Origin of the sequence: Companilactobacillus alimentarius DSM 20249, from assembly GCF_002849895.1 — a bacterium.
Taxonomy (GTDB): domain Bacteria; phylum Bacillota; class Bacilli; order Lactobacillales; family Lactobacillaceae; genus Companilactobacillus; species Companilactobacillus alimentarius.
Genome location: NZ_CP018867.1, coordinates 403700 through 461370 on the forward strand (window position 1 = coordinate 403700; position 57671 = coordinate 461370).

Annotated in this window: 54 protein-coding genes and 1 riboswitch (2 of these 55 running past the window's edge); of the genes, 40 read left to right on the top strand and 14 right to left on the bottom strand. The window is 35.4% G+C overall.

The window, feature by feature from the left end:
* From LA20249_RS02055 to ribH, 12 genes are all read left to right on the top strand, one after another.
* Positions 1-697, top strand: the 3' portion of a protein-coding gene (locus LA20249_RS02055; RefSeq protein ID WP_057739367.1) for a Cof-type HAD-IIB family hydrolase. It extends 65 nt beyond the left edge of the window; 697 of the gene's 762 nt are visible here — the last part of the coding sequence; its start codon lies beyond the left edge, outside the window; it ends in the stop codon at positions 695-697.
* A gap of 9 nt (positions 698-706) precedes the next feature.
* Entirely contained in the window at positions 707-1519 is an 813-nt protein-coding gene (locus LA20249_RS02060; protein WP_057739368.1) for a Cof-type HAD-IIB family hydrolase, read from the top strand.
* 122 nt (positions 1520-1641) lie between these two features.
* A complete protein-coding gene (gene dhaK, locus LA20249_RS02065; protein ID WP_057739369.1) occupies positions 1642-2634 on the top strand; it encodes a dihydroxyacetone kinase subunit DhaK in 993 nt (330 codons plus the stop codon).
* Between the two features lie 17 nt (positions 2635-2651).
* Entirely contained in the window at positions 2652-3236 is a 585-nt protein-coding gene (gene dhaL, locus LA20249_RS02070) for a dihydroxyacetone kinase subunit DhaL (RefSeq protein WP_057739370.1), read from the top strand.
* Between the two features lie 3 nt (positions 3237-3239).
* Entirely contained in the window at positions 3240-3608 is a 369-nt protein-coding gene (dhaM, locus tag LA20249_RS02075) for a dihydroxyacetone kinase phosphoryl donor subunit DhaM (protein WP_057739371.1), read from the top strand.
* A gap of 375 nt (positions 3609-3983) precedes the next feature.
* On the top strand, positions 3984-4610 hold the full coding sequence (locus LA20249_RS02080; protein ID WP_057739372.1) for a TetR/AcrR family transcriptional regulator: 627 nt from the start codon (positions 3984-3986) through the stop codon (positions 4608-4610).
* Between the two features lie 113 nt (positions 4611-4723).
* Complete coding sequence (locus LA20249_RS02085) at positions 4724-5275, top strand: NAD(P)H-dependent oxidoreductase (RefSeq protein WP_057739373.1); 552 nt, start codon at positions 4724-4726, stop codon at positions 5273-5275.
* Between the two features lie 294 nt (positions 5276-5569).
* Positions 5570-6298, top strand: a complete 729-nt coding sequence (locus LA20249_RS02090; protein WP_057739374.1) for a gamma-glutamyl-gamma-aminobutyrate hydrolase family protein — start codon at positions 5570-5572, stop codon at positions 6296-6298.
* Positions 6299-6388: 90 nt separating this feature from the next.
* Positions 6389-6524, top strand: a riboswitch (FMN riboswitch).
* A 117-nt stretch (positions 6525-6641) separates the two neighbouring features.
* Positions 6642-7673 carry a bifunctional diaminohydroxyphosphoribosylaminopyrimidine deaminase/5-amino-6-(5-phosphoribosylamino)uracil reductase RibD gene (gene ribD, locus LA20249_RS02095; protein ID WP_101836857.1) on the top strand — a complete coding sequence of 344 codons (1032 nt, stop codon included), beginning with the start codon at positions 6642-6644 and terminating at the stop codon, positions 7671-7673.
* A complete protein-coding gene (gene ribE, locus LA20249_RS02100; RefSeq protein ID WP_057739375.1) occupies positions 7674-8273 on the top strand; it encodes a riboflavin synthase in 600 nt (199 codons plus the stop codon).
* The gene (locus LA20249_RS02105) at positions 8263-9465 is read left to right on the top strand and encodes a bifunctional 3,4-dihydroxy-2-butanone-4-phosphate synthase/GTP cyclohydrolase II (RefSeq protein ID WP_057739376.1); all 1203 of its coding nucleotides are present in this window, start codon (positions 8263-8265) and stop codon (positions 9463-9465) included. Before ribE ends, LA20249_RS02105 begins: the two co-directional genes overlap by 11 nt.
* 1 nt (position 9466) lies before the next feature.
* Positions 9467-9937, top strand: a complete 471-nt coding sequence (ribH, locus tag LA20249_RS02110; RefSeq protein ID WP_057739377.1) for a 6,7-dimethyl-8-ribityllumazine synthase — start codon at positions 9467-9469, stop codon at positions 9935-9937.
* Positions 9938-10005: 68 nt separating this feature from the next.
* Here the strand turns inward: ribH and LA20249_RS02115 are convergent, their stop codons facing one another.
* Positions 10006-10851 carry an aldo/keto reductase gene (locus LA20249_RS02115; RefSeq protein ID WP_083477952.1) on the bottom strand — a complete coding sequence of 282 codons (846 nt, stop codon included), beginning with the start codon at positions 10849-10851 and terminating at the stop codon, positions 10006-10008.
* Positions 10852-11038: 187 nt separating this feature from the next.
* Between LA20249_RS02115 and LA20249_RS02120 the strand changes: the two genes are divergently transcribed.
* On the top strand, positions 11039-12244 hold the full coding sequence (locus LA20249_RS02120; protein WP_057739378.1) for a NupC/NupG family nucleoside CNT transporter: 1206 nt from the start codon (positions 11039-11041) through the stop codon (positions 12242-12244).
* Between the two features lie 86 nt (positions 12245-12330).
* On the opposite strand, the gene uhpT is transcribed toward LA20249_RS02120, so the two are convergent.
* From uhpT to LA20249_RS02135, 3 genes are all read right to left on the bottom strand, one after another.
* Positions 12331-13716 (bottom strand): hexose-6-phosphate:phosphate antiporter, encoded by a 1386-nt coding sequence (gene uhpT / locus LA20249_RS02125; RefSeq protein WP_083477953.1) that lies wholly within the window; start codon positions 13714-13716, stop codon positions 12331-12333.
* Positions 13717-13880: 164 nt separating this feature from the next.
* A complete protein-coding gene (locus tag LA20249_RS02130) occupies positions 13881-14612 on the bottom strand; it encodes an alpha/beta hydrolase (protein WP_057739379.1) in 732 nt (243 codons plus the stop codon).
* Positions 14613-14677: 65 nt separating this feature from the next.
* Entirely contained in the window at positions 14678-15739 is a 1062-nt protein-coding gene (locus tag LA20249_RS02135) for a CdaR family transcriptional regulator (protein WP_057739380.1), read from the bottom strand.
* 223 nt (positions 15740-15962) lie between these two features.
* Between LA20249_RS02135 and LA20249_RS02140 the strand changes: the two genes are divergently transcribed.
* The 7 genes from LA20249_RS02140 to LA20249_RS02170 all read left to right on the top strand — a co-directional run bounded on the left by LA20249_RS02140 (position 15963) and on the right by LA20249_RS02170 (position 21898).
* Positions 15963-17363, top strand: coding sequence for a GntP family permease (locus tag LA20249_RS02140; protein ID WP_472299961.1), 1401 nt, complete (start codon positions 15963-15965; stop codon positions 17361-17363).
* 13 nt (positions 17364-17376) lie between these two features.
* Positions 17377-18513, top strand: coding sequence for a glycerate kinase (locus tag LA20249_RS02145; RefSeq protein ID WP_057739382.1), 1137 nt, complete (start codon positions 17377-17379; stop codon positions 18511-18513).
* 80 nt (positions 18514-18593) lie between these two features.
* Positions 18594-19445: a fructosamine kinase family protein gene (locus LA20249_RS02150; RefSeq protein ID WP_057739383.1), complete on the top strand. Its 852-nt coding sequence runs from the start codon at positions 18594-18596 to the stop codon at positions 19443-19445.
* A 75-nt stretch (positions 19446-19520) separates the two neighbouring features.
* The gene (locus LA20249_RS02155; protein ID WP_057739384.1) at positions 19521-19853 is read left to right on the top strand and encodes a hypothetical protein; all 333 of its coding nucleotides are present in this window, start codon (positions 19521-19523) and stop codon (positions 19851-19853) included.
* 176 nt (positions 19854-20029) lie between these two features.
* The gene (locus tag LA20249_RS02160; protein WP_057739385.1) at positions 20030-20362 is read left to right on the top strand and encodes a PTS sugar transporter subunit IIB; all 333 of its coding nucleotides are present in this window, start codon (positions 20030-20032) and stop codon (positions 20360-20362) included.
* The gene (locus tag LA20249_RS02165) at positions 20359-21579 is read left to right on the top strand and encodes a PTS sugar transporter subunit IIC (protein ID WP_057739386.1); all 1221 of its coding nucleotides are present in this window, start codon (positions 20359-20361) and stop codon (positions 21577-21579) included. The genes LA20249_RS02160 and LA20249_RS02165 overlap by 4 nt, the downstream gene beginning before the upstream one ends.
* On the top strand, positions 21572-21898 hold the full coding sequence (locus LA20249_RS02170) for a PTS sugar transporter subunit IIA (protein WP_057739387.1): 327 nt from the start codon (positions 21572-21574) through the stop codon (positions 21896-21898). Before LA20249_RS02165 ends, LA20249_RS02170 begins: the two co-directional genes overlap by 8 nt.
* A gap of 99 nt (positions 21899-21997) precedes the next feature.
* On the opposite strand, the gene LA20249_RS02175 is transcribed toward LA20249_RS02170, so the two are convergent.
* Together LA20249_RS02175 and LA20249_RS02180 are read right to left on the bottom strand one after the other, a co-directional pair.
* Complete coding sequence (locus tag LA20249_RS02175; RefSeq protein WP_057739388.1) at positions 21998-22963, bottom strand: AEC family transporter; 966 nt, start codon at positions 22961-22963, stop codon at positions 21998-22000.
* Between the two features lie 38 nt (positions 22964-23001).
* Positions 23002-24624: a malolactic enzyme gene (locus LA20249_RS02180; protein WP_057739389.1), complete on the bottom strand. Its 1623-nt coding sequence runs from the start codon at positions 24622-24624 to the stop codon at positions 23002-23004.
* A 229-nt stretch (positions 24625-24853) separates the two neighbouring features.
* Between LA20249_RS02180 and LA20249_RS02185 the strand changes: the two genes are divergently transcribed.
* The 6 genes from LA20249_RS02185 (at position 24854) to LA20249_RS02210 (ending at position 29189) form a co-directional block, all read left to right on the top strand.
* The gene (locus LA20249_RS02185) at positions 24854-25723 is read left to right on the top strand and encodes a LysR family transcriptional regulator (RefSeq protein WP_057739390.1); all 870 of its coding nucleotides are present in this window, start codon (positions 24854-24856) and stop codon (positions 25721-25723) included.
* A 573-nt stretch (positions 25724-26296) separates the two neighbouring features.
* Positions 26297-26575, top strand: coding sequence for a helix-turn-helix domain-containing protein (locus LA20249_RS02190; RefSeq protein WP_057739391.1), 279 nt, complete (start codon positions 26297-26299; stop codon positions 26573-26575).
* Positions 26576-26578: 3 nt separating this feature from the next.
* Complete coding sequence (locus LA20249_RS02195) at positions 26579-27031, top strand: low molecular weight protein-tyrosine-phosphatase (protein ID WP_057739392.1); 453 nt, start codon at positions 26579-26581, stop codon at positions 27029-27031.
* Positions 27032-27164: 133 nt separating this feature from the next.
* Positions 27165-27737, top strand: a complete 573-nt coding sequence (locus LA20249_RS02200) for a PTS sugar transporter subunit IIA (protein WP_057739393.1) — start codon at positions 27165-27167, stop codon at positions 27735-27737.
* 80 nt (positions 27738-27817) lie between these two features.
* A complete protein-coding gene (locus LA20249_RS02205) occupies positions 27818-28522 on the top strand; it encodes an MgtC/SapB family protein (protein ID WP_057739394.1) in 705 nt (234 codons plus the stop codon).
* Positions 28523-28673: 151 nt separating this feature from the next.
* Complete coding sequence (locus tag LA20249_RS02210; protein WP_057739395.1) at positions 28674-29189, top strand: hypothetical protein; 516 nt, start codon at positions 28674-28676, stop codon at positions 29187-29189.
* A gap of 288 nt (positions 29190-29477) precedes the next feature.
* On the opposite strand, the gene LA20249_RS11725 is transcribed toward LA20249_RS02210, so the two are convergent.
* Positions 29478-29624, bottom strand: coding sequence for an SPJ_0845 family protein (locus LA20249_RS11725; RefSeq protein WP_164477436.1), 147 nt, complete (start codon positions 29622-29624; stop codon positions 29478-29480).
* 95 nt (positions 29625-29719) lie between these two features.
* Positions 29720-30280, bottom strand: coding sequence for a hypothetical protein (locus LA20249_RS02215; RefSeq protein WP_057739396.1), 561 nt, complete (start codon positions 30278-30280; stop codon positions 29720-29722).
* A 166-nt stretch (positions 30281-30446) separates the two neighbouring features.
* Between LA20249_RS02215 and uvrC the strand changes: the two genes are divergently transcribed.
* The 3 genes from uvrC to LA20249_RS02230 all read left to right on the top strand — a co-directional run bounded on the left by uvrC (position 30447) and on the right by LA20249_RS02230 (position 34189).
* Entirely contained in the window at positions 30447-32264 is a 1818-nt protein-coding gene (uvrC, locus tag LA20249_RS02220) for an excinuclease ABC subunit UvrC (protein WP_057739397.1), read from the top strand.
* A gap of 14 nt (positions 32265-32278) precedes the next feature.
* The gene (gene map / locus LA20249_RS02225; RefSeq protein WP_057739398.1) at positions 32279-33118 is read left to right on the top strand and encodes a type I methionyl aminopeptidase; all 840 of its coding nucleotides are present in this window, start codon (positions 32279-32281) and stop codon (positions 33116-33118) included.
* 126 nt (positions 33119-33244) lie between these two features.
* Positions 33245-34189 (top strand): magnesium transporter CorA family protein, encoded by a 945-nt coding sequence (locus LA20249_RS02230; RefSeq protein ID WP_057739399.1) that lies wholly within the window; start codon positions 33245-33247, stop codon positions 34187-34189.
* Positions 34190-34412: 223 nt separating this feature from the next.
* Here the strand turns inward: LA20249_RS02230 and LA20249_RS02235 are convergent, their stop codons facing one another.
* Together LA20249_RS02235 and LA20249_RS02240 are read right to left on the bottom strand one after the other, a co-directional pair.
* Positions 34413-35432 carry an aldose epimerase family protein gene (locus LA20249_RS02235; protein WP_057739400.1) on the bottom strand — a complete coding sequence of 340 codons (1020 nt, stop codon included), beginning with the start codon at positions 35430-35432 and terminating at the stop codon, positions 34413-34415.
* On the bottom strand, positions 35426-38752 hold the full coding sequence (locus LA20249_RS02240; RefSeq protein WP_057739401.1) for a tetratricopeptide repeat protein: 3327 nt from the start codon (positions 38750-38752) through the stop codon (positions 35426-35428). The genes LA20249_RS02235 and LA20249_RS02240 overlap by 7 nt, the downstream gene beginning before the upstream one ends.
* Before the next feature lie 173 nt (positions 38753-38925).
* On the opposite strand from LA20249_RS02240, the gene LA20249_RS02245 reads away from it, so the two are divergent.
* From LA20249_RS02245 to LA20249_RS02255, 3 genes are all read left to right on the top strand, one after another.
* Positions 38926-39840, top strand: a complete 915-nt coding sequence (locus LA20249_RS02245; protein WP_057739402.1) for an AraC family transcriptional regulator — start codon at positions 38926-38928, stop codon at positions 39838-39840.
* Between the two features lie 114 nt (positions 39841-39954).
* Positions 39955-41205 carry an oligosaccharide MFS transporter gene (locus LA20249_RS02250; protein WP_235806780.1) on the top strand — a complete coding sequence of 417 codons (1251 nt, stop codon included), beginning with the start codon at positions 39955-39957 and terminating at the stop codon, positions 41203-41205.
* 16 nt (positions 41206-41221) lie between these two features.
* A complete protein-coding gene (locus tag LA20249_RS02255; protein WP_057739404.1) occupies positions 41222-43549 on the top strand; it encodes a beta-galactosidase in 2328 nt (775 codons plus the stop codon).
* 384 nt (positions 43550-43933) lie between these two features.
* Here LA20249_RS02255 and LA20249_RS02260 read toward each other — a convergent pair whose 3' ends face one another.
* The 3 genes from LA20249_RS02260 to LA20249_RS02270 are packed head-to-tail and all read right to left on the bottom strand — an operon-like array spanning position 43934 to position 47567.
* Complete coding sequence (locus tag LA20249_RS02260) at positions 43934-45874, bottom strand: PTS fructose transporter subunit IIABC (protein ID WP_057739405.1); 1941 nt, start codon at positions 45872-45874, stop codon at positions 43934-43936.
* Between the two features lie 19 nt (positions 45875-45893).
* Positions 45894-46814 carry a 1-phosphofructokinase gene (pfkB, locus tag LA20249_RS02265; protein ID WP_057739406.1) on the bottom strand — a complete coding sequence of 307 codons (921 nt, stop codon included), beginning with the start codon at positions 46812-46814 and terminating at the stop codon, positions 45894-45896.
* A complete protein-coding gene (locus LA20249_RS02270; RefSeq protein WP_057739407.1) occupies positions 46815-47567 on the bottom strand; it encodes a DeoR/GlpR family DNA-binding transcription regulator in 753 nt (250 codons plus the stop codon).
* 194 nt (positions 47568-47761) lie between these two features.
* Between LA20249_RS02270 and obgE the strand changes: the two genes are divergently transcribed.
* The 7 genes from obgE (at position 47762) to LA20249_RS02305 (ending at position 54143) form a co-directional block, all read left to right on the top strand.
* The gene (gene obgE, locus LA20249_RS02275) at positions 47762-49042 is read left to right on the top strand and encodes a GTPase ObgE (protein ID WP_186809195.1); all 1281 of its coding nucleotides are present in this window, start codon (positions 47762-47764) and stop codon (positions 49040-49042) included.
* An 11-nt stretch (positions 49043-49053) separates the two neighbouring features.
* Positions 49054-50991, top strand: a complete 1938-nt coding sequence (locus LA20249_RS02280) for an acyltransferase family protein (protein WP_057739409.1) — start codon at positions 49054-49056, stop codon at positions 50989-50991.
* Between the two features lie 14 nt (positions 50992-51005).
* Positions 51006-51932 carry a ribonuclease Z gene (gene rnz, locus LA20249_RS02285; RefSeq protein WP_057739410.1) on the top strand — a complete coding sequence of 309 codons (927 nt, stop codon included), beginning with the start codon at positions 51006-51008 and terminating at the stop codon, positions 51930-51932.
* Between the two features lie 14 nt (positions 51933-51946).
* Positions 51947-52744: an SDR family NAD(P)-dependent oxidoreductase gene (locus LA20249_RS02290; protein WP_057739411.1), complete on the top strand. Its 798-nt coding sequence runs from the start codon at positions 51947-51949 to the stop codon at positions 52742-52744.
* 11 nt (positions 52745-52755) lie between these two features.
* The gene (locus LA20249_RS02295) at positions 52756-53076 is read left to right on the top strand and encodes a lipopolysaccharide assembly protein LapA domain-containing protein (protein WP_057739412.1); all 321 of its coding nucleotides are present in this window, start codon (positions 52756-52758) and stop codon (positions 53074-53076) included.
* 87 nt (positions 53077-53163) lie between these two features.
* Positions 53164-53346 carry a 50S ribosomal protein L32 gene (gene rpmF, locus LA20249_RS02300; protein ID WP_025085314.1) on the top strand — a complete coding sequence of 61 codons (183 nt, stop codon included), beginning with the start codon at positions 53164-53166 and terminating at the stop codon, positions 53344-53346.
* 62 nt (positions 53347-53408) lie between these two features.
* Positions 53409-54143, top strand: coding sequence for a hypothetical protein (locus LA20249_RS02305; RefSeq protein WP_057739414.1), 735 nt, complete (start codon positions 53409-53411; stop codon positions 54141-54143).
* A 126-nt stretch (positions 54144-54269) separates the two neighbouring features.
* Here LA20249_RS02305 and LA20249_RS02310 read toward each other — a convergent pair whose 3' ends face one another.
* On the bottom strand, positions 54270-54467 hold the full coding sequence (locus tag LA20249_RS02310) for a YjzD family protein (protein ID WP_236900097.1): 198 nt from the start codon (positions 54465-54467) through the stop codon (positions 54270-54272).
* Positions 54468-54569: 102 nt separating this feature from the next.
* Here LA20249_RS02310 and dnaE point away from each other — a divergent pair, with 102 nt between their 5' ends.
* A protein-coding gene (gene dnaE, locus LA20249_RS02315) for a DNA polymerase III subunit alpha (RefSeq protein WP_057739419.1) crosses the window boundary here: on the top strand, positions 54570-57671 show its 5' portion. Its footprint extends 222 nt past the window's final position; only the first 3102 of its 3324 coding nucleotides appear in the window; it begins with the start codon at positions 54570-54572; its stop codon lies beyond the right edge, outside the window.

Here is a 57671-nt window from a genome sequence, read left to right on the forward strand (position 1 = left end):
TGCTGAAAACAAGACTGCAATCTCTCAGGCTTTAAAAAAGGGTATTAAAGTGGTGTTAAACTCTGGTCGTTCATATGACGGTATTATTGATAGTTGTAAGGAATTAGGTATTTCTGGACCTGATCAGTATATTATTGAGTTTGGTGGAAATATTATCGAAAGTTTGGATAAAAAGGTTATTTACAGAAAGGTTTTAGATAATTCTACTTGTGAGAAAATATCGTATAATTTGGAAACTAAAAAAATCAAGCATGTTCTGATTGATACTAATGGGGCTATTTATAATTCTTATCAGGATTGGATGGAAAAGCGGATGCTTAATCCGAAATTGGGAATCGTGAAATTTCTCATGCATACACATAAGCACAAACTTCAAAATCTCGCAACAGAGTTGCATAAAATGTATGATGATGAGTTCTTTATTGTGATAACTAGTCCTCAAGATGTGGAATTATTCCCTAAAGATGTCAATAAAGGTTACGCTTTGGAGAGATTGGCCAAACACTTGAAAATCAATCTTAAGCAGACTTTAGCAATTGGTGATTTGGATAATGATATTCCTATGCTTAAAATTGCTGGCATGGGTGTAGCGATGGACAATTCACCTCAAAAAATCAAAGACGTTAGTGACGATACTACGATAGACAATAATCATAGTGGCGTGGCGCAAGCGATTAAAAAATATATTTTAAATTAGGAGAAACTTATGAGTTATAAATTGATTGCATTAGATATGGACGACACATTGTTGACGAGTGAGAAAACTATTTCTAAAAAAAATCAAACGATGATTAAGCAAGCCTTGAAGCAAGGTATTAAAGTAGTTCTTTGTTCTGGTAGAACGCATAACGCTATTACTAATTATATTAAGATTCTAGGCATTTCTGGGCCTGACCAGTATATGATCACTAACGGTGGTGGCATTATTGAAAATATGGAAGGTAAAATCATTTATCACGACACTTTGAGTAATGCGTTTTATCGTGAATTTGTTGACTTTATTAAGAAAAATCAGCTGCATTACAATGTCGTTGATAGTCAGGGCAACACTTATACTAGTCATGTCGAATGGATTGATAAGTATACGATTACGCAGGCTTTTGAAAACGAGAATGGCTTGTATATTCGTGAGCCGGAAGAATTGCCTGATGATTTTGAAATTGTCAAAGCTATTATCAACGGTGAAGCTAAGCAATTGGATGAAATATCAGATATGGTTCATGAACATTTTGATCAAAATTACTTTGTAGTTAGAACCGGTGTCGGTTTCTTAGAGATATTCCCGAAGAATGTCAATAAAGGTGAAGCTGTAAAACATTTGGCTGGTCAACTAGGGATTGATTTGAAAGAAGTCATGGCAATGGGTGATCGTGATAATGATATTCCCATGATAAAGATTGCTGGTAAAGGTGTAGCAATGGATAATGCAACCAGTGGTGCCAAAAAGGTCAGCGATTATGTTACGGCTGATAACAACCATGACGGTGTTGGCTTAGCGATTGAGAAGTTTGCTCTCTAAAAGTTTCTTAGAAAGTAGAACGAAACAAGGGTTAAATGTTTTGTTCTGCTTTTTGTTTTGTCAAGATAACAGGAAAAGGAATATACTTGATAAGTAATGAAAACGCTAACTGGGAGGTACATATGAAAAAAATCATTAATAAAACTGAGGATATTGTTCCAGAGATGATTTCAGGATTAGTTAAAACTAATCCTGATTTAGTCAAAGAAATAGAAGGTACTACGGCAGTCGTAAGAAATGATGAAAAATTTGCAGAGCAAAAACAAGTTGGTGTCGTTTCCGGTGGTGGCTCGGGACATGAACCTCTACATGCAGGCTATGTTGGTGATGGCATGTTGAGTGCTGCAGTAGCAGGCGAGGTCTTTACTTCACCTACTCCGGATCAAATTTATGAAGCTATTAAAGCGGTTGATCAAGGTCAAGGCGTATTGTTGATTGTCAAAAATTATTCTGGCGATGTTATGAATTTTGATATGGCTAAAGAGATGGCAGAAGCAGACGATATTGAAATAAAGACAATTGTGGTTGACGATGATATTTCAGTCGAAAATAGTGAATTTACACAAGGTAAGCGTGGGGTTGCCGGAACAGTTTTAGTAGAAAAAATTGTTGGTGCGGCAGCACGTTCGGGTATGAATTTAACCGATTTAGCAAAATTGGGTCAAAACGTGATTGACCAAACTAAGACGATTGGAATTGCCTTACATGCAGCGACAGTACCGGCTGTTGGACATCCGGGATTCGAATTAGCTAAGGATGAAATTGAGTATGGTATTGGGATTCACAATGAACGTGGCTATGCGGTTGAAAAAATTAAGCCATCGAATCAATTGGCTAATGAATTGATTGAAAAAATTATGAATGAGTTCACTGATAAATCCGGTTCATTTGCAGTGTTGGTCAATGGTATGGGTGGTACTCTCTTGATGGAACAATATATTTTTGCCAATGATGTTTTAAATGAATTAAATGATAAAAAAATCGATGTGAAATTTAGCAAGGTCGGTAATCAGGTAACATCGCTTGATATGCAGGGCGTTTCTTTGACAATTATGAAGGCTGACGATAGTTGGATCAAAATGTTAAAGGAACCCGTTACAACAATTGGCTGGTAGAAGGGAAGAATTTATTAATGGAATTAAACTTAGCAGATACTAAAAAATGGATGAACTTATTTGTTGAAGAGGTTGAAAAGAATAAGTCTAATTTAAACGAACTTGATACGGCAATTGGTGATGGTGACCATGGAACTAATATGGATCGTGGGATGCAGGCCATTACAGCTGCACTTGAAAAAAAGGAACCCAGTGATTTGGCTGAGTTATACAAAACAGTTGCTTTTGCTATGATTCAAAAAATTGGTGGAGCTTCTGGTCCATTGTACGGGACAGCTTTTCTAGATATGTCTAAGAAAGCTAAGGAAACAGCCGATTTAACTGAATTAATTCAGGTTGGTACTGATGGTTTAAAACGTCGTGGACAATCAGATGTAGGAATGAAAACTATGATTGATGTCTGGCAACCAGTAGCGACAGCTCTAAAGGATAATAAGTTCAACCAACAAGCAGTCGATGAAGCTTTGGAATCAACTAAAGATATGGTAGCAACTAAGGGTCGTGCTAGTTATTTAGAAGAAAAGTCAAGGGGTCATCTTGATCCAGGCTCTCAATCAAGTGCTTACTTGTTTGGAGCTTTAATTAAAGTGATAGGAGTTTAGCTTATGAAATATGGGATATTGATTGTTTCACATTCAGCTGATATTGCTCAAGGAGTAAAGAATTTAATTGAACAGGCGGCTCCTGACTTGTCGATTACAGTAGCTGGTGGAACTGATGACAACAAGATTGGTTCGTCTTTAGAAAAAATTCAAACAGCGGTCGATGAAAATAAAGGTGACGAAGTTTTAGCCTTTTATGATCTAGGCAGTTCGAAGATGAATTTAGAAATGCTCTTAGAAATGACTGAACGTAAGATTCATAAGTATGATGTCGCTTTGGTTGAAGGAGCCTATACTGCTGCCACTTTGGCTCAAGTTGAGGCACCACTTTCAACGATTGAAGAAAATTTAAAACCACTAAAAATTAAATAGAATAATGTGAAGTAGTGTCTATCTAGAATTTTATTTGGATAGGCACTACTTTTTTGTTTTCATTATTTCTGTTTTTCACTTAAACGTATTCATTAAGAATCGACCCGTTAGATGCATCATAAATAAAAAAGTTGACTTAACCAATTAATAATTCTATATTCTTTTGTAGACAGTGTCTACTTAAAATATACAAGATTATATCATTTAATGCGCTATTATCAATGAATAATCGCTTTTCTTTGGAGTAGACACTGGATACTAAAACGTGAGGGCAACGAATGGGAAAATATGAACCAATTGCAATTATGGGTTAGGGATTTATATCCGCTAATGATTCTGTGCTGGATATTAATGAATGGACAGGAGAAATACAAAATGGTGAAAAATCAAATTGATTTAAAAAAAAGATTAATTTCTGAGGGTTTAAAAATCGTTCAGGATAAAGGTATGAAAAACATTTCATTACGACAAATTGCAGAAAAATGTGGAGTGACTCATTCTACTCCTTATCGACATTTTAAAGATAAAAATACTTATCTTGCAGCCTTAGTAGAACAGATTTCGATCATCTTTGGTACAACTATGGCTCAAAAGGTAACGGATAATATGTCTGGTAATGCGATGTTATTACAGATGGGAATCAATTTTGTGAATTTTGCGCAAGATTTTCCCAAATTTTTTGACGTTTTGTTTTTAGGAGACTACGTGGTGCAAACAAAAGTTACGGGACATGAAATAATATCTGATAAGACTCTGCCTGGATTTGAAGAGTTTAAATATGCCGTCGCAAAATTATCAAAAGAAAATAATTTGGATGTGGATAATGATTTACAAGAAATCCAATTGTGGAGTTTTATTATCGGTTTTGCACTGATAGTTGGTAAAAAAAATGTGGTTGAGGTTGATTCAAAATGGATATCCAAAGTAATAGATGAAATGATTAGTATTTATATTAATGGTGATAAAACATTAGGAGAAGGAAGAAATGAAGGGAATCATTGAAATATTCGAAGAATCAAATTTGTCATTTTTTAGTATGAAGTCTGAATTATCTCGATTTACACCTGGTCAATTAAAATTGGAAAGACAAGAAAATATTAATATAGGGGAACTTTATGACAACGACTATTATTTATGCTCATCCATATAGTAAAAGTTTTAATAATGCAATATTGAAAAAGGTAAGTGAAAAATATAAATCCGACTACAGAGTAATTGATCTGTATAAAGAGGAATTTAATCCTGTTTATTCTTCAAACGAACTTTCTTTATTCAAATATGGAGAAACTGAAGATGACAAAGTTGAAGAATATCAGAAAATATTGAAAGAATCTTCAAAATTAGTATTCATTTTTCCGATTTGGTGGAATGGCATGCCGGCAATCTTAAAAGGATTTATTGATAAGGTATTTAAAATGAATTTTGCATATGTTGACTCACCAAGAGGTGTTGAAGGACTATTAACAAATATAGATTCAGTCGATATTGTGACTTCTTCAAAGTCCCCAACATGGTATTTAAAATTTTTTTCAGGAAATGCAATTCAGAAGGTTTTTATTAAATCAACCTTGAAACAAGCAGGTATAAAAAATGCCTCATGGAAGAATTTTGGTTCAATAAAAAAAAGTACAAAAAAACAACGTGAAAAATTTTTGAAAAATCTCTAACTTTATTGTAAAAATACTAGTTATAATTTTATCTTAATGCGAATAAAAAAAGCTCTTAACCCTAATGAGGCACCAACGGTCATTGACTAATCGTCACTCCCTACTCGATGGAATTCACATTATTATTAGAACCACTTTAATTTTAAATAAAACAATTAGATTAAATATTCAGAAAATGTGTAAAAACGTTAGACTTTTATTAGTTTTTATTTAATAATATTAATAATATATTGGATAGATTAGAATGAAGTGCTAATCTAGGCAGTAGAAATTATAAAAGGGGGTTCTATCTCTATGGGCAGACTGATTGGTATTACGGCAGATGTTTATTTAGGGGCAACAGATGTGATCAATCAAAAATTAATGGATTTTGTACCACGTCCGCTTGTTGACGGGGTAATAGCTGCAGGCGGAATCCCAGTGGGATTACCAAATTTACCAGTTGATAAGGTTAATCAATTGATTGAAAATCTAGATGGAATAATTTTCCCAGGGGGTCCAGATATTGATCCAAGCTTTATGGGACAAGAACCCATACCAGAATTAGGAGTAACCAATCGTAATCGAGATTTGTTTGAAATTGCATTGATTCGGACGGCTGTGGCTAAAAAGATTCCCATTTTTGGCATTTGTCGAGGAGCGGAAATGATAGATGTGGCTCTGGGTGGTACGCTTTATCAAGACCTAGGTAGTCAGTATTCAGGGAAATTGATTCAGCATAAACAACAAGCACCAGGGGATCAACCAACACACTTTGTCCGTGTGGATTTTAACTCGCGGCTTTATAAGTCAATCGGCGACAATGTCTTTGTTAACTCCAGACACCACCAAGCTATTAAGTCAGTAGCTAATGGCTTAAAGGTTGTTGCCACAGCATCAGATGGCGTAATTGAAGCAATTGAAAATGACGATGCTAGTATCCAAGCCGTTCAATGGCACCCCGAGAATTTATGGAAAAAAGATTCCCAACAGTTAACGATGTTGAGAAATTTTGTAGAACGGACAGATATTAAAGTAATTTAATTTATTAGAGTAAGATTAAAAAGAATCGCTTAGAAAAATTAATTTGTCAAAATATTATTTTTATTGTAGTATTTGTTTTGAAAACTGAATAGATTTCTTCGGGGCAGGGTGAAATTCCCGACCGACGGTGATAATTGAATTTCAATTAAAGTCCGTGACCCGCGTAAGCGGTGGACCTGGTGTGAATCCGGGACCGACAGTAAAGTCTGGATGGTAGAAGAAAATAATATTTCATGCTATTGATAAGCCTATTTTGGCTTGGTCTCGTATGAGGTCTTATTTAGCTTATCTTAAGAGCCCCGCAATTATTTTGCGGGGCTCTTTTTGTGGGGTGAATAAGGTATTGAATAAATTTATGGAATTAGCTTTTCAAGAAGCTAGGAAAGGGAAAAGCACTTGGTTGAATCCTTTAGTTGGGGCCGTCATCGTGAAAAATCAAAAGGTCATTGGTTTAGGTCATCATGAAACCTTTGGTCATGAACATGCGGAAATCAATGCGTTAAAGAGCTTGACAAGTATTTCAGACGCCAAAGGGGCAACTTTGTTTGTCACTTTAGAGCCATGTTCACATGTTGGGAAGACGCCACCATGTGTTCAAAAAATATTTGATGTAGGCATCACCAAGGTGGTAATTGGTCAAGTTGATCCCAATCCAATCGTTAGTGGACGGGGGATAAAATACCTAGAGAATCATAATATTCAAGTTGAGAATTTGAATATTAAAACAGATTTAAATACCGCTTATGAATTCTTTTATCGTGAGCAGCGTCCGTTGATTACGATAAAGTATGCAATGACCCTAGATGGGAAAATCAATCGTGATAGCGTAAAACGTTCCCTAATATCAAATCACGAATCGTATTTAGATTCACAGAAATTACGAGCAAATAATCAAGTGATTTTGATTGGCGAGAATACGTTGAAATTGGATAACCCACGATTAACTGTCCGAGAGGAAGCTAAGTTATTTCCACCGATTCGAGCAATTTTAGTGCGAGATCTTAAAACGATTAATAAAGATTTAAAGATATTTCAAAATGAGGCACCTATCTGGTTTTTCACAGAGAAACAGACAGACCAAATTTTTCCTAATAACGTCAAAGTATTAGTCGGCAATTGGACTCCAGAAAGCATAATCACGTATTTGGCAGAGCAAAAACTCCAATCAATTCTCATCGAAGGTGGCAGTCACATCCAAGCCGATTTCATGCAGGCTAAATTAGTTGACAAGCTGATTATTTATTTGGCTAATCGGGTTTTTGGAACAGGCTTATCGGCAGTTTCTGGTCAAACAATTAAGGGTTTGGAGTTTTCTAAACCAATAGTGAAATCGCTAGATTCGGATTTAAAAATAACTGTCTGGAGGAAACGGTAAATGTTTACAGGAATTGTTAAGGATATTGGACGAGTGATTTCGATTAGGCAGGAAAAGGACGACTTTACTTTAGAAATTGCCCATCATTTAGAATCAATTGAGTTGGGTAGTAGCGTTGCTATCAACGGAGTTTGCCTGACTGTGACAAGTTTTTCACCGAGAATATTTCAAGTTGAGGTTATGCCTGAGACGATTAAACGGACTAATATCGGCGAATTGGCAACTGAGGATTTGGTCAATTTAGAGCCAGCTTTAAAACCGACAACGGAATTGGGAGGACATTTTGTACAAGGGCATATTGATACGACTGGTAAATTGCTGAACAAAACGACTGATCAAAATGCTCAATTATTGGAGTTTTCAATCACAGCACAGTATCAAAAATATATAGTTGAAAAAGGGTCAATTGCTATTGATGGTGTGAGTTTAACTGTTATTTCAGTTAAAAAGGACTCTTTTCAAGTAGGGATAATTCCTTATACCAGTAATGAAACAATTTTAGGCAAATTAGAAGTTGGACAGACTGTCAACTTGGAGACAGATATTTTGGGAAAGTACATCTATCAAGACTTGGAACGGGGTTACGAAAATGTCAAATAATCAATCAATTTTAAAAGTTGAGCAAGCTTTAAAAGATTTACAACAAGGGAAACTAATTATTGTTGCCGATTCGACTGAACGTGAGGCTGAGGGCGATATGATTGGCTTAGCTGATTTTGTTTCACCAGAAAATGTTAACTATATGATTCAAAATGCTCGTGGCTTACTCTGTGTTCCGATGAGTTCTGCAGTGGCAAGGAAGTTAGATTTGAATTTAATGTCCCAATCACACGACGCTTTTCACACTGCATTCACAATTAGTACTGACAGTAAGATGACTACCACAGGAATCTCGGCTTTTGATCGTGCTAAAACGATTAAAGCTTTGGCAGATTCAAACAATCCCAAGGACTTTTATCATCCCGGTCATATATTCCCTTTAATTGCTGCTGATGATGGAGTTTTAGAGCGAGACGGTCATACAGAAGCAGCGGTTGATTTGGCAAGATTAACTCATGCAACTCCGGTTGCTTACATTTGTGAAGTAGTTAAGGATAACGGCAAAATGGCCAGGAGAGCTGATTTGAAAGCTTTCGCTCAAAAAGAGAACTTAACTTTAATAACGATTGAAGACATCATCAACTATCGTTTTGAAAAAGATTCTACTGTTTTGAAGTCAGTATCAGATGTCGATTTACCTACTAAATTTGGACACTTTCGCTTAAAGACTCTGACTTTTAAAGATGAACCAATTTTAGTGATTTATAAAGGCAAAATTGAGAATCAAGAGGATCTTTTAGTACGAATTCATTCGGAATGTTTTACAGGTGATATTTTAGGATCTAAAAGATGTGATTGTGGGCAACAATTGGAACAGTCTTTGATAAAAATTGAAAAAAACGGTAGTGGTATGTTGATTTATTTACATCAAGAAGGTCGTGGAATCGGTTTGATCAATAAATTAAAAGCCTATCAATTACAAGATCAAGGGCTAGATACAGTTGAAGCTAATTTGAAGTTAGATTTACCAGCCGATAAACGAGATTATCGAATGGTAGTGGCAATTTTAAAGAGATTAAAGGTTGGTTCAATAGAGTTATTGACTAATAATCCGGATAAAGTAAAGCAACTGGAGAATCTAGGAATAAAAGTTAAGCGAGTTGCCTTAGAAATGAAGCCTAATTCGAGTGATCAAAAATATTTAGAAACTAAAAAACATAAATTTCATCATTTATTAAACGAGGTAGATTAGAATGCGAGAAATTAACGGTAAATTAGATGGTAAAGGTTTGAAAATAGCAATCGTTGTAGCTAAGTTCAATGAACTTGTCACCAATAAATTATTGGATGGCGCCACATCCAAATTAAAGCAGTTAAATGTGTCCGACATAACGGTGGTAAAAGTTCCTGGTGCAATGGAAGTTCCACGAATCGTGAAGATGTTGTCTAAAAGTAACTCTTTTGACGGTATCATCGCTTTAGGAGCAGTCATTAAAGGTGAGACAGCACATTTTGATTATGTCTGCGCTGAATCGGCAGCCGGAGTCAGTCAGGTATCATTGCAAGGGGATGTTCCGGTAATGTACGGTATCTTGACAACTGAAAATATGTCACAAGCTTTGAATCGAGCAGGTGGAAAGGCCGGCAATAAAGGTAGTGAATGCAGTGTTGACGTCGTGGAAATGGTGAATACCGAAAGAGCTTTGCAAAAAGAATTTTACTAATACATAAAAAATAAAGCTAATATGGCAATCATAAAGAGTGATTACTATATTAGCTTTATTGGTATACATTAAATAGTTTCCAAAGTCGTTTCAGATGTCGGCTTAGGATAACTTTGATCTAACAGCTGTAATTCATCAGTGGTAAATTGAACGTCAACAGCTTTGATATTACTCTGCATATGCTCAACTGAGGCTGTTTTAGGGATGCTCAACAAATCATGATTGCGAATTACCCAAGCTAGTAATAACTGGTAAGGAGTAATGCCCTTATCTTTAGCCATTTGTTGAATGATTGGTTTAATCTTTAAAAATTGACCACCATCAGATCCAAAAGGTGAATACCCTACAAAAGACATCCCGTGTTCTTTTTGCCATGGAAGAATCGAGTATTCAATTCCGCGACTGGCAATGTTATAAAGGTCTTCGTTGATACGACAGTGGGAACCATCTTTAGTAGCTGATAATTCCTTTAGGTCATCTAAGTCGAAGTTAGAGACGCCCCAGTTCTTAATCAAACCAGCTTGGACCATTTTTTCTAGACCTGAAACAGTTTCTGTTAGTGGAGTATTGCCACGCCAGTGGAGTAAGTATAGGTCCAAATAATCAGTCTGTAGTCTCTTGAGACTATTTTTAAGACTCTGCTCAATTAATTTTGGTGTAGCGTGGAAAGGATAGAATTTTGAAACCAGCTGAAAATTGTCACGCTGGTAATTTTTAATAACCTTGCCGATCAAAGTTTCAGAGAGTCCATCACCGTACATTTCGGCAGTGTCGATCAAATTAATTCCGCGATCAAGACCATATTTGATAGCTTGCATTTCTGATTCAGTTTTGGTTTGGTTACCTTCACCAAGATGCCAAGTTCCGATACCGATGGCGGAAGTATTTTGGTGATTAAAAGTAATATATTTCAAAGAGAAACCTCGCTTTCAAAAGAAATTTTGTAGATGCTACTAACTTTTATTATAAAGCTAACCTAATTGTTTTGAAAAGTTTAGATATTGCTAAACAGAAAGTAAAAAAATATTTACTATTTTTTACACACCATGTAATATTAAACACGGAGTAAAATACTTCCAAATACAAAAAGGAGTTAAACCTATGTATCTATTAGTCAATATAATAGGCTTAGTCGTATTTCTCGGTATTGGTTTTTTGTTTTCGAAAAACAAATCAGAAATACGTTGGAGATCCATTGCGGTGATGGTAGTTTTGAATCTTGCTTTAGCATGGTTTTTGACCAGTTTTGAAGTTGGACGAGCAATTGTTTCGGGGGCTGCCAGTGGCTTTAATTGGTTAGTACAAGTTGCTTATGTAGGAATCGAGTTTGCATTGCCTAGTTTCGTACATGTCAAGAGCATGGACTTCTTTACTAGTGCGCTGCTACCAATTCTGTTGATTGTTCCCTTGTTTGATATTTTGACTTACATTGGAGTTTTACCATTCATTATTAAGTGGATTGGTAAAGGCTTGTCTTTAATAACAGGTCAACCAAAATTTGAGTCATTCTTTGCAGTTGAGATGATGTTTTTGGGAAATACTGAGGCTCTAGCAGTTTCTAGTTTACAATTGAAACAGATCAAGGCTAATCGTAATGTGACCTTAGCGATGATGTCAATGAGTTGTGTAACGGCCTCAATTATTGGTTCATATATTCAAATGATGCCAGGGCAGTACGTTCTGACGGCTATTCCTATCAATATCATCAATGCTATTATTGTGACAAGTCTCTTGAATCCAGTCACAGTCACTCCTGAAGAGGATACAATTGCTAAATTGAATGGGCAAGAGGATGGCGGCAAGAAAGAACCATTCTTCTCATTTTTAGGCGATTCCATTTTGGGAGCTGGAAAGTTAGTTTTGATTATCGCCGCTAACGTTATTGCCTTTGTAGCCTTAGCAGCATTGTTGGATAAAATTTTACAATTGGTTAATCCTTGGTTAACTTTGGAACATATCTTGGGGATTATTATGTATCCATTTGCTTGGCTATTAGGCTTAGGTACCCACGATTCGTTCCAAATGGCTCAGTACATGGGAACTAAATTAGTTACCAATGAATTTGTAGTTATGGGAAAAGTTACCGGAATCATCAAGGATTTTGACCCACATTTTAAAGCTGTCTTGACAGTCTTCATTACTTCATTTGCAAACTTTTCGACCTTAGGAATGATCATTGGTTGTTTCAAAGGAATCGTTAGCAAAGAAAAGAATGACATTATTTCTAAAAATGTCGGCTACATGTTGCTTTCAGGTATTTTAGTATCGCTCTTATCCGCAGCTTTCGTAGGATTATTTATTTGGTAAGATGAGTAAAACAGAATAGTAAAGTATATAAAAAGTCTTCACGCAATAAAATTTATTGTATGGAGACTTTTTTAGTGGTCGAATAATTATTTAGTAGCCAATTGTTGACGAATCCGTTTTTCCTCACCAATGGCAATAATTGCTAGAATAATAATACTCAAAACTACGGCAATATAGAAGACGATAAACGTATCGTTCCAACCGTGGAGATTCATACCTAAAATAGAAAGACCGTTTTGCTTAGGATCGGCAATGGCCGCAAAGCCAACTTGAGCCATTAGATCGCCAAAGATATAGGCAAAGGTTCCAGTTAAACCATCAGAGACATTTAAAGCATTCTTGGGAACAAAACTAATAACTGAAACACCAATTAATAATTGTGGTCCGTAGATCAACATTCCCAAAAAGAAGAGAGAAGTATTGATCATCATAGGTGTAGTTCCATAACGATAACCTAAAACGACAAAGGCAGTTAAAGCTAAACAGATGATAGAAACCACCGCTCGACGTCCCTTCAAAAGATCGGAGAACCAGCCCCAAACAACGCTACCGATAATACCTCCCAATTGGAAGAGTAGGAGTGTATTGGCACCTTGGGCAACGGTGAAATGAAGTTGTTGAACTGTATATAATGGAGCCCAATTGACAATTCCAATTCTGACGACATAGACAAATACATTAGCGATACAAAGTAGCCAGACCCAAGGACTCTTCATAACGAAAGTTTTGAAGATATCCCATTTGTTCATTTTGGCAGCTGATTGATCAGCTTTAGAAATGTTTTCACCAAAAATTACTTCACTCGGATCCCAACCGAGTTCTTGAGGATCATCGGCTCCAAAGAACAAGCCCCAGAATCCGACTAATAAACCAATAATGGCAGGAAAAATAAACATACCGCCAACATTGCCGCTAAAGAGATGATTAGCACCCCAAAGAGCAATAACGCCAGCTACAGCGCCACCGAATTCATGAGAAATATTCCAGATTCCAATGTAGCGACCTCTCGTCGTAGTAGTTGTCCAACGTGAAATTGTCGACAATGAAGCTGAACCACCAGGTGATTGAAAAATTCCGTTCAATGACCAGAGAACTAGAATCAAACCGACTGGTGCGTTATTCATCAATAAGGCAACACCAATGATCAAAGTCATAATAGCGGCTAAGATCAAAAGAAATGACATAAAACGTTTAGTGTTTTTGCCATCAACTACATAGCCTAAGACGGTTTTACCAATCCCATAGGCTAGTGAAAATCCATAACCGATCCAACCTAAAGCGGTAGTTGAAAATCCTTTTTTAACCAGTAGAGGTTGGGCAGCAGAAAGGTTGTTTCGAATTAAATACATACAAAAGTAAACGAAGAAAACAACCAAGAATGACTTAAGAAATTCACGAAGCCAACGATGCTTTTGTTCATCGAGTGACAGACCAAGTTTTGCTGGTCGTTTTAAGTCAAAAAAATGCATCATAATAATAATCCCCCTATAAATTAATTTATCGAACAGTTCGAGTATAGCACAATCGTAAACGGTTACGACCTTACTCTGATAGGTTAATTTTGAGGTAGATAGATAAAAAGACACCTAATAATCAATTAGATTATTAGATGCCATTGTTGTTATCGAATAATTATTTAATTTTTAGTGAGCCAATTGAAGACAGGATCGATATTTTCACTCCATACCTTCCAAGAATGATTTCCGCTAACTGGCATCCAAGTGTAGTGTCCCTTAGCGTGGATTGAGAGAAAGTTTTTAAACATGACATTATCTTCATGCATAAAGTCGGAATCACCACAAAGCGTCAGAATAGGAAGCTTGGGTTGTCGATTATTATAAAGGTTGATCAATTGATTTTTGGCTATTTTCTCAGGACTATCAAAAATAACGTTAAAAACCTCTTGAGACATTGGACATTGCGGATTGTCTCGGAAGTGTTCAATATCAGTAATAGGAGATAAGGCCGCAACCTTACCGAACTTGTCAGTATTTTTGAAGGCAAATTTTAAAGCCCCATATCCGCCCATACTAGAGCCGACGAGATAGTTTTTTTGTGGGTCTCGAGAAATGGGCAATAGATTTTGCATTTTCGGAATAAATTCTTCCATAAAGAAGGATTCATAAGGAATGAACTTCGAGTCGGAATAAAATGAATTCAATCCATCCGGCATAATGATGGTCCAATCGTACTTACGGGCTAATTCCTCTATGTAAACATGCTTACTCCAAGCGGTATTGTCGCCAGTGTAGCCGTGCAAAAGCCAAACTACCGGATAGTCGGATTTATTAGTGTCAGGAATAACGACAGTCGTTTTGAAATACGTATGTAGATAATTAGTACGATAACTTAGATTCATTAATACCATTATTATTAAGCTCCTCAAGTTTTAATATTATTCGTGAAAAGATTAATCAATTCTTTGCAAAAAGTCTAGTTTGAAGCTGATTGATGATCATAAAGCTCTTTTTTGAAATGTAAATAATTAGTATAGAGTTGAATCATGTCAGTTAAATTATGCAGATCTAAATTAAAATATTCTGAAATATTATTTAAACGATAGTTAGTGGTATTGCGATGGACTTTTAATTCAGTAGAGGTCTTTGTGACATTGCCATTAGATTTGAAATAATAATCAAGTGTTTCTAGCAATTCTAAACCAGAATTAGTTTTCAAAAGGCTCTTGAAAGCACCCAAATACTTTTTAGAAGACAAAGAGCTTCGCATGAGTTGATCAGTAAAACTAATCTGCTGATAGTAGAAAACATCATTTAAATTGAGAATCCTACAAATTTCAAGACAATTGATAGCTTGCAAGACAGCCATTTTTAACTCAGTACTTTTGTCACTGATACCGATAGGCAAAGAACTCTTTTGACAAGCGGCAAGGTAGGTAGAGACATTGGCATTATTCTTAGTGATAATCAGTAGTTGCTGTGCAGTTTTACGAAAACTGAAATCGCCGTCAATAATTTTGAAATTATTGAAATCTTTAGTCTCAACGATGATGGCCACTCTTGGAATAGATAAATCAATATTCAAATCACGGGCACGAATCTTTAATTCTTCATTTTCCGCTACATCGTCCGTTTCAATCCATTGATAGAGAAAATGATTCAAAGTTTCTTTATGCTGATTCTTGATTTTAGTACTATTTAGTTGGGAGATCAATAACTCTGTGGAAACTTTCAGAAGTGAAGCTAGTGGGGTTACTTTTTTAGGATCGCCAGTGATACCAATTACACCGATAGTTTTATGATCAAACTCAATCGGAATGTTAACTCCGGGCTGACCAAATTTACCAAGAGATTCAATCAGTGGTTTGGTTTTACCACTTTTGATAATGTCAATAGCTCCAAGATGTAAAGTATTGATACGCTTTTTATCGCCACTAGCAATGATGTAACCATGTTCGTTCATCATGTTGATATTATAAGGGATATTTTCCATCATTTTGTTGACAATTGATTGAGCTAAATTGGGATCTAATTTCATTATTTTTTCCTTTAATATAAGAAGTAATTTTTTGATAGTTCTATTTTACAATTTTTTTCTGAATGCGTTAATGTAAAAGATTTAGGTATCTTTGTTAAGTTTTGCTCAAAGGCAAAGTGTTTTATAAAATTAGTTAGTCTTATAAGTAAATATTTTCTGAAAAATTTGTTTTGAAAAATGTTGATATAATCACAAACAGATTCACTTTTTCATACATAAGACAATAAAATTTGGGCAGATGTACATTGATTTGAACGGTTTTACACGGTATTATACAAACGTTAATAATTGTTCAAACTTTAACAATTGCAGTGTTTTTTTGAGGAAGGATGTTTTAAAAATGGTTATTGCTTGGTGGGCAGCTTTGTTAGGCTTGCTTTTAGCAATCGGATTGATTCTGTTCAAAGTTAATCCGGTTTATGCATTAATTTTTGGTGCCATTATTGGCTGTTTAGTCGGAGGGATGAGTTTAGTTCAAACGACCGATGTCATAGTCAAAGGTAGTTCCGGAGTCATGGGAACTATTATTCGTGTCATTGCCGCAGGGGTTTTAGCAGGTGTCATGATGGAATCGGGAGCAGCTAATGTGATTGCTTCTAATATTGTTAATCACTTTAGTGATCGTTTAGCGATTTTGGCTCTAGCTTTGTCGACGATGATTTTAACTGCTGTAGGGATTTTTATTCCGGTAGCAGTTCTAATCGTAGCTCCGATTGCTCTTGAAGTTGGTCAAAAGATGCATTACAGTAAACTATCACTTTTAGTGGCATTATCTGGTGGCGGTAAGGCTGGAAATATTATTTCGCCAAACCCTAATACCATTGCTGCTGCGAAAGGATTTAATGTCGAACTATCCAAAGTTATGATTGCAGACTTCATTCCTGCGGTAGTCGGTTTGATCGTGACAGTTCTATTAGCAACTTTGATTAAGAATAAAGGCAGTTTCGTTTCGCCAACTAAGAAATTTGAATCTAAAGAAGAAAAAGATTTGCCAAGTCTTAAGACAGCAATCATAACACCGTTGGTTGCAGTCGTTTTATTGTTGATTACTCCTATTGGAGAAGTTTTAAATATCAAAGCATTATCATCGTTTAACTTAGATGCGATGTATATCTTACCAATTGCTGGTTTAATCGGTACTTTAGCAATGGGACAAGGGAAAAAGTTTTTAAGTTATATGACTAATGGATTAGCGCGAATGACTGATGTTGTTATGATTTTAATTGGTGCTGGTGCAATTGCCGGATTGGTTTCAGCTTCTAATTTGCCACAAAAAGTTGTTGAAATAGTTCAAGTATCTGGAATATCCGGGACATTTTTAGCACCGATTGCCGGAATCTTGATGGCTGCTGCTACGGCATCAACTTCAACTGGTGTTATCCTAGCTTCTAATTCATTCAGTAAATCAATCATGGAATTTGGTATCTCTGGGACCGGTGCCGCCGCTATGGTACATACTGGAGCAACTGTGATTGATCAGTTGCCACATGGTAATTATTTCCATGTGACAGCTAAAGCAGTTGATATGCAATTTAAAGAAAGAATGACTGTCGTTTTTTGGGAAATGCTAGTCGGTCTCTCAATGACGATTGTTGCAACATTAATGTATGGAAATTTGTTCTAGAGGTGGATTATAAATGAAAATAGTTTTAGCTCCAGACTCATATAAAAATTCATTAACGGCAAAACAGGTGGCCGCTTCAATAAAAAAGGGATTTCAAAAAGTTTATCCTAATGCTGAATACGTCAGTTTTCCCATGGCTGACGGTGGTGAGGGTACAGTTCAGTCGCTTGTGGATGCTAAGAATGGTCAAATAATTACCGAAAAGGTTGTGAATCCGCTAGGCAATCCCACTGAGGCGCAGTATGGTTTGATTGACGACGGTAGTGTCGCTGTAATTGAAATGGCTCAAGCAAGTGGCATTCAATATATCAATCAATTCACACAAAATCCTTATATTACGACTACTTTTGGAACTGGAGAGTTAATCAAATCGGCAATCAAACACGGTGCTAAAACCGTTATTATTGGTATTGGCGGGTCAGCAACAAATGATGGTGGAGCCGGTATGGCTCAGGCTTTAGGCGCTCATCTATTGGATGAAAAAGGTGACGAATTACAATATGGCGGAGCAATGCTCAAGAAACTTGATAAAGTCGATATTTCAGAGATGTTGCCAGAATTAAGCGACACTGAAATAATTATTGCTTCTGACGTTACTAATCCATTAACTGGACCCAATGGAGCAAGTCATGTTTTTGGTCCACAAAAGGGTGCTAATGAAGAAATGGTCGAATTCTTAGATGAAGCACTTTCGCATTATGCTGATGTATTAAAAAGAGATTTAGGAAAAGACTTAGAAAATGTTCCTGGAGCTGGTGCAGCTGGTGGATTAGGTGCTGGACTGTTGGCCTTTACCAACTCACAAATGCGCTCAGGCGTCGATATAGTAGTTAATTACACCGGTCTGAAAGAAAAGGTTAAAGGCGCTGACGTGGTCATTACTGGCGAAGGCCAGATTGACTTTCAAACCAAGTTTGGGAAAACACCTATCGGAGTTGCTAAAGCGGCTAAGGCAGTTGATCCAGATACAACAGTAATTGCAATCGCAGGTTCAGTTGGCGAGAAAATCTCAGAATTGTATCCTTTAGGAATCGATGCTATTTTCACCTGTGTGCCCGGAATTGAAGAATTATCCAAAGCAATTCAAGATACAGATAAGAATTTACAACAGGTTTCAGAAAATATTGCACGCTTAATCAAAAAAGTATAAATTTATCAATTGAGTGATTTACCAAAATAGGTAAACGCTCATTTTTTTGTTACCATTGATTAAAAGGGAAGTGTTGTATCATGCAAATTGATGAATCGTGGTATTCTGAATTGAAGTTAGGACAAATAAAGTCTTTGCAGCCAGTTTCCGGTGGCGATATTAATTTAGCTTTTAAAGTCGTTAGTGATGAAGGAACTTATTTCTTAAAAATCCAACCAAATAATAAAGCAGACTTCTTTGATCATGAAATCGAAGGCTTGAATCTGATTAATTCCGTCGTTCATGCCCCTCAAGTCATTCGTTCAGGAACTTTTCAGGATTGTGGTTATTTGATTCTGAATTACCTTGAATTTGGCACAGGCTCACAGTTTGATTTGGGCAAAATGGTAGCCAGGATGCATCAGAAACATGCGTCACGCTTCGGTTTAGATAAAAGTGTTTTGAATGCTAAAAATATTAAGATCAATACTTGGCAAACTAACTGGGGTGATTTTTATATTAAGCAACGACTCGAAGTTTTGGTCGATCAAGTTAAAAAGAAGGGCTACTGGAATGAGCACCGCTCGAATTTAATGAATGATTTAGAAAGTGAAATTTACCAGTATTATCAAACCAATCCAGTGACGCCAAGCTTGTTACATGGTGATCTTTGGAATGGCAACGTAGGTTTTGATATTGAGCATCAGCCGGTTCTGTTTGATCCTGATGTTTTCTTTGGCAATCGTGAAATGGATTTAGCAATGACATTGTTATTTGGTGGCTTTAATGAAGAGTTTTATCAAGGGTATAATGATGTTTATCCACTAGAAAAACATTGGCAAAAGCGCATTCCTTGGTATCAAACGTATTATTTGTTGGCACACCTAAATTTATTTGGGGAAACCTATGGTCCAAGTCTAGAGAATGCATTATCATTGAGTCTTCAAAAATGAAATAACTTTGGCAATTGAAATAATTTAGAGTAATACTAGAGATGAGAATAGATAGATTTATTGGGAGTGATAGGCATGAATAATGAGATCAAGTTTATAATCAGTGAATTAGAAGTAATTTATGGATTTTATCAAGATAAATTCAGTTTAGAGAGAATCAAAAAATATATTTTGAGTATGCCCGATGGTTCAAAAATAGTTAAAGTTGAAGAAGGAACGGTGCCAATGTATGAACACAATCTAACCTTGCCAATTGGTCAATTTAGTGATGATACCGATTCGGTTAGCCTCTTACTAGTTACACACACTATGGTACAAAATAGGGATGAAGCTGTTATCGCAAGTGACACTAAGAGAGTAGTCGATTTGGTCAGTCGTTTGCTTCACTTGATTTCACCTAAAGAATAGATTATTTTACCGATATTTTAGTCAATAATCACCAATGATTTTTGGTGGTCATTGGCTTTTTTTGTTGCTATAGAGGCATTTTGAAAAATATATAAAAGTAAAAGTAAATTTGACTTATATTGCAATGTTCTTTAAATTATTTGTTGCGCGAAAGATTTGATAAAGGGGAGAAGAAGATGAGTTTAAGAGTGCTATTAGTTTGTGGAACAGGTGCTTCATCTAGTTTTATGGCGGTCAGTATGAGAAAGGCTGTTCAACAATTAGGTTTAGATTATAAGATACAGGCTCGCAGTGAATCTGAGTTGGAAAATTATTTGGATGAAGTCGATGTAATAATGGTTGGTCCGCATTTGTCATTTATGGAAGAGGAGATCAAAAAATCAATTGGTGGTAGAAAAATTAAGGTGATACTGATGAATCCCGCTTACTATGCTGTACTGGATGGAAAAAAAGCGCTAGATCATTTGCAAAGTGAACTTGACTACAAAGAAGAGGATTCTAATAAATGAATAAATTTACGATGCTTTTTAAAGATCGAATTGCTCCAGTAATGGGACGGATCAGTCGAAGTACTTGGATCAGCGTTTTGAAGGATTCAATTTTACAGACTTTACCATTTATTTTGGTTAGTTCATTGATAACCTTTTTGAGCTTATTCAGCAATATTTGGAAATGGTGGCCAGATTTTTCGGGAATCGGTAATTTTACTTTTGGAATAGTTTCAATCTTTGTGGCGTTTCTAATCCCGTTCAATATGATGGAAAAGAAGAAATTGACTAAGCAGCGAATTATTTCAGGCTTATCCGCAATAGGATTGTTTCTTTTATTAACACATCCCACTCTTTTGAATGGAAATATTACCTTCAAATTTAGTTTTCTTGGTGCTGGTGGGATGTTTGTTGCAATTATTTGTGGTGTTTTCACAGCGTTAATAATGGGATTTTTTGGAAAATTTAGTTTTTTTAGTGAAAATACGACTATTCCAGATTTTGTTATCGCCTGGTTTGATTCAATGCTGCCAATTGGAATCGTCATTACTACCGGTTGGCTGTTGGTTGATATCTTAAAAGTCAATGTGTATCAATTAATAATTCAGTTATTTTCACCCTTGAGTGGAATCGTGGAAACATTACCTGGATTTGTCCTAGTGATGTTAATTAATTGCTTGATTTATTCTATGGGGATTTCAACGTGGATATTGACGCCAATTACCACGCCAGTGTATTTAGCTGCTATTCAAGCAAATCAAACTCAAGGGGCTCACAATATTGTAACGGGGGAAACAATGTTTTCGACCTATCTTTGGATCGGTGGCGTGGGTTGTACTTTGCCATTGGTATTAATGATGTTGATCTTAGCTAAATCGAAACGTTTAAAAGTATTGGGACGAGCCTTCATAATTCCTAGTATTTTTAACATCAACGAACCAGTAGTTTTTGGCTCAGTTGTGTGGAATCCTTTTTTCATGATTCCTATGTGGCTCCAAGGACTTATTTTACCTATGATTGTCTGGTTTGGATTGAAGTCTGGATTGGGTCAGATTCCTCATGCAATTTTTCAAATGTGGTATGTGCCTTTTCCAATTAATACGTGGATCAATGGTCAAACGATCGGTTCGATTATTTTGTTGTTAATAATCTTTATAACGTCAGCATTGATTTGGTATCCGTTCTTCAAGGCTTATGACAAGGAATTAATTAAAAGAGGAGTAGAAGATAATGGATAATATAGAGAACAGTGTAGACTTGGAACGGACTATGCAGATCATTATCCAAGCGGGTGACGCTAGAAAAATAGTGATACAGGCTTTAGATTTGATTGGGGATGCTAAGTACGATGAAGCTAGATTAGTTTTAAATACTGCACATCAAAAATTATTGGTTGCCCATGGATTGCAAACTGAAAAGATACAACAAGAGGCTCAAGGACAAAAATTATCATATTCGGTCTTATTTACTCATGCTCAGGATACGATGATGTCGGTTGATACCGAATTCAATTTAGTTAAGCACTTAATAGACATTTTTCAAAAAAGAATCAATTAGACACAAAAATAGCCGTCAACCGCAGATGTTGACGACTATTTCTTTATAACTTTACTTGTTAAGGAGGATTCGAATGTGAATGTGAATTGTTTTCAATAATTAAATCAAGTTTGCTACTTGCATCAAGATAGGAACAACGATTACGAACAAGACGGTTGAAGTTGTAACAAGGTTTGTTGCGTAATCGACGTCACCATGCGATTGATCAACCAAGATAGGAAGAACTGCTAAACCAGGAGCGGCTGATTGGATGATGAATGAGCTGCTTTCTAGTGCTGGTAAGTTTGTACCCATCATTGATTTACCAAGAAGGATGATGGCGATCATAAGTGCTGGAGCGATAATAAATCTACCAACTAGGGCTAAGATCGTATCACGATCAAATTTAATAGATTTCAAACCGGCATCAGCTAAGATGATACCAATGTAGATAAGTGACATAGGTGTAACGATACCACCAACCATGTCTAAGGTCTTGTTGATCCAATCTGGAACGGGAATAGCTAGAAGCAAGAAGACTAATGAAACTAAGAAACCAACCAATGGAGCAGGTAGTAATTTCTTCCAGTTGAAGTCTTTTTTAGCACCCTTTTCAACGGTTGGGTCATCACTTGAGATAAAGAAGATACCAATAGCCCAAGTAGAGATTGTGTTCATAACATAGTAAACAAGGAAGTAAGGTAAACTCTTAGTACCAAACAAAGCCATGTTTAAAGGTAAACCGATAAAGATCGTATTAGCATTAACGAACATGTTAATAAATGTACCACGACGGCCTTTTCTAATCTTGAAGACCTTTGTTAAAATCCAGGCTACGATATAGCCTAAGGTAAAACTGGCGAAAGTGAAAACTAAACCACCAGATAAACTTGCTAACTTGTCTCTAGTTAAATACTTAAGAACAGAAACAAAGATTGAAGCAGGTAAGGCAATTTTCATGATAATAAATGAAATATTACCCTTGAACTCGTCACCCAAGCGGCCAGAGCCTCTTAGCCAGTACCCCAAAGCGATGACAAGGACGATTTCAGCAACACTTTCTAGTGAAGTGATAAATGCAGCCATAAAAATAATTCCCCTTTATTTGACAAATTTAATATATATTAATATTTAGGTTCCCATTTTGCATCAGCAACAGCTTTTTTAGCGTCAGTTGCTGTAGTTAATTTTTCATCAATTGCTTGTTGGGCAACACCCTCAGCAACAGTGATACTGAACTTATCTAGTTTTGAAACTGGAGGAAGTACAGCAGCACCGGGTTGTGTTGCATCAACGATACCACCTAATGAATGGGCAGCTTTATTGATCATACCATCTGAAAGAACTTTAGCATTAACAGATAGTGAACCAAGTCCAAGACCAGGGTAAACCAAAGCGTTATTAGCTTGACCAATGTTGTATGTAACACCATTGTATTCGATAGGATCAACTGGAATACCAGTAGCAATAAGAGCTTTACCGTCAGTCCATTTCAAAAGATCTTCAGCCTTAGCTTCAGCAAGTTTTGTAGGATTTGATAGTGGGAAGATGATTGGACGTTCTGTATGAGCGGCCATTTCTTTAACAGCTGCTTCTGTGAAAGAACCAGGTTGTGTTGATGTACCAACTAAGATTGTTGGGTGAACGGCTTTGATAACAGCTTCAAGATTTGTTAACTCGTCAGCGTTGTCAAATTCACTACGTTGTCTTGTGAATGGCTTTTGTTCAGGAGTCAAGTCTTCTGTGTCGTCAAATAGTAAACCTTGCTTGTCAACTAAGTAGAAGTGTTTCTTAGCTTCTTCTTCAGAAAGTCCTTCTTCAACCATAGCGTCGAAGATTCTCTTAGTAATACCAGCACCAGCAGTACCTGCACCGAATGACAAGTAAACTTGATCAGTTAATTTTTGCTTAGAAATGTTCAAAGCACCAAGAATACCTGCAAGTGTAATAATACCTGTACCTTGAATATCATCGTTGAATGTTAAAATATCATCTTTGTACTTATTTAAGATATTGGCAGCATTGCTACGACCAAAGTCTTCAAAGTGAAGATACATATCAGGGAACAAGCTTTCAGCAGTTTGAACGAATTTGTCAACAAAGTCATAGTACTTGTCGCCTGTAACACGTTGATGATGGTTACCCATATATAAGTCATCAGCAAGAAGTTCTTTGTTGTTAGTACCAACGTCAAGTACAACAGGAAGAACAGATGCAGGATCAACACCGGCAGCAGCTGTGTAAACCATCAATTTACCAACTGAGATATCAACACCTTGGACACCCCAGTCGCCAATACCAAGAATACCTTCGCCATCAGTAACAACGATAAGTTTGATATCGCGTCCCTTAGCAGCATTCTTTAAGGCAGCTTCAATATCATCTTGATCATCAATTGATAGGAAAGCAGCGTTTTGTGGATCTAAGAAGAAGTGACTGTAATTTTCAATTGTGTCAGCAATAGTTGGATCATATACAACTGGCATGAATTCATTAACATGTTCACTGAATAACTTGAAGAACAATGTAACATTTTCATTGAAAATATCCATCAAGTACATTCTCTTATCTAAGAATGTAGCTTTCTTAGAATAGTTTTCGTAAGCTTGTTCTACTTGTTGGTCCAATGTTTGAACGAATGGTGGAAGCAAACCTTCGATATGATTTTCTTTTCTTTCTTCCTTAGTAAAGGCAGTACCTTTATTCAAGAAATGATTATTTAATAAGTCTAAACCCTCATAGCTCATAAAAATTCCTCCTAAATAATTTTTTCATCTTATCAACACTATAATAATTAATATACTTATGCATATCATAATTTATAAACTAAATTTACATATATTGAATTTTAAGAAAATTCCTACTTGGCATATTAAATATTTGTGTTGCTAATTAACTTTCGAATGTATAATAATACATAATAAAAAATGTAGTCAAATAATTGAACATTAATAAATAAAATTTATAGGTGATAGGATGAATTTAAAAGATTATCAATATTTTAAAAAATTATCGGAATTAAAGAACTTTTCAGATACTGCCAATTTCTTTGGAGTCAGTCAGCCGACGATTACTTATTCATTGAAACGATTAGAGCAGACCTATGGGTTGTCATTGGTTAAGCGAAAGAGCTATGCAAATTCGTTATCATTAACTTATGCAGGGCAACAGTTGTTGACGCATATTGATCGAATTCTTTTAGAAGATGATTTGATTAGCGATGATATGGAACGGATCAAGCGAGAAAAAATTGTTATGGGTTGGCCACCAATTATTACAAATTACGTGATTCCAAAAGTGTTCGATCGCTTGCGTGATGCTGATTTACTTAATTCAATTATTCCTGTAGCCGAGAGTTCTAAGATTTTGTTGTCAAAATTAAAGAATGGCGAAATAGATTTATCACTTTTAGGATCAACCATTTTGCCACAAGAAAATCACTTGGATTACCAGTTGATTAAGGAACATCGTTTCAAATTCATCGCTTCGGCTGATCGGGATGTTTCAAAAATTAAAACGGTTGAGCAATTATTTAAGGAAGATTTCATTTCTTTGGACGAAGGATCAGTTCATAGTCAGGTGTTGCAACATATCATTCAGCGCTATAATGTGACTCCACAAACAATGTTTCGAACTGCCGATTATCATTTGATGTTGAATCTAGTTAAGGCTGATAAAGGAGTTAGTTTTGTAGCTGAAACTGCAATTCAAGATGTTGATGGTATTCAAGAAATAAAAATTAATGACTTACAGTTACCATCATTTTTTATTCTATTTGTTTACCGTCCCAATATGGTTGGGGATGAAACTCTTGCAAAACTAATGCATATTTTTAGGAATATATAGATAATTTATTTTAAATATAAAAAATTTATGGTATACAGGTCTAGCCCAATGAAGTAAAATATGATTAACCAATTGGGTATTGGTGTTTAGTCGGTAGATAGAAATGAATAATAATATTTCTTGTATATTTAACAAAAATTGTATCTCATCAGTATAATTATTAATTTGTGTATATATTGTTTTATTATCATTTTTTATACTCAAAATGAATTAAAAACTAGGGGATAGTTTGTTATTTTTAATTTATTTTTCGTTAAAAGACCATTTCGATGGTCTTTTGTCGTTTAAAAGCTTAATTTATAATAAATTGTCGACTTTTGTAAACTGTCCAAAAATTAAATTATTTATGGTATCATAATTTAGTCGAGAGAAGTTCAAGCTGTTGATTCTTCTTTCAAGATAATTTCATGATTACAAAAATATATGATTTATCAATAAATGGTGGTTCCTCCCTGAGCTACCATTTTTTTTGCGCTTTTTAAAGGCTACAATCGTTTAAAACTGTGTTGTAGCAATAATAAGATACGTTTCTATGGTATAATTTCTTGTAATAAGCTATTTAGGAGTTTTAGTATGAATTACAATAAGGAACAACAAAAAGAAATTGCACAATACGCGGTAGAGCATGACAATGATTATAAAGCCACGGGTGAAAAATACGGAATTTCATATCAACAAGTAGCTGCTTGGGTTAGAAAATATTTGAAAGTAACAAAAACCAATCAAAGTCAGAAAAAATCAGTTACAACTAAAAAAGCACCACAGGCTAATGCTTTAGATATTTTAAGTCGAAAAGATCCAATCTTAGAAGAACAATTACATGAAGTTAAGAAAAGATTAGGCTTGGAGTAATAAATGAAAAAGGTTATTTTCGTTTGTCTTGGAAATATTTGTCGCTCGCCAATGGCAGAAATGATAATGCATGATTTAATTGAGAAAAAGGGCATTAGTCAGCAAATCCAAGTGGATTCACGAGCAACTTCAAATTATGAAATAGATAATCCACCTCATGTTGGGGCAATTGCAGAATTAAAGAAGCAACATGTTCCTTTACTTAAACATCGAGCACGAAGAATCACTGCTACTGATTTTCAGGAAGCTGACTTAATAATTGGAATGGATCACCAAAATATTATTGATTTGCGCAAAATGGCTCCTAGACTTGATGTTGAAAAGATCCATTTAGCCTATGATGTTCTTGGAAAAAATAAAGAAATTGTAGATCCATGGTACGATCATAATTTCGAGAGAACTTATCACCAATTGATGGAAGTTTTACCTGTCTGGCTTGAATCTTTATCAGAATAAATACAGATAAAAAGTCATTTAATTATTAAGTATTAAAGAAGACTAGTGTCGTAACCATCAGGGATGATTGCCATACTAGCCTTTTTAGACAAAAATTTTTTTTGATATTTAGATGCTTATTGGAGGTTTTTATATGTCTAATTCACTTTGGAATCATATTAAAAATATTTTTTCGACAGATGATTCAGTTGATGAAGGAAGAATTGAAACCAATGATATTCATGATCCACAAAATAAAGCCCGCAGTCAGGCACAAGCACAGTGTGATTTTTCTGAAATCTTAGATGTTAAAAATATTGTTATGGAAGTTGATCTTCATTCGCAGGCAGAAGTTCTAAAATATTTAACTGATTTCTATCATAGATTGAATCTAGCAACTGATTCTGAAAAACTTTACGGAAGATTTTTATTGCGAGAAAAAGAATCTGCGACTAATTTAGGTAGTGGTATAGTAATGCCTCATGCTGTCGACAGTTCGGTACAAAAATTAACTATGATTATTTTGAAATTAGAGAACCCACTGATGTGGGATGATCAAAAAGTGAGTTGGGTGATAGCACTCTTGATACCTGAATCTGAAAAGGATTTCTCACATGTCAAATATATGGCGGGAATTGCTCGATTATTGTTGAAACCGACATTTGTCTATGCATTGAAAGAAACGACTACAGCAAAACAGGTTGAAAAATTATTTGTAAATAGCTGAAGGAATCCTTTTGTGACAATGAAAAATTAAATATATTATGATATTGTTGTAGGTAGTTAATTAATTGATCTGGAGGGATTATTTTGGGCCAATTGAGTGTTCTGAATGTTATAATTCGACTCCTTTTAGCGGTACTATTTTCTGGAATTATAGGATTGGATCGAGCGTATAAACATCGACCAGCTGGTTTGCGGACACATATCTTGGTTTGTCTGGGAGCATGTATCATTGCTATGATCCAAAAAAATATTGGATTTGACGCCTTAGAGATGGCTCGCCAATATCCACAGTATAAGGGCGTTTTAAGAGCTGATGATGCTAGATTGATTGCTCAAGTTGTTAGTGGTATTGGTTTTTTAGGTGCAGGGACAATTATTGTGGAGCATCATTCAATCAGAGGATTGACGACAGCTGCTAGTTTGTGGGTAGTAGCATGTCTGGGAATCGCTGTTGGTATGGGAGATTATATTATCGCCATAGTAGGATTCTTAGTCGTCTATGCTGTTTTGGGCTTCTTAAAGAAAATTATCAAAATCAGTCCGGTACGAAAGTTAAAAATTGAGTATAAACACAAGATTGATACAAAGAAATTTATCGATGATTATTTTCAAAGACACGATATAACCGTTGAGGGTGTCAGATTCAGCGTTTCAAGATTAGAAAGTACGAAGATTTATACTAATGTTTATTCAATCGACTTTGGGAAAAATATTGATTACGTTGACATTGTTGAAGGATTGTCAATGAATGAAAATATTATAAAAGTTGAAACTATTAACGTTTAATGGGTGCGAGGCATGTAAATAGGCGTAAAAGCTATGTCTCAATCTCATTTTTTTATGTTTATTTTTATGTAAATTTATTTAATTAATTAAGTCTGGATAAATCATTGTAATTTGTCTAGACCTTTGTTATCTTTTTCTATCGGGGGAACTAATGTTAAGAATTCTACGTTCAAGATTATTCATTATTTTTGTATTCACGCTATTTATTTTGATGGGGTACTTGCTATTTGTAAAAAATAATACTATGGGTAAAGTGACGGAATCAAAAATAACTGTAATCAATTTATCAAATCAAAAAAGGATTACGGAATTTGATAATAAGAGTCGCAATTATTCGTATGTTTCATTCGATAATTTGTATGAAAATACAGCGCTCTACTTTGGGTCCAAAATTTATCAATTTGGACATATTAAAAAAATAAATACAAGGGACCAGACCATGTTAGTGACGCTTGATGGTAATGATCCTTCGAAAACTTGTAAGATCAGATACGGCTCATCGGATTTTGCTCGTGGTATAAGTGATTTACAAGAAGATGATGCGATAGAGTTTTATGGCAAAGTTTTATCAATTGACGATTATATGAATGAAAAAGGACGGGAAATGAGCCGACCAGTGATTTCTGCCAACTTCATTCAAATGAAATTAAAAAATAGGGGAAAATAATGCAATTATTTAATAGTGTTCTAGACGATAATTTTGAATATTTAATGTATCAAGAATTACTTGATTTACGTGAATTAGAATCAGATATTTCTAAAAAATAATGGGGTAATAGGTGATGATCATATTTTTGATTGTCGCTTTTTTTATTGGGAATATAAAAGAATCTAAAATAAAATGACAACCAAAAAAGCCTACTGAAATTAAATTCAGTAGACTCTTTTTGATAAAACTTTTTAAACAAATGGCAATCACTCTTTAGAGCGACATTAATAAGAGAAGTTTTAATTATTATTTTTTAGATTCCTTCTTGTCTTTTCCAGACTTCTTTGCTGCGGAATCTACGCGTTTTTCGTTTTCTTTTACATCATCGGGAAGAGAGGCAAATTTATCAAACAAACTTCCAAAATTACTTTCACGTTTCACTGTTAAGCCCATCGGTACCAGCCCCTTTCAGGTTTCTTTATATCTAACTGTATTATAAAACCTTTTTAAAGAAATGACAAATTCTTGAGCGTTGTAAATTATAAAAATTAATTAGCTTTTTCGATCTTGCCTGTGGCGATAGGTAAAGTAGTATGAGCATCGTAATTGCCTACAGCTCCAGCAACGCTATTTGGCAATTCAAGACTATCTGGAACACCATGGACATAAATAACACGTTTATCTAGTTCCAAATCATCAGTTCCAAAAACTTCTTTAAATTTATTCTGTAGTTCTTTTAATGGAACGTCCATTTCATATTTGAAATGACCGTTAGCGTCAGAAACGGGATAATTGTCATTAGGGACATCCATATGTTGAGGGGCATTGTCGAAAGGAACCATAGTTGTACCAGAGACTATTTCAGTTTCGGGAAGATCAACTAGACCATCTTTATTCTTGTCTTGAGCCATAGTAGCTATTTGAGCATCCTTGCCTTCGGGAAAGCCATGGAAATGTTCCCAATGTTGAGTATTCTTAGGTGTATCAAACATTTCGATTTCGATGTGTAGTTTGTCGTCTGATTCAGTGAAAGTAGCTTGACCATGAGCTTTAGTACCAATAAATTCGTCATTTAATGGTTGAATATTTGCAATATATTTGTTTGTCATAAGAAAATCTCCTTTTATAAATTGTACGCAAAACTATTTTACAAAACTAATTGTATACCGTTTATATTTATTTACAAGTGAAAAATTAATGTTGCACTAAAGTTGACAATTATTTTGATTAACTTAAGATTAAATAAGTTCGGACTAATATGAGGAGGGATATTTATTGGCAACTGAATATCTTGAACACAAATTAAGCTTATTGCCACCACGTCCGGGTTGCTATTTAATGAAGGATATCAATTCGAAGATTATTTATGTTGGTAAAGCTAAAAATTTGAAGAATCGGGTACGTTCATATTTTAAAAGTTCCCATGAGGGAAAAACAGCACGGTTAGTATCCGAAATACGTGATTTTGAAACAATTATCACTTCTAATGACAAGGAAGCCTTCTTATTAGAAATTACTTTGATTCAAAAACACCAACCTTATTACAATATAAAATTGAAGCGAGGGACAGGGTATCCTTATATTAAGATTACAAATGAACGTGATCCTAAGATGGAAATAACTGGTTCTATTAAAAAAGATGGTGGCTATTATTTTGGGCCTTATCCTAATGTTTGGGCTGCTTCAAATACTTTGAATTTCCTACAAAAAGTCTATCCCTTGAGAAGGTGCCAAGGTAATCTAGGTCGTCCTTGCCTTTACTACCACATGGGACAATGTCTGGGAGCTTGCTTTCAAACCGTTCCTAAGGAAAAATACGATAATCAAATTGAGAAGATCAAACGCTTTTTAGGTGGTAACGTGGGTGAAATCAAACATCAACTAGAAGAAAGAATGGAAACAGCTTCTGAAAAAATGGAATTTGAACGGGCTGCAGAGTTACGAGATCAGATTAAGTACATTGAAACCACGGTTGAAAAGCAGAAAATTATTTCTAATGACAGTACGCCACGAGATATTTTTAATTATTATGTTGAAAAAGGCTGGATCTCAATTCAAATCTTCTTTATTCGCCAAGCTAGATTAATGAAGCGTGAGAAGAAAGTTTTTGCCTGTATCAATACTCCTGAAGAGGAATTATCGACGTTCATTTTGCAATTTTATAATCGTCGTAATCAAGTATTGCCTAAAGAGATCTTGGTACCTGATAATTTGGATAAAAAAACACTTTCACAAGTATTGAATATACCGTTTCGAACTCCACAACGTGGTCAGAAAAAAGATTTGATGGATATGGCAGCGGAGAATTCTAAATTAGTTTTACAGGAGAAATTCCGTTTGATGGAATTAGATAATCGTCAGACTTATGGTGCTCAAAAACAGATTTTTGATGCCTTAGATTTACCATATGGCCACGTTATTGAATCATTTGACCATTCACACATCCAGGGAACAAATCCCGTGTCGGCTATGGTTATGTTTAAGGACGGTCGACCTGAAAAGAGTGGTTATCGTAAATATAAGATAAAAGGTGAAGTCGAGCACCAGTCAGGAGCTGATGAGGCGGCTAATACCCGGGAAGTGATCTATCGGCGCTATTCACGTCTAATCAAGGAAGATGCTGCTTTACCAGATTTAATTTTAATGGACGGTGGCATTATCGAATTACGTGCAGTTATGGATGTTTTAGTCAATGAATTGGGAATTGATATACCTGTAGCCGGAATGGTCAAAGATAATCACCATAATACTTCACATTTAATTGTCGGAGAAGATGGGATTGAGGTACCATTAGATCGTAAGAGCCAAGGATTTTATCTGTTGCAGCGAATACAAGATGAGGTCCACCGTTTTGCAATTACATTCCATCGAAAGACTAGGAGTAAAAATGCTTTGTCGTCACAATTGGATAATATTCAAGGTGTTGGTCCTAAAACCCGGACTAAACTATTGAAAAAATTTGGTTCCGTTAAAAAGATGAAAGAGGCTTCAGTTGAACAGTTGACTGATTTAGGGATTCCTAAGACAACTGCACAGACGATAAAAATTACCTTAGCAAGTACTAATTTTCATAAAAAATACCATAAAGGTTAATTGGGGGAAAATATATGATTACATTAAAGTCAGAACGTGAAATAGAAGGAATGCGAGAGTCTGGTAAAATTCTAGCGGGAGTCCATTTAGGTTTGCGTGATATGATCAAACCAGGGATTTCAGCCTATTCGATTGAAGAGTTTGCCAATGATTACATCGTTAGTCACGGTGCTGTTCCTTCAGAAAAGGGTTTTGAAGGATATAAATACGCTACCTGCGTTGATGTTAATGACGAAGTAGCTCATGGAACACCACGTCGCAATTTGATTTTACACGAAGGCGATCTCGTAAAAGTTGATATGACGGTTAGTTATAAGGGTTACCAAAGTGATTCATGTTGGAGTTATGCGGTAGGATCAGTTACTCAGGAAACTTCAGATTTGATGGAAGTTACTAAGAAGTCATTGTATTTAGGAATTGCTCAAAGTGTTGCTGGCAATCGTTTGGGAGATATCGGTTATGCAATTCAACATTATACTGAGGATGAACACGGCTATGGAGACGTTAGAGAACTCTGTGGACATGGTATTCAACCTACTATGCATGAACAACCAGATGTTTTGCACTATGGAGAACCTGGTAAGGGATTGCGCCTTAAAAATGGGATGACAATTACTATTGAACCAATGATCAATGAAGGTACTTGGGAAATTGTTGATCGTCAATTGGATGATCCTAATGATGACTGGATTTATTATGCTAGTGCCGATGGTTCTTGGTCTGCCCAATATGAACATACCTTGGCTATTACTGAAGATGGGCCAAAGATTCTAACTTCACAAGACGCTGCTGAAGATGAGAAGTATCTAAAGTGGGCTCGTGATTATTTGAAGGAACATAAACAAACTAAATAGTTCATTAAAATACCGTCTATATTTAAGCACAATTGTGCAATATAGACGGTATTTTTGTAATTTCTTTACAGATAAAACTTATTATTAATATAATTATTTTACTTTCAAATTTATGGAGGAGTGAATATGACATATTATCGTGTAAGTAAGGACGGGGTAGAAAAAAGCGACCAAGAAAACGGAAATTGGTTAGTACTTCGAGAAGATGCAGTAACCAAGGAGACTTTGAGTAAAATCAATGATGAATATTCATTACCAGATGAATTATTTAGTGCAAGAAATGAAGCTGAGGAGGTTACTAGATTTGAATCGTTGAAGGATACTAAATTAAAGAATCCTATGGTTTTAGTTTTGATGGATCTATATGATAGTAAAACTGAGACCATTGAGGAGCGATTAGAACCGGTAACAATTTTAAAAGCTGACGATTTATTAATAACACATGTCTGCAGAGAATCGTCGTTGATCGATCATTTGCTAGAGAACAATGCCACTGATCTGAATAATTTTGAAAAAATAATTGCTCGTTTGGCTTATACAACTTATAGGCACTTTATTGCCGAATTAAGCGAGATTAAAGAAGAAATTGATAAGTTAGACCAAGCATCACGAAAGGCTGCTGGTAAGGAAGAATTGGTCAAATTAACAGATACACAGCGAGTTGTCGTATATATTGATCAGACTTTATTAGATCAAAAAGAAGTTTTGGATAAACTTTTAACTGATGAAGATTTTTTGACAGGATTAGCCGATGAAAAATTGAGCTATGATATCAGAGTACGACAACGACATGCAGAGAAGATGGTCAATATATATCGTGATCTTTTGGAAAGTATTAGTAATTTATTTGTCAGTATGATGGATCGTAGTTTGAATAATTTAATGAAATATCTAGATTCAGTAGCCTTGATTATTTCCATACCATCATTATTTGCCGGGGTATGGGGGATGAACGTTGGAGGATTGCCGGGAACTAAATCTAAAATAGGTTTTGTAATCGTAATGCTTGCGGCCGTTTTAGTCTCAATTATCTTTGGAATATATTTGCGTAATAAGGATTACTCTAAATGATTTTAAGAATAAAAAAATACAATCATCATGATTCTGATGATTGTATTTTTTAGGCGCACCCTGCATGGGTGCTAACTTGGTGGTGAAAGTCCACTGTGAGCCGTAGTAGTCGGAATCACTAGCCGAGGATAAGGGTGTCCACCGTGAGGTGGAATCTGAAGGAAGTCTAAAGCAAAATACTGAGCTGATGAACAAAGTGTTGAGATCAAACTTTTGACCGAATTCAATATTTAAAGTTCCAAGAAGTTTGAGTTAGATATTTTTCGTTGGGTCTGAGGATCATGTCTCTTAAATCGTTACTAGAACTAGGAGGTATCTGTGCTTCTAGAGCAATTCCACCATACTGATTGAAATCATGAGTTAGACCAGTGTGATTAAAATGATTTCCAGTGTAAACAACAATGGCTGGAGCAGTTGTTCTTAAAATCATTGATCTACGTCTATCTGATGAATAAAGTTTTACAGCCGGTGCTGAATTATTATTCAAGATGAAGGGATGATTAAGTCCGTTTTCATGTTTGATTTGGGAATCAGATGAACCTAAGGCTTGGTTAAGAATTCTTTCATTTCGAAAATCAAAACAACTGTCAGCGACATTTTGAGTGCTAGCTAGAGGGATGTGGTCTTTATCTAGTGGTAAATATTGGTCCGCATTTATCATCAATAAATTGTTTTTAATATTACTTTTAGGACCATCTAAGCAGAAATATACATGATTGGCTATATTGCAAAGGGTTGTCGCATCAGTGACCGCTAATACCGAATAGAAAAGGGTATCTTGATTATTTAAAGTGTATTTGACCGTTATATCTAAGTTTCCAGGATAATTATTATTACCATCTAGATCTAAATAATGAAAGCTAGCACTACAATCAAATTCTGATTGATTTACTTTAAAGTCAAAGATTCTGGTATCTAATCCTCTTTTCCCACCATGTGAATGGGTAATGTTATTCTCGTTTAGTTCAAAATGATAGGCTTTTGTGTCATTTTTTTGCCATAAACCAGATTTGATTCTGCCGATGACTCTTCCGACAGTGCCACCAAGAAAATTTCTTTCTTTATCATAATCTTCTGGACAATCTAAACTCAAAATTAGATTGATCAACTTACCATGGTCAGGAACCATCACTTTTTCAAGTGTTGCTCCGTAATTCAAAAGTTTAACGATCATACCATTGTCATTTTGTAGCGTGATTTCATATTTGTTTTTATCGTATTGGATTTTAGAGTTTTCTATGATAAGTCACTTTCTATTTCATCTTTGAAGAGATCCTGGCGCTTAACCTCTTGAAAATGATTTGTGAGATTATTGATTTTTGTAAACATCTTTTTTGCATTATTAGTTTGCTGTAAGCCCAAATAGCCTAAGCCCATCAGATAATAGCAGTTAATGCTATTTTTATTTTGATGATTCTCATCAAATAATAGTGAATCAGGCAAAGAAACAGCAAAATAATCAGCAGTAATTTTATCAAAAAGATGTTTTTCACCATAAGTGAGCAATTTATGATATTTTGCCACGGCCTTTTTTTGTTCTCCTAATTGTTCCCAAGCAAGTCCTTGATAAAAGATAGCATCAGCAGGTTCATCGTTGTAGTACATCATGTTCGTTGGCTCAACAATACCTTTTGTGGCTTCAGTTAGATAGAAGATGGAATTTTGTGAATCGTCGACCATTTTATAGGCTAAGCCAAGATAGTAGGTCACAATATTTTCATGCAAAGTCACTAATTTGCCTTCACCAATATTTTCAGGATAGGTTAGTGCTTTAGTTAATTTTTCAATAGCCTTCAAGGGATTTTTTTCTTGCAGATCAATTTTGGCCAATTCAACTAGAGAATATTTGTACTGAGTGCTTACTTTACCTTCTCCACCTTCCCAAGGATGGAAATTATGAACCATGATCTTGTCATAGGCTTGTTGGTACTTTCCGGTATCGTTTAACAAGGTTATTAGTTGAATATAACTGTCATCTCTTTGCTTAACTAAATTCTCATGTGAAGTTAAGAATGAGAGACGGTCAGTCAAAGAATGATTCAATTTTTCATACAAAGTATCTAATTCGAAGACTAAACGAGCATTATTAGGATCTAATTTAAAAGAGGTTTCCAAAGCAATTAGTGCCCTTTTTGAATTATTGTCCTTATTGAAGTATTTGATTGATAAATTACGATAAGCCATTGGGTAATCAGGATTCAACTGAGTACACTTTTCCCAATATTCTTGAGCGAGGTTATAGTTTTTACGATCGTAATTAATATTGCCGAGGTAATAATTAGCTAAGCCATCTTGAGGATTCAGGCGAATAATCTTTTGCAAAACCAAAATATCAAAGAGGTTGTTAGGGAAAACGTAGTCTGGAGATAGGTTTGCGCCTGTTTGCGCATGCTTTAAAGCAGCCTTATTTTGGCCAATCAGGTCAAAGACATAAGCTAAATAATATTCTTTAAGAGGATTTTGTGATTCAGATAAATTCAAAACATTGATTGCATCTGCATATTGTCCAGTTTCAATGAATAATGAAGCCAAGTTCAAAATATCATTTAATTTAGTGCTGGCTTTAATAAGCAGTTTTGAATTCGTCTGATTATCTGGATCGATTTGAGATAATTCGTATAATAATCCTAAGTTTAAGGGATCAAATTTTAAACTGTGCTCAAGAATATTTTTGGCGGCTTGAGATTGGGCTAATAAGTTTAAAACATGGATTTCTAAGAATTTATTTGTCGTATCACAGTAGTTATAATTCGATGACTGTTGAATAAAATCTAAGGCCTTTTGATAATCTTTAGAACGTAGCTTTAATTTAGCCATTTCAAAGAAGGAGATAGCTTTGGTATTGTCAGACCAAGTTGCTTTAAAGAAATCATCATATGCTTCTTCAATTCGACCCTGTTTGACCAAGCTCAAACCAAGATGATACATAGGTGCTCCTGAGACAGGATTAGTGTTGTGTTCATTAGAACGTTTGATAGCATTCTTGAAGTACTTTTCGCTTTTAGCAAAGAGACCATTTCTAAACAGGATTAGGCCATAAGCATCATTAATACGTTCGTCGTCAGGATCTCGCTTGAGACCTTCTAAATAGTAATCTTTTGGTTGAAAGCTAGCATGTCGATATTGTTCCAAATGTTGTCCAGCAAAGAATAGTTCATCATTAGTTTTTAACTCTTGAGGAACTGGAATAGCTTCAGCAGGATCTGGGATTTTTTCAATTTTCTTGTCTTTAGGTAGATATTTTACTAATAGTTCATTATTACAATCGAATAAACTTAAACTTAAACCTTTAAGAGGATGGTCAATTCCTGATAGTTCAGTCGTAAAGGGCTTATCAGGTGCAATATTCACTTTGATATTTCTGATAACCTGTTGATCATATTTTAATTCAAGGTGGGCATTTCGGTATTCTGAGGTCGTATATGCGGCAATTGTCACTCGATCATCATCTTTAGATAGATTAATTGCACCTTTGATAGTGGCATTTTTAACAGCACCAACAGCACGATAAGGCATAAAATATTCAGTTGAACGTTTTTGTTCATGAGGTTTTAACCAAGTGAAGTCAGGCTGATTGTCAGTGAAAGTTCCGACCATCAATTCAATATAAGGACCATCGTTGTCAGTTAATTGGTGATCCCAGGCTTTACCAAAATCACCATTGCCCCAAGTCCATTGCTTTTTACCAGGGGATGTATGGTGATCAGCAACATGTAGTAAACCAGCTTGTTTCTGGTAGTCATAATTTCCCAGAAAATCGTAATCAGAATGGGCTGCCATATAGGAGGTTGGGACGGGAATATTCTTGTATCTCGAAATGTCTACCCCTGCAGAGTAGTCCATTTTATAATATTCACCGGTTGCAATTGGGAAAGTCGAAACGGCTCGTTTGCCGTGATCAAACACAGCATGAACATCAGGTGGAAAAATTGATTGCGTATGTTCATTAACAGGAACAGCTGGATTAGCCCACCAAAGGAAAGTTTGTGGCAATTCGGTCGGATTGGAGAAAGTTTCTTCAAGTTTTAAATATGACCTATCTTTAAAAAGCGTAAAGCCGATTACAATCTTAGTTCCATACATTCGATCGACGTCGCTCATCCAAACGGTCTTTGATCCATCAGAATTACTTTTAATTGAATAATTGACTGGCAAATAAGTATCTGGACGATGATGTTGGGGCCAATTGAGTTCAATTCCGCCTGAGATCCAAGGACCCGCTAAACCGACAAGTGCCGGCTTTATAACGTGATTGTAATAAACAAAATCATAATTGTTGGTTTTATCTATCATTCTTTGAATTCTGCCACCTAATTCAGGTAAAAAGGTAATTTGAACATATTTATTTTCCAAAATAATAGCGGTGTAAACTTTATCTTCTTTGATATCTTTGATTTTTTCAGTCACTGGATAAGGATAAACTTTACCACTACTGCCTTGATAAGCACGATTCTCTAAAAACATTGGATTTTTTTCAGGTTTTCCAGTTTTGTATGTTGGAATAGTAATTTTTTTTTCAGTTACGGTAACTTTTAAATTGTTTTTATTTTTAATGGTATCCATAAACAGGTATCTCCTTTACTTTTCTAAGGATATATTAATTCTGAAATCGATTACTTAAAATGTGTAGTTACTCACTAAAGATGGATAATCTTACACTACATTTAGTAAACGCTTACTGCAAAGGCTATTAATGGTATATTAAAAGTGAATGTATCAACAAGGGGGCAGATATTATGCGTAAATTAGAAGGATTTGCTAATGAATATCTATTTGTTTTACCAGATGAAATATTGCAACAATTTGACTATTCTTCTATTATTAAAGATTTATATGTGACTGACTTGGGCTTTTATCCTAAGGCTAAGTATCATTATGTCCATCGTCCTTTGGGAGCTAATGAATGGGTCATGATCTTTTGTACCGGTGGAGAAGGTACCATAGAGTCCTCAACAAAAAAATGGTCCATATCAAGAGGTTCAATCATAATAATGCCTCCAAATATTGAACATACTTATTTTGCATCCGAAATGCATCCATGGGATATTTTTTGGGTTCATTTTTCAGGTAAATTAGTTCATGAATATTTGTCATTGCCAACTCAGACACAAAATGGTTTTATCTACTCAAAGGAAGATTCAGAGGATGATATTAATTATTTAATGTCCTTATTTTGGCAGATGATCCAAGTTTTGACTTCCGGCTTTTCTTTTGAAGCTGTTTTTTATGATTCACAAATATTAGGTACGTTGTTAGCTTATGTGAATATGCATTCTAAATTACCTGGTGAGAAGAAGAACATGGGGAATGAACATTTAACAAAAGCCATTCAATATATTTATGATAACTTAGATCAGCGAATCACATTAAAAAAATTGACAGACCATTTAGGTGTGTCAATTAGCTATTTAAGTCGAATTTTTAAGAATAATTTGGATATGGGGGTGAATGAATTTATCACGTCGATTAAGATCAAGCAAGCTAGTCATTATTTACAAAACACTAATTTATCAGTTCAACAAATTGCTCAAGGTTTAGGGTATTCTGATCCATATTATTTTTCCAGAGCATTTAAAAAAATCTATAAAGTTTCTCCAGTAAACTATCGCAATCGGTATCAATCCGGTACTAGTTATAATGTCCATGTGTAAAATAGTCCATCTTTTTAGTGAGAATATCTATTTTTGTGTAAGCGATTTCGATATATTATTTTATTGAATTCAAATGTAGGTCTACGAAAAAATAAAATAAGGAGTTGTTTGAAATTGCTTAAAATTGATTTGCGTAAACGTAATTATATTGCCGTTAGTGCAGTTAGCTTCTTTTACCTATTTGCATGGTCGGCCGCAATGTCCTTTTTCGTTATCTGGCTTGGTCAAGTAATGGGAATAGGTAGTACACAAACAGGAATCCTGTATTCTGCTAATTCTTTCATGGCCTTAGTGATGCAACCACTTTTGGGATTTGTATCAGATAAGATTGGTTTGAAGAAAAACTTGTTATTAGGAATTCTTTTGATTTTACTACCAATCGGACCTTTCTTCATTTATGTATATGGACCTTTGCTAAAGAGCGCTTTTTGGTTAGGAGCTATCGTCGGTGGTTTGTATTTAGGCTTTGTGTTTAATGCAGGCTACGGAGCAATCGATTCATTTATGGATAAAATCTCTAGAAAATATGGTTTTGAGTATGGTAGATGTAGAATGTTTGGTTCATTTGGTTGGGCGGCAGCTACATTTTTAGCCGGAAGAATTATTAATATTGATCCTAATATTACTTTCTGGCTTGCTTCTTTTGCTAGTCTGTTAGCTATGATTGCTTTGGCAACGACTAAGATTAATCTTTCAACGGAAGAAAAGGAAAAGGCTGATTCAGTCAAACTGAAAGATACTTTTGGACTTGTTAAAAATAAAAAATTTATCTTTTTACTGATTTTTATGATTGGAGTTGGTTCAATCTATGACGTTTATGATCAACAATTTGGCACTTATTTCGTTAGACAATTTTCTTCAGCTGCTGCTGGTAATAAATGGTTCGGTGATTTAGGTTCTATTCAAACATTTTTTGAAGCAATTTTTTTGGCTGTTGCACCAGTTATTTGTAAGAAACTTGGAGCAAAACGAACTTTGCTTTTAGCAGGTACCATTATGTCAATCAGAATTGTTGGTTCTTCTTTTCAATGGGGGCCACTTTGGATCGGAGCTATGAAGTTTATTCATTCATTTGAAAAGCCATTATTTTTAGTCGCTCAATTCAAGTACATTTCACTGAATTTTGACTTACGTCTATCTTCATCTATTTATCTAGGATGTTTGTTTACTAGTTCAGCTATGTCGATTATCCTTTCACCTTTGTTTGGTAAATTCTATGCCTCAATTGGATTCTCTAAGACTTATGTGATCATTGGAATACTTGCATGTGTCTTCACATTACTATCTTCTAAACTGTTGACAGGTGATAAGAGAGCTCTTAATTATGGAAATAAATTTGCTGAGGGAGAACAAGTGACAGCATAAAAGGGAGAGTATAATAATGAAAGTTTTTGAACATTCAATTAATTTGAAGAATCAAGAAAGTGATATTCAACCTGCTTTACCACAATTACATGGTAAAGATCCAAATGGCAATGAATTTAGTTTTACCAACCACTATATGGTCCGAAATAATCATCCATTCTTTGGTATCTGTGGTGAATTTCATTTCAGTCGTTACAATTGTGATGAATGGGAAGATGAATTGATTAAAATGAAAATGGCAGGCATTAACATTATTCCTACGTATGTGATTTGGAATCATCATGAGGAGGTCAAAGGGCACTTCGACTGGACAGGTAATAAGGACTTACGTAGATTTATTCTCTTATGTAAGAAACATTCAATCGACGTTATCTTGAGGATTGGGCCTTGGGATCACGGTGAAGCTAGAAATGGTGGCTTTCCAGATTGGTTATATGCTGAGCCATTAGTAACTCGCTCCAATGATAAGAGATATTTAGGCTATGTTAAAAAATTATATGATGAAATTGGTAAACAAGTTCATGGTTTATTTTATAAAGATGGTGGGCCAATCATTGGTATCCAATTGGAAAATGAATTTCAACATGCTGGTGCTGCTTGGGAAATAACGACCGGCACTAGTGGAGAATGGATTCCATCAGGTTCAGATGGCAACGAACATATTAAAACTTTGAAGAAATTAGCTAAAGATGCTGGGATGATTGCTCCAATCTATACAGGAACCGGCTGGGGTGGAGCTGTTGCAAAAACTGATACAGTTTTACCTTTATGGGGCGGTTATGCTTTCTGGCCTTGGATTTTCTATGACAAGAGCATCAAGAAACATCCAGCTACGCCAGAATATATTTATCGTGATTATCATTACCCAACTTATAATTTTGATCCACAATATGATCCTAAGAAAGTCCCTTATGCTGCCTGCGAAATGGGTGGTGGTATGACAGTATTTTATGGTTATCGCTTCAAATTGCCATATCAAAGTGTTGATGCAATGACTAATGTTAAAGTGGCCAGTGGATGTAATTTTGTCGGCTATTATGTATTTCATGGTGGCTCAAATCCGCTAGGCATCAAGACACCATATTTGAATGAAAATGCTACCCCGAAAGTTAGCTATGATTATCAAGCACCATTAGGTGAGTTCGGTCAGACCAGACCTTCATACTACCGTCTCAAACGTCAACATTATTTCTTTACGACTTTTGAAGACAAGTTTTGTCAGATGGAAACTATTTTACCTGATGGCAGTGAAGATATCAAGCCAGAAGATGTTAAGAAGTTAAGATATTCAATTAGACAAAAAGATGGTTCTGGCTATGTTTTTGTTAATAATTATCAAGATCATGTTAAAAACGAAGACAAAAAGAATGAAGCAATTGATTTGGAACTAGATAATGAAAAACTCAGATTTCCATACGATGGTGGTTTTAATCTAGATAAAGAAGAGAGTTGTATCTTACCATTTAATCTAAATATTAAGGATGTACTTTTAAAAACAGCAACAGTTCAATTAATAACTAAGATTGCCCAAGGTGATAGACAAATTTATTTCTTCTATCAACCTCGTGGGATGGAACCTGAATATGTTTTTGACAAACAGACTGTTAAGGATATTCAAATTACTAAGGGAACTATCAATCAAGAAAATGATTTGATCATCGTTCACCCTGAGAGTTCAGAAATGACTAAAATCGATTTAACTAATTCAGATGGTAAACAAGTAGAGCTTTATACTTTGACCAATGAGGAAAGTTTAAACTTTTGGAAATTTACTTATGGTGATCATGAGAATGTGATCTTTACTTCAGCTCAATTATTAGTTGATGATAATGGTTTGAGATTTGAGAGTTCAAATAATGAAATAAAAATCAAGGTTATCAATGATTTGATTTCAGATGATTTATTGAGTAAATTAACAGTTGCATCAAAGAATGAATTAACAACAGATTATAATTTAATAACTGATAAAATCATACCTTCATTCAGTAAAGAGCGTATTACTGATGGAAAAGTCTTATTGAGTGTCAATACTACGGATCTTGTGAAAGATTCCGTCAAAGATTTACGGCTAAAAATTGATTATCAAGGTGATATTGGCTACGCCTTTTATCAAGATAAGTTGATTAATGATAATTATGCAAATGGTAGAACTTGGGAAATTGGTTTACGACATACCGTAAATGTCGGAAATGATGAAAAAGTCTATATTTCCATTACTCCAATTAGAAAAGAGCAAGAAATTAAAAGTGATTCACCTATGGCTGCTAGAAGTGAAGTTGATTCAGGTGAAATAATGAATCTAGAAAATATTGAATTAAAGCCTATTTATGAGTTCAAAATTTAGAAAAAGAGGCTAAGGGGAGCAAACTCTGAAGTGACCCCCAATAATTGGAGTTTGTTTTAAGCAACTAGTTGGTCGGAAAGCATCCAGTATTCTACGGGTGTCTTTCCGGCCAATTTATTTTGATAATGAAATTCTTGATCAGAATGAATTGTCCTCTCATTTCTGAATTGAATTAATCCATTAGCGACAAAGTGTTGATATATGGATCCATTGGTAAATAGTAGCAGGACCTTAGATATTATATTTTTCCATAGCTAGTTTTAACAGATAAATCATTATTAATATCATTAATACAAGCTATTTAATGTTTTTGAGAATATAGAAAAACCCTTCTGTTGAAGCAATCCAACAGAAGGGTTAATTTTAGATTAATTTTTTTATTGTTTAGTTATTCTTTTTAGCAGGTTTCCAAACACCATAGATAACACCAGAAATTACAGCACCAATAACAACGGCCAATAGGTAAAGTAGCGGCTTATTAGCAAGTGGTGTAACGAAGATACCACCATGGGGTGCAGGAACGTTAACTTTCCAAAGTTGTGTTAGTCCACCAGCAATGGCTGAACCAATAACACTTGAACCGATAACATGAAGTGGATCTCCGGCAGCAAATGGAATAGCACCTTCAGTGATGAAAGAAATTCCTAAGATATAGTTAGAGAGACCAGCTTGTCTTTCTTGTTCAGTAAACTTATTTTTCCAGAAAGTAGTAGCGATAGCAATTGCTAGAGGTGGAACCATACCACCAACCATAACAGCGGCCATCAAAGCACCATCTTGTGTAGCAGTGAAAGTACCAATAGCGAATGTATAAGCGGCTTTGTTGAAAGGACCACCCATATCAATAGACATCATACCACCTAATAAAGCACCGAGGATAACGGCATTACCAGTACCCATTGATTCTAGGAAGTGCGTAATAGCAGCATTTACAACGGCAAAGACAGGGTCAACGATGAAGTACATAATAGCACCGACTATTAGCAGTCCTAAGACAGGATAGATCAAGATTGTCTTTAGACCAGCTAATGACTTAGGTAACTTGCTAAGCCATTTCTTCAAGTAAACGATAACCCAACCAGCAATGAAACCAGCTAGAAGACCACCAATGAAACCGGCAGGACTCTTAGAACTAACAACTGAAGCAGTTGCTTGTGAAGCCATATAACCACCAACAAAACCAGGAAGCAATGCTGGACGATCACCAATAGAAACCGCAATATAAGCAGCTAGAACTGGAATTAGAAAACTAAAAGCATAGTTACCAACGTTGTTGAAGAATAGGAACCATTGTGACTTAGCACCAACAGAGTTTTCAAGCAAGAAGGAGATAGCCATTAAAATACCACCACCAACAACGAATGGAAGCATGTTAGAAATACCATTCATTAAATCGGCATAAATTCTTGACCAAAGTGACTTCTTTTCACCCTCATCGTCGCCATTATCTTCAACAGCACCGCCTTCAGAATGGAAGATCGGAGCTTTTTGGTCTTTAGCAAGGTCGATCAATTCTTCAGCTTTGTTAATACCATCACTGACAGGGCGGTTGACCAAATGTTTGCCATCAAAACGTGGCATGTCAACTTTCTTATCAGCGGCGATAATAATACCACTCGCACGTTTGATTTCGTCGGCAGTTAACTTGTGCTTAACACCTTCGGAACCGTTAGTTTCGACTTTGATATCGACACCCATTTTTTCAGCTTGTTCTTTTAGAGCAGCTTCGGCCATGTAAGTATGGGCAATACCAGTTGGACAAGCAGTGACAGCGACGACATAAGGCTTTTGAGCACCAGTATCAGCAGTTTTGGCCGCTTGTGCTTGAGCTTTTTGCTTTTCTTCATCAGCTTTATCTTTTGCTTCTTTTTCTTTCATTGCTTTGTCAAAAAGCTCTTGAACTTCATCAGCAGTTTTAGCGGCTTTTAGGTTTTTAACCAACTCAGGATTGATCAAAAGTGATGATAAAGCGGCTAAAGCTTGTAAGTGAAGATTATCAGCACCATCTGGAGCGGCAATCATAAAGAATAGGTAGGCTGGTTGTCCATCTAATGATTTGTAGTCAATACCCTTGGCACTTTTAGCAAATAGGACAGTAGCACGCTTAACCGCCTTATCACGGGCATGTGGCATGGCAATTCCATCACCGATACCAGTACTAGTTTGCGCCTCACGTTTTAAAATATCGGATTTGTATAGTTCTTTGTCGTCAATGACACCGACTTGATAGTACTTGTCGACCATTTCTTCAATGGCTTCCTCTTTGGTAGTAGCTTTCAAGTCCATAATCATGGCGTCTTTTAATAATAATTGTTTCAAGTCCATTATTAAGAGTCCCCCTCAATTATATTTCTGTGATTGAAATTTCTTTATAAACTTCGTCAATTTTAGCCTTAACAGCAATGTCTTGACTAAACGCAGTTGCTGATCCACAGGCTGCACCCACATGAAGACTTTCGATTGGATCTTTTGTCTCCATAAAAGTACCAGCGAAACCAGCAATCATTGAATCCCCAGCACCAACTGAATTGATTACTGTGCCTTTAGGTGCATTAGCTTTATAAGCCTTATCCTTGGTAACTAACAAAGCACCGTCACCCGCCATAGAAACTAAAGCATGTTTTGCTCCTTTTTCTAAAAGCTTACGAGCATAAGTAATAATTTCCTGTTCGTTATTCAAAGTTACGTTGAATAAATCTGCTAGTTCATGATGGTTAGGCTTAACCACCAATGGGTGAAGTGGCAATGTATCTAAGAGTGCCTGACCAGTAGTATCAATGATAAATTCAGCACCTTGTTTTTGGATCTTTTTAGCAATATCTAAATAAAATCCTGCATCAAGATTTTTGCAAAGGCTTCCGGCCATCACAACGATGTCGCCATCGCCAACGCTATCAAGATTATTCATAAAACTGTCTCTTTCAGTTTGAGTAATCTCAGGACCGGCACCATTTATTTCAGTTTCCTCATTCTGGTCAACTGCATTAATCTTAACGTTAATTCTGGTATCCTCTGAAACTCTAGTAAAAGCAGTCTTTAATTGGTGTTGTGAAAGAAGTTCTTCAAACATAGATCCAGTTGCACCACCGACAAAACCAAGAGCTGTAGAATCAATATCCAGTTCCTTCATAATTCTTGAAACATTGATCCCTTTACCACCAGGAAGTTTAACGTCAGTCTGTGTACGATTGACTTGTCCGGTATTCAAATCTTTCAATTGTAAAACATAATCAATTGAAGGATTGACTGTAATTGTATAAATCAACTATATTGCCTCCGTTACCTTTGTATATTTATTCAAAGAATTAAATTCTTTTTCTGATAATTTACTTGTTACTAATGGAACCTCATCTAAAGTTGCAAAACGACTAAAACTAACTTGCGCAAACTTAGAACTATCAGATAATACATAAGACACGTTGGATTGCTTAATAGCCAGACTCTTAATAGAAGCTTCTTCAGGATCGGGAGTTGTATAACCAGCTTCGATCGAGAAACCATTCGTCCCTAGAAAAGCTCGGTCAAAATGGTATTTTTCAAGAGTTTGAATAATATTTGCACCAACTAAAGCCTTAGTAGATGATTTTAATCTTCCCCCAGGAATAAAAGTGTTCACGTTATAATCAGCCAACATCGAAGCGTTATCGACACTATTGGTAATGACTAACAAGTCTGTATGTTCTATTAAGTAAGGAATCATGAATTGAATAGTTGTCCCTGAGTCTAGGAAGATCACTTCATGATTACGAACCAAATTTGCAGCGGCTTGGCCGATCATTTTCTTTTCATTAATATGTACTGCTGCTTTTTGTGAGAGCGCAGGTTCTTCATGCAAAGAAATAACATTTTGAGCACCACCATGAATCCGCAATAATTTGTGACAATTTTCTAAATCCTGCAGATCACGGCGCAAGGTTGATTCGGAAGCACCAGTTAATGGAATTAAATCATGAAGTTTGACAATATTGTGTATTTTTAATTGTTCTAAAATAATTTGTTGCCTTTCCCCGGTAAGCACTTTCATCACCTCGCAAATGATAGAATACAACCAAATTCATTCAAAATCAATCATAAAATATCAAAAACGGTCAAAAACTTTCAATTGATCTTAACCAATTATTAAAGTATTGGACAATCAATTGTACTTCAAAGTATTATGAAGGTTGTTTTTGTGCTAAAATTTAAAAATGATAATTAAGTTTAGAAAGGGGGATTTTAATGTTTGTAGATAACGTTAAAATCACCGTAAGATCTGGTAAAGGTGGCGACGGTGCAGTTGCTTTTCGTCATGAAAAGTATGTGCCATTAGGTGGACCTTCAGGTGGTGACGGAGGCCGCGGTGGAGATATTATATTAAAGGCCAATGAAGGTATGAATACTTTGATGGACTTTAGATACAAGAGAATCTTCAAAGCTCAACCTGGTCAAAATGGTCAAATTAAGAGTATGTATGGTCACAAAGCTGATCCAGTTTATATCGTAGTTCCTACAGGAACATCGGTTTATGATGTTGATACTGGTAAGTTAGTTGGCGATCTGACTGAAAATAATCAGGAATTAGTGGTAGCTAAAGGTGGTAATGGGGGACGTGGTAATATTCACTTTGCCAGTTCCAAAAATCAGGCTCCAGAAATTGCGGAGAATGGTGAACCCGGTCAAGAGAAACATATTAAATTGGAATTGAAGTTGATTGCAGATGTTGGATTAGTGGGCTTTCCATCAGTTGGTAAGTCGACATTGCTATCAGTTGCAACTTCGGCTAAGCCAAAGATTGCGGCTTATCACTTTACAACATTGTCGCCTAACTTAGGTATGGTCAAATTAGATAATGGACAAGATTTCGTTATTGCTGATTTACCTGGTTTGATTGAAGGAGCTTCCAACGGTGTGGGCTTAGGAATTCAATTCTTGCGACACGTTGAAAGAACTAGAGTGCTTTTACACTTGGTTGATATGGATCCTAATAATGGAAGAGAGCCATATGAAGATTATTTGGCTATTCGAAAAGAATTAGGCAATTACGATAAGAACGTTTTGAAACGTCCAGAAATAATTGTTCCAACTAAATTAGATATACCGGGCTCAGAAGAACGTTTAGCAGAATTTAAGGAAAAACTTGCAACTGATGTTGATATTTTCCCTATTTCTAGTATTCAACATACTGGGGTTAAAGATTTGATGAATCATACAAGTGAAGTCTTATCTAAAGCTGAACCAATTCACTTTGATGTTCAGTCTAATGATTCTCAAGAATACAATTTTGAACCAAAGGCTAAGCAATTTACGATTGAAAAAGACGCTGAACATAGTTTCGTTGTTAAGGGTCAGAAAGTTGAAACGCTTCTCCAAAGAACTAACTTGGATCACCAAGATGGAATCATGCGTTTTGCAAGACAATTAAAATCAATGGGAATTGAAGATGCATTGATTAATGCAGGAGCTGAATCTGGTGACTCAGTAACAATTCTCGATTTCACTTTTGAATTTATTTAGGGGCTATAAAAATGGGTAAATCACCGAAAAGAAGATTTATTACTGGGTTTGATGGACTACGTACTTTAGGGGTTATAGGTGTTATTATGTATCACTTGAATCCTAATGTTTTTTCCGGCGGATATTTGGGTGTACCAATTTTCTTCCTTATCTCAGGTTACTTAATCACAGATCATTTTTTTAATACTGTCGATTATGGTGGTTCGTTTTCACTAAGTAATTTTTATGTAAAAAGAATTAAAAGATTGTATCCAGGCATGCTGTTTGTTTTATTGGCATCCGGTGCATATATTGTTTTATTTTTAAAAAATTTGCTCTATCATTTTGATCAAATTTTTGCAACGAATATTTTGAATGTCTACAATTGGTGGCAAATATTTAATGGTCAGTCTTATTTTGAAAGATTTGCCAACAATGAGTCACCATTTACTCATTTATGGACGTTATCAATTGAAGGTCAATTTTATATTATTTGGCCAATTCTTTTGATTCTGTTCAGCAAATTTCATGTTAAAAAGAGTCGTATCTTTGGCTTTTCGATGGTTGTTTCAATTGCTTCGGCGATTTGGATGGCATTGTTATTCAAGCCAGGCGTCGATCCTAGTCGAATTTATTATGGTACTGATACAAGACTCTTCTCAATCCTTTTGGGATGTGGCTTAGCATTGATTTGGCCAGCTGAAAAGTTAAAAGAAGGATTAAAAAAGAGTGACAAGTGGAAATTGAATCTAGTTGGATTATTATCATTTGCTTTAATGCTTTTGATGATTTTCACAATTAAGGATTCTGATCCATTCTTATATCGTGGAGGAATGTTTATTTTCTCTGTTGCAACTTGTATCTTTATTGCAGTTGTTGCTCATCCGGATTCTTTCTGGAACGATGTTTTGTCGAATAAAGTATTTCATTATATTGGCACAAGAAGTTATGGCTTATACCTATACCAATTCCCAGTTATGATTTTCTTTGAATCTAAATTTAAGAATATTGCTGATCATCCAGTCCTTTATCCGGTGATTGAAGTTATATTAATTGTGTTAGTGACTGAATTCTCATTTAGATTTGTTGAACAACCATTGGCACACGCTAAATGGAGTGATGTGAAGAACTTCTTCAAATCATCTACTGGTATTCAACGTGTTTTGGCCTTGGTTATTGCTTTGATTGGTATTACAGGTGGTTATAGTGTCGTTAAAGCTGTCAGTGCACCAAATCCTAATGTTAATCACAGTCAGTTAGCTAATAAGATCAATAAGAATGAAAAAGCTAACAAGAAGAAGAAACAACAAGCAATTGAGAATTTGAAGAAAGCTAAGAAGAATCAAAAAGATCAAAAGAATGCGACTGGAAAGATGTCAACGGCTGATTACGCACGTTATAAGAAGGCTGCAAAAGATCATCCAATCAATACTGATTTTGAAAAATATGGCCTAACTCAAATTGACTTGCAAAGGTTAAAGGATGTTCCAATGACCGCAGTTGGTGATTCAGTTATGGCCGATGGTTCAGATAATTTCTTGAAATTGTTTGATGACAAGAAGGTTATCGTTGACGCTGCTGTTAGTCGTCAATTGGATGCAAGTGTTGATATTTTACAAAAGTACAAAGATCAGGGTGTTTTAGCACAGAATGTTTTGATAGGCTTAGGAACTAATGGACCATTTAATATGCAACAATTAGGTCAGATTATGGGCTTAGTTGGACCAACACGTCATGTATATTGGATTAATGTTCATGTACCAACTAGACCATGGGAGAAGACAGTTAATGGTGTCTTAGACCAAGCTACAAAGAAATATAAGAATTTAACTATTATTGATTGGAATGGCTACTCAGCAGGACACACAGAATGGTTCTACGATGATAATGTTCATCCTAATCCGGATGGCTCGATGTATTATACTTCCTTTGTTGCTAAGGAAATTTTGAAATCATTAGACAAAAAATAGAATAGGATTTTTTTATGGAATTAGAATTTTTAGGAACAGGCGCTGGTGTTCCCTCTAAGGGACGCAATGTGTCGAGTACAGCATTAAAAATGTTAGACGAAAGAAATGAAGTGTGGCTCTTCGATGTTGGGGAAGCAACACAACATCAGATTTTAAGAACAGCCATTAAGCCTCGAAAAATCACTAAGATCTTCATTACTCATTTGCATGGGGATCACATTTTTGGTCTACCAGGACTTCTAGCAAGTCGTTCTAATCAGGGTGGTAATTCGCCATTGGAGATTTATGGTCCAGTGGGAATCAAGCTCTTTGTAGAGACCTCACTAAAAGTTACTGGTAGCAAGTTGAGTTATCCCGTCAAATTCATTGAATTGAAGAATGGTGGAGAGATTTTCAACGATAAAACTTTTACAGTTGTCGCTGGAGAATTGAAACACCGAATTACTTGTTTTGGCTATCGTGTAGTTGAAAAACCGCGGACTGGTGAATTATTAGTCGATGAACTGAAAAAATATAATATTCCAAATGGTCCAATTTTTGGACAATTAAAGGCTGGAAAAACTGTCACATTAGAAGACGGCACTGTTTTGAATGGAAAAGATTTCATAGGTCCTGACAAACCAAGCAAGATTGTAACGATAATTTCTGATACTCGCTATACTCCAGAAATTGATAAATTGTCGCAAAATGCGGATGTAATCGTTCATGAATCAACCTTTTCTAATGATGAAAAGAAATTGGCTTATAATTATTTTCATTCCACAGCTACTCAAGCTGCAGAGGTTGCCAAAAGAAGTCATGCAAAAGGTTTGATTTTGACGCACATATCTGCTAGATATACTGGTAGAGGAGCCTTAGTTTTACAAAAAGAAGCTCAAAAGATATTCAAGAATACTAAAGTGGCCAAAGATTTTGATCTATACGAGGTACCATTCAAATAGAAAAGAGGATGATTATGGTTAATTTACTGAATCAGACGATTGTAGTGACGGGAGCATCATCAGGAATTGGTAAAGACGTCGCTATCAACGCTGCTAAATCTGGAGCTAATTTGATATTAATTGCTCGAAATGAAGATAAATTGTTGCAGGTAAAGAACGAATGTATTCGTGTCGGAGCTGAAAGTTCCAAGCACGAGTATTTGTCAGTTGATATGAGTGACCCTGAGCAAATTACTGCTGGCGTCGAGAAGATCTATGAAATTAGTGACGAAGTTGACGTTCTAGTTAATGCTGCTGGTTTCGGAGACTTTTCCAATTATCTAGAGACTGATTTTGATAAGATTGAAAAAATGTTTCGGGTCAATGTTTTAGGCTTGATGTTGATGACTAGATTAGTTGCTAGTAAGATGATTGATAATGGCTTTGGTCATATTTTCAATGTTGGCTCAATGGCTGGAAAAATCACAACGCCAAAGTCAGCTGCCTATGCAGCCACTAAAGCAGCTGTAATCGCATTTTCAGACGGTCTAAGACTGGAATTGAAACCGATGGGCGTTTATGTGACAACTATCAATCCTGGCCCTGTGGCAACTAATTTCTTCGATGTAGCTGATCACAATGGAACTTATCTTGATTCAGTAAAGAAATTTGTCCTTGATCCTGATAAATTAGCTTGGGAGATTGTAAATACATTTAATAAAAATAAACGTGAAATCAATCGTCCAAGATATATGGAATTGGCAGCCGTACTTTATAAACTAGCTCCAAGCTTAGGGGATTATTTTGCTGCTACACTTGGAAATCGTAAATAGAGGGTATTAATATGAATGGTAATGGGAAACAATCAAAATTTGTTTTAGGATTAGTAATTGTTTTGATCGTGGTAGTATTTGCGGTGTTAAATGTGAATCCGGTAACTGTTAGTTTCGGTTTCACGCGAGTTAAATTACCATTGATCATTTTGATCATTGTTTCATTGTTATTAGGGGCTTTGGTTACATTGCTTTTGGCAGGAACAAGTAAGAAAAATGACAGTAAGTTAAATCGTCATGCTAAGAAACAAATATCTAATGTTAAAGTTTCTCATGACAGCCAAATAGCAGATGCATTGAAGGAAAATAATACAAAAAAGCAAACAAAATAGTATTTTTGCTTGCTCAAACGTTTTTATGATAGTATTATATTAAACGTTAGATTTGATTAAGTAATATAAATAAAGGAGTTTTTAAATATGGCAGTTCCAAAGAGAAAATCATCAAAACAAAGAAAGCGTCAAAGACGTGCACATATTAAATTGAATACACCAAACATGCAATTCGACGTTGCTACTGGTGAATATCGTTTAAGTCATCACGTTTCACCATCAGGTATGTACAAGGGTGAAAAAGTTATCAGCGATAACAAAGAAGCTTAATTAAAAGTCAAGTCAATTGATCTTGGCTTTTTTTTAATATTTAAACGGATGGGGAAACAACTATGAGAAAATTGAAATACTTATTATTGTTGGTTATTCCGCTATTCTTTTTAATGCTATCAGGATGTTCTAAATTGAGCCTTTCTACTACCAAGAGAGCTTATAGTGCTGATGGTTTAGTTGCAGTAATTAAGGGACGTGCAACTAATTATCAGAAGTTGACTTATACTGTTGGTGGTGAAACGAAGAAAGTAGCTGTTGATGGCGGACATTTCGCTATTTCTGTACCCGTTTCTAATAGTTCCCAAAATGTTAGGATTAAAGCTGTTAATGGGAAAAATACAGAAACTAAATTAGTTAAAGTAAAAAAAGCCAAGGCACTTGGAGATTACTTGACTTTTGCGCAATCGTATAATTATACGATGTTGTCATTGGGTCAACCTAATGATCAATTACAATTAATTTCTAAGAATGAAATTAGTACGCATAAGAAGGATGACGGAACAAAATGGTATTATAATGTTCAGAATAATCAGTTAATGGGAATTGCAACTAAATTCTCATATAAAGATTTGAAATCTAAATCTGGACAAAAGAGTTTTGCGACTGATCTGATGATTGTTTCTAAGCTCTTAGGGGCTGACGGTCAAAAAGTTTTGAAGGATTTTGCTAAGCAGACTAAAAATGCTGATCAGAATACAACTAAAACAACGATGAAACAGATTACTTCAAAGGGCATAAATTATAATATTAATTTGACGACAAATGGATTCTATCTTTACATTACTAAATATTAATAATATCTAAGGTGTGGTAATTGTTTACTGCGTCTAGGTAATAAAAACCCCTAACTTCTCGAAAAAGTTAGGGGCTTTTATTATAAATTGAATCTAAATTTTCCCATAAAAAAAGTGCTTAATTAGCTAAGCACTCTTTTCATCTTTTTTATCGTTAACAGAACTGTCAAGAATCAATGGAATTGCACTGAAAATGACAGCAAATACTATACTAACAATGATAGAATAATTTGTATTGTAGGTTTGTTGGTTCAAGGCACCACCGATAAAGCCGGCAACTTGTCCTAACATAATTGACCAGAAAATTATAGCAATATATCTCATTTCTTCCATCTCGCTTTCTCAAGTAGTTTAGCACAAAATAGTTTTTTTCCCAATAAACTTCTGCTTGATTTTGATATAATTTTAAACAAAGGGGGCGGTAAATTGCAAGCGCAATTACAAGTTGTTAGTAGTTACAGTTTGTTGCATAGTCCCGCTAAAATAACGGAAATAGTAGATCAGGCAAAACAGCGTGGTTATCAGGCGATTGCTTTGACGGATCTAAATAATTTATATGGCTCAATTGATTTTTATAAATATGCCAAGAAAATTGGTATTAAACCGATCATTGGCTTGACCATTGAGACAAGTGGTTTAATTGATCAAGAAAATAGTTACCCACTAATCTTATTGGCTAAAAATCAACAGGGCTATCAGAATTTGATCAAACTTTCTTCAGCGGTTATGTCTAATAAAGAGCCAATTTCACTAACTAATTTACAGCCATATCTGAATAATCTATTTGTGATCACGCCAGGTAGCGATTCTGAATTGACCAGTGTGTCTGAACGGCAAGATTACCTAAAGAAATTGAGCAGCTTGTTGGATGATAATTCTCTTTATTTAGGTGTCGGACTTTATTCAGAACAGATTGACAATGTAAAAACGATTAGAGACATGTCTAATGATTATTTACCTTTAGTGGCTTTAGGAGATGTTAGATATATTAATCCAGATGATCACATGGCTTATCAAGTTGTCAATTTTTTGCGAACAGGTCAAAGATTTGAAAACTTAGAACAAGTCGTTGAATCCGGTGATCATTATTTAAGAACAGCTGAAGAATTTGAGCAGGATTTTGTTAAGGTCGATATGGAATCTGCAATTGCAAATGCACAAAAGATAGCCGATCAGTGCAACGTTGAGATTGAATTTAAGGAAACTGAATTGCCACAGTTTGATACACCGATGGGTCAAAGTTCAATTCAATTTTTAACTGATTTGACTAATAAGGGCTTAGAAAAACGATTGAATAATCATATATCAACTGATTATCAAGGACGATTGAATTATGAATTAGGCGTGATTGATAAAATGGGCTTCTCAGACTATTTTTTAATTGTTTGGGATGTTATCAAGCATGCTCATGAAATTGGCATTAAAACTGGTCCTGGACGTGGTTCTGCGGCAGGTTCACTAGTATCATATTGTTTAGGAATAACGCAAGTCGATCCAATCAAATATGATCTTTTGTTTGAACGTTTCTTGAATCCACAACGTGCCAATATGCCTGATATTGATTTAGATCTACCTGACAATCGTCGAGATGAGATGGTTATGTACATGCATGATAAGTATGGTTCAGACCATATGGCTCAGATCATTACTTTTGGAACTTTAGCGGCAAAGATGGCCTTAAGGGATATTGCTCGGACATTTAGTCAAACGCAATTTCAGATGTCGCAGTGGTCGAATGCGATTCCCCGTAAACTCAATATTACTTTGCAAGAGTCTTTTGACGAATCGAGTACTCTACGAAATATAGTTAATGATTCACGTGAGAATAAACTGATTTATCAAGTTGCTACAAGGCTTGAAGGAATTCCTAGACACTATTCGACTCATGCGGCAGGAATTATTTTGAGTAAGAAGAAAATGACTGATATTGTTGCGGTGCAACTGGAAGATGATGGTATCAATCTGACTCAGCAAACAAAGTATAATGTTGAAAGTCTTGGTTTGTTGAAAATCGATTTTTTAGGATTAAAAAATTTAACTATCTTAGACCAAGCGATTCAAGCTATTTCAAAAAAGTATGGACGCAAGTTTATTGCTGAAAGAATCCCCTTGAATGATCCGCAAACACTGCGATTGTTTCAACGTGGTGAGACCGATGGGGTCTTTCAATTTGAATCTGATGGAATCAAAAGTGTTTTAAGGCAATTAGTACCATCGAGTTTTGATGATATTGTTGCGACTAATGCTTTGTATCGTCCCGGTCCTATGCAAAACATTGCTACTTTTATCGCTAGAAAGCATGGTCAAGAACCGGTAACCTATCCAGACAGTTCTTTGGAAAAAATATTGCAACCAACTTATGGAATTTTAGTTTATCAGGAGCAAGTAATGCAGGCTTCTTCAAGAATGGCTGGTTTTTCTTTGGCTGAAGCTGATATTTTACGACGTGCTATTAGTAAGAAGAATGAAAAATTAATTGAAGAAAATCGTCAGAAGTTTGTTGATGGTTCCGTTGCCCAAGGACATGATAAAGAATCCGCTCAAAAGGTTTATCAATATATTGAGAAATTTGGTAATTATGGTTTCAATAAATCCCACGCGGTTGCTTATTCAATGATTGCCTTTTGGTTGGCCTATATCAAAGTTCATTTTACGGATATCTTTTTTGCGTGTTTGTTGAATTCTAATTTGAATAATGAGACGAAAGTTGCAACATATGTTCAGGATGCAAAGGATCGACAGGTTAAGATTCTAAACGTTGACATCAATCAAAGCTCTTTAGAGTTTAATGCTGAAAAGAAGTCGATTCGTTTTGGAATCTTAAGCATTAAAGGAATGCGACGTGATCTAGCTAGAGAGATTGTTGAACAGCGTCAAAAAAACGGTTCATATACAAGTGCATTGAATTTCTTGCAACGGATTGATCGCCGTTTCATCAAGGAAGACTATTTGGAGCCTTTAATCTTGGCAGGGGCCTTTGATTCATTTAATCAAAATCGAAAAGAATTACTATTTGATTTTCGTGATCTAATTGAAAGTATTCAATTGGCTGGTAGTAATTTGTCCTTGTTTGACATTTTGGATCCCAAGAAACATGAAGTGGATGATTTTACTTTAACTGAACGTCTCAATCAGGAGAAGGAATATTTAGGAGTCTATGTTTCAGGTCATCCTGTTGAAAAATATCGGAGTCGAATCTTAAATACTAAAACGGTAAAAATAGCTGAACTTGGTAATTTTCAAGGGATGAGGACTAACGTTTTAGGATTGGTCAAGAATTTACGTGTGATTCGGACTAAAAAGGGTCAGAGAATGTGTTTTATGACGATTGAAGATGAATCTGGCAGTATTTCTGTAACTATTTTTCCAAAAGTTTTTCAAAAAATTGAAAATCTGGAATTGGATGGTAAAATATTTCTCTTTGTTGGACACAGTAATGTTGGTCAAAGAGGAGATTTAGAATTGATTGCTGATCGACTGTCAGATCCTAAACAATTCACAGTCCAATTGCCCAAAGATAAACTGTAT

What these genes read in the sequence shown, in the direction of transcription:
- LA20249_RS02180 (WP_057739389.1), bottom strand. Translation starts at nt 24,624, where the DNA reads ATGAGCTATGAGGGTTTAGACTTATTAAATAATCATTTCTTGAATAAA.
- ribH (WP_057739377.1), top strand. Translation starts at nt 9,467, where the DNA reads ATGCGAGAAATTAACGGTAAATTAGATGGTAAAGGTTTGAAAATAGCA.
- LA20249_RS02210 (WP_057739395.1), top strand. Translation starts at nt 28,674, where the DNA reads ATGTTAAGAATTCTACGTTCAAGATTATTCATTATTTTTGTATTCACG.
- ribE (WP_057739375.1), top strand. Translation starts at nt 7,674, where the DNA reads ATGTTTACAGGAATTGTTAAGGATATTGGACGAGTGATTTCGATTAGG.
- LA20249_RS02155 (WP_057739384.1), top strand. Translation starts at nt 19,521, where the DNA reads ATGAATAATGAGATCAAGTTTATAATCAGTGAATTAGAAGTAATTTAT.
- LA20249_RS02130 (WP_057739379.1), bottom strand. Translation starts at nt 14,612, where the DNA reads ATGGTATTAATGAATCTAAGTTATCGTACTAATTATCTACATACGTAT.
- LA20249_RS02215 (WP_057739396.1), bottom strand. Translation starts at nt 30,280, where the DNA reads ATGACAAACAAATATATTGCAAATATTCAACCATTAAATGACGAATTT.
- rnz (WP_057739410.1), top strand. Translation starts at nt 51,006, where the DNA reads ATGGAATTAGAATTTTTAGGAACAGGCGCTGGTGTTCCCTCTAAGGGA.
- LA20249_RS02160 (WP_057739385.1), top strand. Translation starts at nt 20,030, where the DNA reads ATGAGTTTAAGAGTGCTATTAGTTTGTGGAACAGGTGCTTCATCTAGT.
- LA20249_RS02165 (WP_057739386.1), top strand. Translation starts at nt 20,359, where the DNA reads ATGAATAAATTTACGATGCTTTTTAAAGATCGAATTGCTCCAGTAATG.
- uhpT (WP_083477953.1), bottom strand. Translation starts at nt 13,716, where the DNA reads ATGATGCATTTTTTTGACTTAAAACGACCAGCAAAACTTGGTCTGTCA.
- LA20249_RS02145 (WP_057739382.1), top strand. Translation starts at nt 17,377, where the DNA reads ATGAAAATAGTTTTAGCTCCAGACTCATATAAAAATTCATTAACGGCA.
- LA20249_RS02310 (WP_236900097.1), bottom strand. Translation starts at nt 54,467, where the DNA reads ATGAGATATATTGCTATAATTTTCTGGTCAATTATGTTAGGACAAGTT.
- LA20249_RS02230 (WP_057739399.1), top strand. Translation starts at nt 33,245, where the DNA reads ATGACATATTATCGTGTAAGTAAGGACGGGGTAGAAAAAAGCGACCAA.
- LA20249_RS02175 (WP_057739388.1), bottom strand. Translation starts at nt 22,963, where the DNA reads ATGGCTGCATTTATCACTTCACTAGAAAGTGTTGCTGAAATCGTCCTT.
- LA20249_RS02080 (WP_057739372.1), top strand. Translation starts at nt 3,984, where the DNA reads ATGGTGAAAAATCAAATTGATTTAAAAAAAAGATTAATTTCTGAGGGT.
- LA20249_RS02170 (WP_057739387.1), top strand. Translation starts at nt 21,572, where the DNA reads ATGGATAATATAGAGAACAGTGTAGACTTGGAACGGACTATGCAGATC.
- LA20249_RS02060 (WP_057739368.1), top strand. Translation starts at nt 707, where the DNA reads ATGAGTTATAAATTGATTGCATTAGATATGGACGACACATTGTTGACG.
- dhaM (WP_057739371.1), top strand. Translation starts at nt 3,240, where the DNA reads ATGAAATATGGGATATTGATTGTTTCACATTCAGCTGATATTGCTCAA.
- LA20249_RS02240 (WP_057739401.1), bottom strand. Translation starts at nt 38,752, where the DNA reads ATGGATACCATTAAAAATAAAAACAATTTAAAAGTTACCGTAACTGAA.
- LA20249_RS02200 (WP_057739393.1), top strand. Translation starts at nt 27,165, where the DNA reads ATGTCTAATTCACTTTGGAATCATATTAAAAATATTTTTTCGACAGAT.
- LA20249_RS02135 (WP_057739380.1), bottom strand. Translation starts at nt 15,739, where the DNA reads ATGAAATTAGATCCCAATTTAGCTCAATCAATTGTCAACAAAATGATG.
- LA20249_RS02255 (WP_057739404.1), top strand. Translation starts at nt 41,222, where the DNA reads ATGAAAGTTTTTGAACATTCAATTAATTTGAAGAATCAAGAAAGTGAT.
- LA20249_RS02195 (WP_057739392.1), top strand. Translation starts at nt 26,579, where the DNA reads ATGAAAAAGGTTATTTTCGTTTGTCTTGGAAATATTTGTCGCTCGCCA.
- LA20249_RS02150 (WP_057739383.1), top strand. Translation starts at nt 18,594, where the DNA reads ATGCAAATTGATGAATCGTGGTATTCTGAATTGAAGTTAGGACAAATA.
- dhaL (WP_057739370.1), top strand. Translation starts at nt 2,652, where the DNA reads ATGGAATTAAACTTAGCAGATACTAAAAAATGGATGAACTTATTTGTT.
- LA20249_RS02295 (WP_057739412.1), top strand. Translation starts at nt 52,756, where the DNA reads ATGAATGGTAATGGGAAACAATCAAAATTTGTTTTAGGATTAGTAATT.
- LA20249_RS11725 (WP_164477436.1), bottom strand. Translation starts at nt 29,624, where the DNA reads ATGGGCTTAACAGTGAAACGTGAAAGTAATTTTGGAAGTTTGTTTGAT.
- LA20249_RS02260 (WP_057739405.1), bottom strand. Translation starts at nt 45,874, where the DNA reads ATGGACTTGAAACAATTATTATTAAAAGACGCCATGATTATGGACTTG.
- map (WP_057739398.1), top strand. Translation starts at nt 32,279, where the DNA reads ATGATTACATTAAAGTCAGAACGTGAAATAGAAGGAATGCGAGAGTCT.
- LA20249_RS02305 (WP_057739414.1), top strand. Translation starts at nt 53,409, where the DNA reads ATGAGAAAATTGAAATACTTATTATTGTTGGTTATTCCGCTATTCTTT.
- LA20249_RS02105 (WP_057739376.1), top strand. Translation starts at nt 8,263, where the DNA reads ATGTCAAATAATCAATCAATTTTAAAAGTTGAGCAAGCTTTAAAAGAT.
- LA20249_RS02280 (WP_057739409.1), top strand. Translation starts at nt 49,054, where the DNA reads ATGGGTAAATCACCGAAAAGAAGATTTATTACTGGGTTTGATGGACTA.
- LA20249_RS02290 (WP_057739411.1), top strand. Translation starts at nt 51,947, where the DNA reads ATGGTTAATTTACTGAATCAGACGATTGTAGTGACGGGAGCATCATCA.
- LA20249_RS02090 (WP_057739374.1), top strand. Translation starts at nt 5,570, where the DNA reads ATGGGCAGACTGATTGGTATTACGGCAGATGTTTATTTAGGGGCAACA.
- LA20249_RS02185 (WP_057739390.1), top strand. Translation starts at nt 24,854, where the DNA reads ATGAATTTAAAAGATTATCAATATTTTAAAAAATTATCGGAATTAAAG.
- LA20249_RS02245 (WP_057739402.1), top strand. Translation starts at nt 38,926, where the DNA reads ATGCGTAAATTAGAAGGATTTGCTAATGAATATCTATTTGTTTTACCA.
- LA20249_RS02085 (WP_057739373.1), top strand. Translation starts at nt 4,724, where the DNA reads ATGACAACGACTATTATTTATGCTCATCCATATAGTAAAAGTTTTAAT.
- LA20249_RS02190 (WP_057739391.1), top strand. Translation starts at nt 26,297, where the DNA reads ATGAATTACAATAAGGAACAACAAAAAGAAATTGCACAATACGCGGTA.
- dhaK (WP_057739369.1), top strand. Translation starts at nt 1,642, where the DNA reads ATGAAAAAAATCATTAATAAAACTGAGGATATTGTTCCAGAGATGATT.
- rpmF (WP_025085314.1), top strand. Translation starts at nt 53,164, where the DNA reads ATGGCAGTTCCAAAGAGAAAATCATCAAAACAAAGAAAGCGTCAAAGA.
- LA20249_RS02120 (WP_057739378.1), top strand. Translation starts at nt 11,039, where the DNA reads ATGTATCTATTAGTCAATATAATAGGCTTAGTCGTATTTCTCGGTATT.